Annotated in this window: 49 protein-coding genes and 1 pseudogene (2 of these 50 cut by a window edge); 12 read left to right on the top strand and 38 right to left on the bottom strand. The window is 63.3% G+C overall.

The features are described from left to right. Window positions 1-278, bottom strand: partial view of an ABC transporter substrate-binding protein gene (locus JS578_14110; GenBank protein QRX65369.1) — the start only. The gene continues 1,303 nt to the left of window position 1, outside the view; the window shows 278 of its 1,581 coding nt (coding positions 1-278); it begins with the start codon at window positions 276-278; its stop codon lies beyond the left edge, outside the window. Window positions 279-495: 217 nt separating this feature from the next. On the opposite strand from JS578_14110, the gene JS578_14105 reads away from it, so the two are divergent. Beyond that, window positions 496-1,293: a hypothetical protein gene (locus JS578_14105; GenBank protein QRX65368.1), complete on the top strand. Its 798-nt coding sequence runs from the start codon at window positions 496-498 to the stop codon at window positions 1,291-1,293. A gap of 179 nt (window positions 1,294-1,472) precedes the next feature. Here JS578_14105 and JS578_14100 read toward each other — a convergent pair whose 3' ends face one another. After that, complete coding sequence (locus JS578_14100) at window positions 1,473-3,437, bottom strand: autotransporter domain-containing protein (GenBank protein ID QRX65384.1); 1,965 nt, start codon at window positions 3,435-3,437, stop codon at window positions 1,473-1,475. A gap of 1,955 nt (window positions 3,438-5,392) precedes the next feature. On the opposite strand from JS578_14100, the gene JS578_14095 reads away from it, so the two are divergent. After that, window positions 5,393-6,169: a DeoR/GlpR transcriptional regulator gene (locus JS578_14095; protein QRX65367.1), complete on the top strand. Its 777-nt coding sequence runs from the start codon at window positions 5,393-5,395 to the stop codon at window positions 6,167-6,169. A 44-nt stretch (window positions 6,170-6,213) separates the two neighbouring features. Here JS578_14095 and JS578_14090 read toward each other — a convergent pair whose 3' ends face one another. The 4 genes from JS578_14090 to JS578_14075 all read right to left on the bottom strand — a co-directional run bounded on the left by JS578_14090 (window position 6,214) and on the right by JS578_14075 (window position 10,880). Next, the gene (locus JS578_14090) at window positions 6,214-6,942 is read right to left on the bottom strand and encodes an HAD family hydrolase (GenBank protein ID QRX65366.1); all 729 of its coding nucleotides are present in this window, start codon (window positions 6,940-6,942) and stop codon (window positions 6,214-6,216) included. Between the two features lie 14 nt (window positions 6,943-6,956). After that, window positions 6,957-8,639: an ABC transporter permease subunit gene (locus JS578_14085; protein QRX65365.1), complete on the bottom strand. Its 1,683-nt coding sequence runs from the start codon at window positions 8,637-8,639 to the stop codon at window positions 6,957-6,959. Continuing rightward, complete coding sequence (locus tag JS578_14080; protein ID QRX65364.1) at window positions 8,636-9,685, bottom strand: ATP-binding cassette domain-containing protein; 1,050 nt, start codon at window positions 9,683-9,685, stop codon at window positions 8,636-8,638. Before JS578_14080 ends, JS578_14085 begins: the two co-directional genes overlap by 4 nt. Window positions 9,686-9,872: 187 nt before the next feature. Further along, a complete protein-coding gene (locus JS578_14075) occupies window positions 9,873-10,880 on the bottom strand; it encodes an ABC transporter substrate-binding protein (protein ID QRX65363.1) in 1,008 nt (335 codons plus the stop codon). A 605-nt stretch (window positions 10,881-11,485) separates the two neighbouring features. On the opposite strand from JS578_14075, the gene JS578_14070 reads away from it, so the two are divergent. Continuing rightward, entirely contained in the window at window positions 11,486-11,671 is a 186-nt protein-coding gene (locus JS578_14070) for a hypothetical protein (protein ID QRX65362.1), read from the top strand. A 60-nt stretch (window positions 11,672-11,731) separates the two neighbouring features. On the opposite strand, the gene JS578_14065 is transcribed toward JS578_14070, so the two are convergent. Further along, window positions 11,732-12,775 (bottom strand): alpha/beta hydrolase, encoded by a 1,044-nt coding sequence (locus tag JS578_14065; protein QRX65361.1) that lies wholly within the window; start codon window positions 12,773-12,775, stop codon window positions 11,732-11,734. Window positions 12,776-12,882: 107 nt separating this feature from the next. Here JS578_14065 and JS578_14060 point away from each other — a divergent pair, with 107 nt between their 5' ends. Beyond that, window positions 12,883-13,185 carry a hypothetical protein gene (locus tag JS578_14060; protein QRX65360.1) on the top strand — a complete coding sequence of 101 codons (303 nt, stop codon included), beginning with the start codon at window positions 12,883-12,885 and terminating at the stop codon, window positions 13,183-13,185. 298 nt (window positions 13,186-13,483) lie between these two features. On the opposite strand, the gene JS578_14055 is transcribed toward JS578_14060, so the two are convergent. The 4 genes from JS578_14055 to JS578_14040 form a co-directional block, all read right to left on the bottom strand. Then, window positions 13,484-15,058 carry a beta-lactamase family protein gene (locus JS578_14055; GenBank protein ID QRX65359.1) on the bottom strand — a complete coding sequence of 525 codons (1,575 nt, stop codon included), beginning with the start codon at window positions 15,056-15,058 and terminating at the stop codon, window positions 13,484-13,486. 77 nt (window positions 15,059-15,135) lie between these two features. Beyond that, window positions 15,136-16,938: a ShlB/FhaC/HecB family hemolysin secretion/activation protein gene (locus JS578_14050; protein ID QRX65358.1), complete on the bottom strand. Its 1,803-nt coding sequence runs from the start codon at window positions 16,936-16,938 to the stop codon at window positions 15,136-15,138. A 140-nt stretch (window positions 16,939-17,078) separates the two neighbouring features. After that, complete coding sequence (locus tag JS578_14045; GenBank protein ID QRX65357.1) at window positions 17,079-17,870, bottom strand: hypothetical protein; 792 nt, start codon at window positions 17,868-17,870, stop codon at window positions 17,079-17,081. Between the two features lie 349 nt (window positions 17,871-18,219). Then, the gene (locus JS578_14040; protein ID QRX65356.1) at window positions 18,220-20,211 is read right to left on the bottom strand and encodes a hypothetical protein; all 1,992 of its coding nucleotides are present in this window, start codon (window positions 20,209-20,211) and stop codon (window positions 18,220-18,222) included. 261 nt (window positions 20,212-20,472) lie between these two features. On the opposite strand from JS578_14040, the gene JS578_14035 reads away from it, so the two are divergent. After that, window positions 20,473-23,202, top strand: a complete 2,730-nt coding sequence (locus JS578_14035) for a DUF2339 domain-containing protein (protein ID QRX65355.1) — start codon at window positions 20,473-20,475, stop codon at window positions 23,200-23,202. Between the two features lie 151 nt (window positions 23,203-23,353). After that, the gene (locus tag JS578_14030; GenBank protein ID QRX65354.1) at window positions 23,354-23,812 is read left to right on the top strand and encodes a pyridoxamine 5'-phosphate oxidase family protein; all 459 of its coding nucleotides are present in this window, start codon (window positions 23,354-23,356) and stop codon (window positions 23,810-23,812) included. 55 nt (window positions 23,813-23,867) lie between these two features. Here JS578_14030 and JS578_14025 read toward each other — a convergent pair whose 3' ends face one another. Beyond that, window positions 23,868-25,826 carry a DUF2207 domain-containing protein gene (locus JS578_14025; protein QRX65353.1) on the bottom strand — a complete coding sequence of 653 codons (1,959 nt, stop codon included), beginning with the start codon at window positions 25,824-25,826 and terminating at the stop codon, window positions 23,868-23,870. 189 nt (window positions 25,827-26,015) lie between these two features. Here JS578_14025 and JS578_14020 point away from each other — a divergent pair, with 189 nt between their 5' ends. Genes JS578_14020 through JS578_14010 form a run of 3 tightly spaced genes read left to right on the top strand, consistent with a single transcriptional unit; the run spans window position 26,016 to window position 30,348 of the window. Next, the gene (locus tag JS578_14020; protein QRX65352.1) at window positions 26,016-28,163 is read left to right on the top strand and encodes a hypothetical protein; all 2,148 of its coding nucleotides are present in this window, start codon (window positions 26,016-26,018) and stop codon (window positions 28,161-28,163) included. Further along, window positions 28,160-29,842, top strand: coding sequence for a hypothetical protein (locus JS578_14015; protein QRX65351.1), 1,683 nt, complete (start codon window positions 28,160-28,162; stop codon window positions 29,840-29,842). Before JS578_14020 ends, JS578_14015 begins: the two co-directional genes overlap by 4 nt. Window positions 29,843-29,868: 26 nt before the next feature. Further along, the gene (locus JS578_14010; protein ID QRX65350.1) at window positions 29,869-30,348 is read left to right on the top strand and encodes a DUF805 domain-containing protein; all 480 of its coding nucleotides are present in this window, start codon (window positions 29,869-29,871) and stop codon (window positions 30,346-30,348) included. Window positions 30,349-30,529: 181 nt separating this feature from the next. Here the strand turns inward: JS578_14010 and JS578_14005 are convergent, their stop codons facing one another. From JS578_14005 to JS578_13980, 6 genes are all read right to left on the bottom strand, one after another. Beyond that, window positions 30,530-32,146: a GMC family oxidoreductase N-terminal domain-containing protein gene (locus JS578_14005; GenBank protein QRX65349.1), complete on the bottom strand. Its 1,617-nt coding sequence runs from the start codon at window positions 32,144-32,146 to the stop codon at window positions 30,530-30,532. A 290-nt stretch (window positions 32,147-32,436) separates the two neighbouring features. After that, window positions 32,437-33,711: an ABC transporter substrate-binding protein gene (locus JS578_14000; GenBank protein ID QRX65348.1), complete on the bottom strand. Its 1,275-nt coding sequence runs from the start codon at window positions 33,709-33,711 to the stop codon at window positions 32,437-32,439. A 200-nt stretch (window positions 33,712-33,911) separates the two neighbouring features. After that, window positions 33,912-34,562: a hypothetical protein gene (locus JS578_13995; GenBank protein ID QRX65347.1), complete on the bottom strand. Its 651-nt coding sequence runs from the start codon at window positions 34,560-34,562 to the stop codon at window positions 33,912-33,914. Then, window positions 34,562-35,521: a VOC family protein gene (locus JS578_13990; protein ID QRX65346.1), complete on the bottom strand. Its 960-nt coding sequence runs from the start codon at window positions 35,519-35,521 to the stop codon at window positions 34,562-34,564. The genes JS578_13995 and JS578_13990 overlap by 1 nt, the downstream gene beginning before the upstream one ends. Before the next feature lie 435 nt (window positions 35,522-35,956). Then, a complete protein-coding gene (locus JS578_13985) occupies window positions 35,957-37,714 on the bottom strand; it encodes an FAD-dependent monooxygenase (protein QRX65345.1) in 1,758 nt (585 codons plus the stop codon). Window positions 37,715-37,762: 48 nt separating this feature from the next. Further along, window positions 37,763-38,836, bottom strand: coding sequence for a maleylacetate reductase (locus JS578_13980; protein ID QRX65383.1), 1,074 nt, complete (start codon window positions 38,834-38,836; stop codon window positions 37,763-37,765). A gap of 93 nt (window positions 38,837-38,929) precedes the next feature. On the opposite strand from JS578_13980, the gene JS578_13975 reads away from it, so the two are divergent. Next, window positions 38,930-39,880: a LysR family transcriptional regulator gene (locus tag JS578_13975; GenBank protein ID QRX65344.1), complete on the top strand. Its 951-nt coding sequence runs from the start codon at window positions 38,930-38,932 to the stop codon at window positions 39,878-39,880. 10 nt (window positions 39,881-39,890) lie between these two features. Here the strand turns inward: JS578_13975 and JS578_13970 are convergent, their stop codons facing one another. The 18 genes from JS578_13970 to JS578_13885 form a co-directional block, all read right to left on the bottom strand. Continuing rightward, window positions 39,891-40,223 carry a hypothetical protein gene (locus JS578_13970; GenBank protein ID QRX65343.1) on the bottom strand — a complete coding sequence of 111 codons (333 nt, stop codon included), beginning with the start codon at window positions 40,221-40,223 and terminating at the stop codon, window positions 39,891-39,893. Between the two features lie 7 nt (window positions 40,224-40,230). Continuing rightward, window positions 40,231-41,067 carry an intradiol ring-cleavage dioxygenase gene (locus JS578_13965; protein ID QRX65342.1) on the bottom strand — a complete coding sequence of 279 codons (837 nt, stop codon included), beginning with the start codon at window positions 41,065-41,067 and terminating at the stop codon, window positions 40,231-40,233. A gap of 22 nt (window positions 41,068-41,089) precedes the next feature. Next, a complete protein-coding gene (locus tag JS578_13960) occupies window positions 41,090-42,121 on the bottom strand; it encodes a branched-chain amino acid ABC transporter permease (protein QRX65341.1) in 1,032 nt (343 codons plus the stop codon). Between the two features lie 9 nt (window positions 42,122-42,130). Beyond that, entirely contained in the window at window positions 42,131-42,994 is an 864-nt protein-coding gene (locus JS578_13955; protein ID QRX65340.1) for a branched-chain amino acid ABC transporter permease, read from the bottom strand. Then, window positions 42,991-43,704 carry an ABC transporter ATP-binding protein gene (locus JS578_13950; GenBank protein ID QRX65339.1) on the bottom strand — a complete coding sequence of 238 codons (714 nt, stop codon included), beginning with the start codon at window positions 43,702-43,704 and terminating at the stop codon, window positions 42,991-42,993. Before JS578_13950 ends, JS578_13955 begins: the two co-directional genes overlap by 4 nt. Then, a complete protein-coding gene (locus tag JS578_13945) occupies window positions 43,701-44,420 on the bottom strand; it encodes an ABC transporter ATP-binding protein (GenBank protein ID QRX65338.1) in 720 nt (239 codons plus the stop codon). Before JS578_13945 ends, JS578_13950 begins: the two co-directional genes overlap by 4 nt. Before the next feature lie 205 nt (window positions 44,421-44,625). Then, window positions 44,626-45,186, bottom strand: a complete 561-nt coding sequence (locus tag JS578_13940) for a flavin reductase (protein ID QRX65337.1) — start codon at window positions 45,184-45,186, stop codon at window positions 44,626-44,628. A 61-nt stretch (window positions 45,187-45,247) separates the two neighbouring features. Then, window positions 45,248-46,465, bottom strand: a complete 1,218-nt coding sequence (locus JS578_13935; GenBank protein ID QRX65336.1) for a hypothetical protein — start codon at window positions 46,463-46,465, stop codon at window positions 45,248-45,250. A gap of 11 nt (window positions 46,466-46,476) precedes the next feature. Continuing rightward, the gene (locus JS578_13930; GenBank protein QRX65335.1) at window positions 46,477-47,274 is read right to left on the bottom strand and encodes an alpha/beta hydrolase; all 798 of its coding nucleotides are present in this window, start codon (window positions 47,272-47,274) and stop codon (window positions 46,477-46,479) included. 10 nt (window positions 47,275-47,284) lie between these two features. Further along, a complete protein-coding gene (locus JS578_13925; protein QRX65334.1) occupies window positions 47,285-48,304 on the bottom strand; it encodes an alcohol dehydrogenase catalytic domain-containing protein in 1,020 nt (339 codons plus the stop codon). After that, window positions 48,301-49,344 (bottom strand): branched-chain amino acid ABC transporter permease, encoded by a 1,044-nt coding sequence (locus JS578_13920; GenBank protein ID QRX65333.1) that lies wholly within the window; start codon window positions 49,342-49,344, stop codon window positions 48,301-48,303. Before JS578_13920 ends, JS578_13925 begins: the two co-directional genes overlap by 4 nt. Window positions 49,345-49,347: 3 nt before the next feature. Next, the gene (locus JS578_13915; GenBank protein ID QRX65332.1) at window positions 49,348-50,205 is read right to left on the bottom strand and encodes a branched-chain amino acid ABC transporter permease; all 858 of its coding nucleotides are present in this window, start codon (window positions 50,203-50,205) and stop codon (window positions 49,348-49,350) included. Beyond that, window positions 50,192-50,920, bottom strand: coding sequence for an ABC transporter ATP-binding protein (locus JS578_13910; protein QRX65331.1), 729 nt, complete (start codon window positions 50,918-50,920; stop codon window positions 50,192-50,194). The genes JS578_13915 and JS578_13910 overlap by 14 nt, the downstream gene beginning before the upstream one ends. Next, window positions 50,917-51,666 (bottom strand): ABC transporter ATP-binding protein, encoded by a 750-nt coding sequence (locus JS578_13905; protein QRX65330.1) that lies wholly within the window; start codon window positions 51,664-51,666, stop codon window positions 50,917-50,919. Before JS578_13905 ends, JS578_13910 begins: the two co-directional genes overlap by 4 nt. A gap of 1 nt (window position 51,667) precedes the next feature. Further along, window positions 51,668-52,957, bottom strand: a complete 1,290-nt coding sequence (locus tag JS578_13900) for an ABC transporter substrate-binding protein (GenBank protein ID QRX65329.1) — start codon at window positions 52,955-52,957, stop codon at window positions 51,668-51,670. A gap of 71 nt (window positions 52,958-53,028) precedes the next feature. Next, a complete protein-coding gene (locus JS578_13895) occupies window positions 53,029-53,847 on the bottom strand; it encodes an SDR family oxidoreductase (GenBank protein ID QRX65328.1) in 819 nt (272 codons plus the stop codon). Window positions 53,848-54,319: 472 nt separating this feature from the next. Further along, window positions 54,320-55,288, bottom strand: coding sequence for a dienelactone hydrolase family protein (locus JS578_13890; GenBank protein ID QRX65382.1), 969 nt, complete (start codon window positions 55,286-55,288; stop codon window positions 54,320-54,322). A gap of 52 nt (window positions 55,289-55,340) precedes the next feature. Further along, on the bottom strand, window positions 55,341-55,853 hold the full coding sequence (locus JS578_13885; GenBank protein ID QRX65327.1) for a TetR/AcrR family transcriptional regulator: 513 nt from the start codon (window positions 55,851-55,853) through the stop codon (window positions 55,341-55,343). A gap of 141 nt (window positions 55,854-55,994) precedes the next feature. Between JS578_13885 and JS578_13880 the strand changes: the two genes are divergently transcribed. Both JS578_13880 and JS578_13875 read left to right on the top strand, forming a co-directional pair. Beyond that, the gene (locus tag JS578_13880; protein QRX65326.1) at window positions 55,995-56,336 is read left to right on the top strand and encodes a DUF2269 family protein; all 342 of its coding nucleotides are present in this window, start codon (window positions 55,995-55,997) and stop codon (window positions 56,334-56,336) included. Between the two features lie 11 nt (window positions 56,337-56,347). After that, the gene (locus JS578_13875; protein ID QRX65325.1) at window positions 56,348-57,025 is read left to right on the top strand and encodes a DUF1295 domain-containing protein; all 678 of its coding nucleotides are present in this window, start codon (window positions 56,348-56,350) and stop codon (window positions 57,023-57,025) included. A gap of 71 nt (window positions 57,026-57,096) precedes the next feature. On the opposite strand, the pseudogene JS578_13870 reads toward JS578_13875, so the two are convergent. Together JS578_13870 and JS578_13865 are read right to left on the bottom strand one after the other, a co-directional pair. Continuing rightward, window positions 57,097-57,412: pseudogene (locus JS578_13870) on the bottom strand (ATP-binding protein). A gap of 122 nt (window positions 57,413-57,534) precedes the next feature. Further along, on the bottom strand, window positions 57,535-57,671 hold the 3' portion of the coding sequence (locus JS578_13865; GenBank protein ID QRX65324.1) for an aldehyde dehydrogenase. Its footprint extends 1,309 nt past the window's final position; 137 of the gene's 1,446 nt are visible here — the last part of the coding sequence; the start codon falls outside the window, past its right edge — the gene reads right to left on this strand; its stop codon occupies window positions 57,535-57,537.

Genomic DNA, 57,671 nt, shown 5'->3' with positions numbered 1-57,671 from the left:
GATACCGGATCGGTGGTCACCAGCCGGTCGCCCCAGGTGAAGCCCACCAGGAACATGGTGCTGCCGGCATAGGTGCCGGGATCGAGAATATCGGTGGTCTGGCCGCCGTCGAGGCCGAGAACGAGATGACCGCCGCGCTGCGGCTCTTCGGCCGCAAGGCTTTCGCGCGGAATGAGAAGACCGGAAGCGGTCGCCGCAAATCCGGCCGCGGCTGCGGAGGCCAGAAAGGCGCGACGGTTGAGGCCGGTCTTCTGAATGGCTGATTTCGTGTTTCTCATATGGTTTCCCCTGACTGTTTTAGCATTGCACATATCGACCGCGTCGCCCCGCGACTGCGGATGATCGCAAAGGCGATATCGAAATGCCTGAAGGCGCGATTGACGGGTCCGTCAAATTTCATGCGCAAAGGCATAAGCGGCTTGCGCAAGCCAGGCAACTTCGCGTATTGACGCACAATGACGCTAATTGACGCTATAATGACCGGCCTCGAAAACATTGAAATCCCAAAACAACAGTCTCTTTGCAGCCAATCTGCGATTTGCCTGCAACACTCGCCCGTCGATTACTGCAATCTGCCGCGAGATCGGCATCAATCGACAGCAGTTCAACCGCTATCTTGCCGCGCAAACGCGCCCTTCGCCCTATAATACAGGGAAAATCGCGCGGCATTTCAACCTCAAGCCGCAGGACTTCCTGCTGCCGGAAAAGCGCTTCCAGGACGTACTCGGCACGCCTGCCGAGACCGTCGGACCGGATTTTCTGTTGCGGGAGGGGTTCCCCGGAAACCTGCCGGAGCTGCGTCAGTATACGGGCTATTACGAACTTTACCATAAAAGCCTGTCATGGCCCGGGAAAATCGTCCGAAGCTGTGCCAGGATCGAGGAGAAAAACGGCCAGATCACGGTCAAATCGATCGAGCGGATTTATGACCGGGACCAGGAGATTCGACAGTTCTCGAAATATGTCGGACTGGCGGCCTACTGGCGTAACCGGCTTTTTATCGTCGAGCGCGGGGTGGGGGAACAATCCTTCCTGTGTCAGACGACGCTGATGCCGTTTGCCGAGCATCAGCGCACCTATCTGCGCGGGGTGACGACCGGCGTTTCCTGGCGCCAGGAAAACCTGCCCTATTCCACGCGGGCGATCTGGCGCGTGGCCGGGCCGAACCCCGACAAGCGCAGACTGCTGGAAGGATGCGGCCTGTTCAATGAAAAATCGCCGAAACTGCCGCTTCCCGTCCGCCGCTATCTCAACAGCGAAGGCGAAAATCACACGCTTGTCGCAGCACGATAAAAGCCTTGCGAGGACCGGCAAGCCGGAACGACTCCGCCGGTTGCGACCGCGCTCGAAATCAGAAGATGAGCCGATGGGACGGATGCCCCCTTTCGGCCGTGCGCAATGGCGCAAGCCTCTCGGAAATAGGCCACGCTCCGGACGGGAATTATTCCGCCGGAACGTGGCCTGCCTTCAGATCAGAACTTCACCTGGAGCCTTGCGTTGACGCCGTTGTAGCTGACGTCGTCGCCGAACTGGCCCTGGTAGGACACGCCGATCGTGGTGTTGGCCGACAGGTCGAAGTCGAGGCCGGCCTCGACCACGGCGGCATCCTCGGCAACGGCGACGCCGGTGACGGCGAACGGCGTCGAGCCCGCAAAAGCCTGCGTGACGGACGGCGTGATATCGCCAAAGGCGTGACGCCAGCCGATCATGCCGCTTGCCTTTGCTCGCGTTGCGCCGATCATGAAGTCGGAGGAGACGCGCGCGCCCACGGTGGTGAAGGTGGTATCTGAGCTGCCGCTTGCGCCGCTCAATGCCGCTGCGCCGCCGCTCTCGCCATAGCCATCCGTATCCAGATTGACATAGGCGAGGTTGGCGAACGGCTCCAGCTGAACGTCGGAGAGGTCGAACTGATAGCCGAGTTCTCCGAACGCCTGGAAGGTGCCGGCGTCATAGCTGCTGTCGAGCGCATTCGTAAGGCCCGGGATGAACACCGAACGGCTGGTGTCGATCTGGTGCCACGTATAGGCGAGACCCGAGCGGAAGCCGAGGCCGCCCCATTGCGAACCGGCATAGAGGCCGAGCGAGTAGTTATCGCTGGAACCGGACGACGCGCGGTCATCGCTGTCGAAGCTCGAATGGCTGTAGCCGGCAAGCGCGCCGACGCGCCAGGTTTCGGCAAGCGGGATGTCGACGCCGACAAGCAGGCCGCCCGTCGCGCTGTCGAGGCCGGCGGCATTGGCGTTGCCGTCGAACGTGTTCCACGCTCCGAAGGCGCTGCCCCAGGCGGCGATGCCGTTTGCCTGATCGGGAGCGACGAGGTTTGCACCGTCCGGGCCATAGGCCAGAACCGGCGCCGACGATGCGCCGACCGTGCCGAAGGCTGCCCGCAGGCGATCGGCCTCCGCGCCGCGGACGATGCCGCTTTCCTCGATCAGCGCGGATTTGACCGATGCATGGATCTCGCCGGAAAGCTGGTCGAAGCCGTTGCGGATGAAATCGGGATCGTCCGGCAGCATGACGATCGCGTCATAGAGCTGGTTTCCGGCGGTAAAGCCGATCGACTCCACGCTTGCCGCGACGGCTGCCTGGTTGGCAGTTTGAGTCAGCGATGCGAAATCGCGGTCGTTGCGCTGCAGCTTCAGGCCGATTTCGCCCGTGCCATAGAGAAAGTCGGGCGTCAGGAAGGCGAAATCGGAGGTGACGCTTGCGAATTCGCCCTCGATCTCACCGGCCGAGAGGACGGTGTAGGTCGAGCGCGGATCGTAGACGCCGTCGAAGCCGACATGGGCGAGCGTGCCGTCCAGCGAGGCCTTGCCGGTGACGGTCACAGCGTCGCTGCGCCCGCTTTCCGGGTCGACTTCGACGGCGAAGATCGAGCCGCTGGCGAAGGCGAGGTCGCCGTCGATGGTCAACGTGCCGATGGAATTGCCCGGCGACAGCGTGCCGCCCGCGGCAATCGAGACCAGCGATCCCGCGCCGGAGCCGATCGTGCCGGAGCCGCCGAGTATCGCGCCGTCATTGACGGCCATGCTGCCGCCGATCGCGCCGGCGCCGTTTTCGTCGCCCACCAGCAGCTTGCCCTCGTTGACCAGCGTGGTGCCGGCAAAGCCGGAGCTGTCGGCCGTCAAGAGCAGGGTGCCGACGCCGCGCTTTTCAAACGTGCCGTCGCCGGAGAATGTCTTCAGAGCGGTCACCGGAACCGTCGGGTGGGAAACATCGATCCAGCCCCGGCCGTCGAAGCGGATGGCCTTGTCGAGCGCCGTGATCGGGCCGGTCCACTGAGCCCAGTCATCGTCCGGTCCGGCGGTGCGGATGCCGCCATTGTCGAGCGTGATCAGGCCGTCGGAGGAGCCGAGTGCCGCGCTTTCGTCGATCGCCACAGTCTTGCCGGCGGTGACGACGATGTCGCGGAAGCGCTCATGATCATCCACGCACATCGCGCGGGCGCCCTGAAGCGACAGATGCTGCGCGTCGGCGCAGTCGAGCGCCAGCTTGAGGGGCGCGAAGGGATCGTTTTCGAAGTCGAGCCCGGTCTTCGCCGAAAGCGCGGCGCGCACGGCCGGATCGCTGAGACCGAACGTTTCGACAAGCTCGTCCCAGGCCGGGTTTTCCGGCTTGGTGTCAAAGGCAAGGTCCTCATCGACATATTTCATGAGGATATCGCCCCATTGCTCCCAGCTCATGTCGCTGATGCTGCCGATGCCCGGGAACTCTTCGCGATGCGCCTGGAAATAGTCGTCGAGAACGTTGCGGAAGAATTCCGGATTGGAGGTATCCGTCAGCTTGTCGAGATAGGCCTTGTAAACCGCCTGCTGTTCGGCGGGCACGTAGAGGGAAAGCTCCTCCTGAAAGGCTTCCGGGTCGTGACGGTCATAGACCGCGTTGGCGAGCAGGAAGCCGAGGCGGTCCTCGGTGACTTCCGGGGCCTGCGCATAGATCGGACGGCCATCCTCATCGGAAAGCTGGCCGAGATAGACATCGGTGCGGTGGTTGTTGCGCGACAGCCGGAATTCATTGGCGCGCTCTGCCGAATCGCGCGTGTTGGCATCGAAGGTCAGGCGGATCTTGCCGCTGCCGTCGCCGATCTCCTCGACATTCGGGCCCTTCCAGCGGATTTCATGGGCGAGCGGCTCATGATCGGAGAGCGCGTGACCCTCGTCCGTCGTGCTGATGTCCTGGTCGAGAACGCCGCCGACATAGTGGTCGTCTTCGGCATCCGTCAGTTCCCACCATTTGGCATAGGGGCGCGACGCAATGAAGTGGTCGATCTGGGTGCGGCCCCAGGACGGCCATTTGAAGGCCTCGTCGTCTTCCTCGACGCTCGGCCATGTTGTGCTGCCATCCGCCAGCTTGTGGGGGGCGAAGCGTTCGCGATCCTCGGGGTTCTGCAGGATCTGGTACTGCTTCTTCAGAAGGTTCATCGTGTAGGGCGTGTTGCCCGCCACGGGATAGGTCTCGTCGGTGAACAGGCCTTCCGGCATGGTGTTGGACTTGCGGTTGATATAGGCTTCGGCGGCGGCGTATTTTTCAGAGCCGATGGCGTGATTGCGCGCGACATATTGCAGCGCCCAGGCCTTGTGGTCCGCATTGCCGGTCTCTCGCGCGCGCTTCATCATGAATTCCTGCTGAACCACTTCCAGCAGTCCGCGCTCGGAGACGTCGCCCGCGTTGAAGTCTCCCGTCATGATAATGGGGCTCGCCTTGCTTGCCGCCCAGTCGTTCAGCTCATGGGCTTCGCGGTTACGATGGAGAAAGGCATCGTCGCGGTAATCGAGATGCTCCGTCGCGATGATGGTCTGCGGGCGGCCGTTCTCGCCGCCGACAACCACGTGAACCGGCTCATCGGTATTGCTGTAATCGATAATGTCCTTGTCGCGCCAGGCAAGGCCGGTGTCGCCCTTCGAGTGCAGCTCGTAATCGCCAGCGCCAAGGTCGGCCATCTTCTTCTGGATATCGACGCCGTAGCTGTTGCGGTATTCCTGGATGGTGATGAAGTCGTAATTGCCCGATGAAAGAAGGTCGGCGGCTTCGGGGATGAGCGTCGATGCGCCCCAGGTGTTCAGGGAGATGATGCGCAGCGCATTGTCTTCGGCTTTCGCTGGAACAGCGCTGACGGCCAGCAGCGAAACGCCGCTCAGAAGGCCGAGCATCTTGCCTGAAATCTGCGCGCGGCTTCCCAGCCGCTGAATGATACCATTCATCGGGTATTCCTTTCGTAATCGGAACGCTATGAAATTTCGATTTGCGTCGTCAGGTTAGTATGTTTCGAAAGCGACATATAGTCCCCGTATATGTCATATTTACAACATTTTTATAGATTCCTTGCGTACACGCGCCCGGTGTTTCAAAAAGGGGACACAGAATCGGAAATGGTGCTGGAGGTGGTGCGGACGTGGAAAGAAGCGGCGAGGAAAGAAAGAAGGAAGGCCGTCAGTCGTCGATACTGCGATTGATGGAGAAGAACTTCTATATCTCCGTAGAGGAGATTTCCGATTTCTTCACGGTGACCACGCAGACGGCCCGGCGCGACATTCTTGCGCTTGAAAAGGCGGGCCGCGTGCGTCGTCTTCATGGCGGCGCGGTTCTCGTCGGCCCGCTGGAGGAAACTGTCTACCGCCGTCGTCGCGTCGACAATGCGGAGCAGAAGCAGCGCATCGGCGAACTTGTCGCCGATCTTGTGCCCGATGGCGCGTCGATCTTCATCGACTCCGGCACGACCTGCGAGGCGATCGCACGCGCGCTGTCGCGCCGCAATCATCTCAGGGTTCTGACCTACAGCCTCAGGGTGGCGACGATCCTGAACGAGAACACCAATTTCACGCTGGCCGTTCCCGGCGGTTTCGTGCGTCCCATTCATGGCGGCATCTTCCAGGAAGAGACGCCCGAATTCATCCGCAACTTCAAGTTCGATAGTGCGATCATCTCGGTGAGCGGCATCGACAATGACGGCGACCTTTGCGACGACGACCATGCCGAAAGCGTTGTGGCGACGGCGGCGATGGCGCAATCGCGCCGCACGCTTGTGGCCGTCGACAGCAGCAAGTTCGGCAAGCGGGCCATGGTGCGGCTGGGGTCGATATCCGACCTGGACACCCTTGTCACCGACACCATGCCGGAGGGGGAAATCCGTCGCCTTCTGGAGGAAAACGACGTCGAGATCATCTGCTGAAGCGCGGCCAAAGCGCGCTTTCAGCCGCTTTTCCGCTGTCCGTTTCATGTCCTCGAAGCCGGTGTGTTTTCGAATACTTCGGTGGCGAGAGTCTGGATACCCGGAAGGCAGACATCGCACAGAGGCTGCAACACGTCGCGCGTTCCCGTTCCCGTCAAAACGCCGACCTTGAGGCCCGCCCCGCCGGAGATCGCCATGTTCATGTCATGGGGATTGTCGCCGACGACCGCGGTCTGCGCCGGGGAGACGCCCATCGCCGCGCAGAACGCCAGCAGCATGCCGGGTTCCGGTTTGACGCCGTAGCCGCTGTCATAGCCGGCGATGAAATCGATCCATGGGGTCAGCGACAGCCGCTCCACAAGACTTTCGATCGCCGCCTGGCTGTCGCTGCTGGCGATGCCGAGCCGGAAGCCGCGTTGATGCAGGTTGCGAAACAGCTTGACCAGATTGGTAACCGGAACGGCGTCGGAGGCCGCGGCTGTAAACAGCGTATCGAGCGCGGCGGTCAGTTCGCCGACGGTGAAAGGCGCGCCGGCCTCGATCCAAGCCCTGGCGATCTCGTCGGTGTTTCCCGCCGCCAGCAGGCTGTTTGACGATGTCAGTCCGCTTTCGGCGTCCATGCCGCCGACGCTCAGAAGATGCGCGGCAAGCGCCGGATCGCCGCTCGCGGCAAGCTCGGCGGCGGCCCGGTTGATGGGCGCCCATGTGCGCTGGTAATCGAGGAGGGTGCCATCCTTGTCGAAAAGGATGGCCTTGATGGGGGAGGCCGTCATGGCGTTTTCCGCTCTTATCTTATGAGACTTACGTCTCTGACGCCGGCGAGCCGCATCAGCACGCGCACGACGATCAGGCAAAGCACCACGATCCCCATGATGCAGACCGAAAAGGCGGCCGCCTGGTTGATCGCGCCGCGATCCGACAATTGCAGCACCGAAACGGAGGCAAGCTGGGTCGAGGGGGTGACGAGAAAGATCACCGCCGACAACGAGACCATGGATCGCATGAAATAGAACACGCCCACACCCAGAAGGGTCGGCCAGATGAGCGGCAGGGTGACCTTGCGCAAGGTGGTCATCGAGGTGCCGCCGAGCGTCGTCGAGGCCTCGTCGAAGGTCGCGCCGATCTGCTTCAGGCTGGTGGACGAGATCAGGAAGGCGTGGGCGTGGTTGTAATAGACCTCGAGAATGACGATCAGCGCAAAGGTGCCGTAGAGGAAATTGAGCGGGTTGTGGGGGTCGTTGAACACCAGGATATAGCCGAGACCGAGCACGATGCCGGGCACGGCGGCCGGCAGGATCGCCAGAAACGACAGCGGACCGGTCAGCGCGGTCTTGAACTTGTGCACGACAATCGCGCCGAGCCCGGTGACGATGATGCCGACAATGGCGGTCGCGAAAGCGACGAACACGCTGTTCCAGAGCGGATCCGTGCCGTTCTGCACGTCGAACCGGTAGTGGCGCAGCGTGAAGCTCATATTGTATGGCCACAGATGCACGAAGCTTGCGAACACGACAATGGCGACGACGGACACGACCAGGCCCGCCACCAGATAGGCATAGAGCGAGAAGAACAGGTCGCGCCGGGCCGAGGGTTTTGGCGTCAGGGGACGGGACTGCTCGGTGACCAACGCGTGCTGACGTGCCGTCATCCGCTTTTCGATCAGCTTGGCGAACATGGCCGGGACCAGCAGCGCCACGCCGATGACCGCGCCGAGGCCGAACTGGGCCTGACCGATGACCTGATTGTAGACTTCCGTCGCCAGCACGTTGAAATCGCCGCCGATCACCATCGGATTACCGAAATCGGTGATTGCCAGCATGAACACGATGAACAGCGTGGCCGCCAACCCGTAGCGGGTGGCGGGCAGGGTGACGTCGCGGAAAATCCGCAGCGGGCCGGCGCCGAGCGCCTCGGCGCTCTCATAGATCCGGGCATCCGCCACGGCGAGCGCCGCCGAAAGGATCAGGAAGGCGTAGGGAAAGGCGTAAAGCGCATTGGCGATCGCCACGCCCCAGAAGCCGTAGATATCGAGATCGAAATCGAGATAGCGGTTGAGGATGCCGTTACGCCCGAGAAGCAGGATCAGTCCCTGCGCCTGAACCAGCGACGGCGCGAACAGCGGCACCAGGATCACGGTCCGCAGGAACCATTTGCCGGGGATGATCGCGCGCTGCAGCGCATAGGCATAGCCATAGGCAACCACCACCACGATTGCCGTGGAGGTGAGCGAGACCAGAATGCTGTCGCCGACAAGCTCCCAGAACCGCATGGTCGAGAAGGTGGCGATGAAATTGCCCAAGCCGAGACCGTCGGGGGTCTCGAGGCTGCGCATCAGAATGCCCAGCAACGGCAGCAGCAGGAAGATGATCAGGAGCGCTGCGACGAACAGCGTCATCGCCCAGACGCTGGCGCGGTCGGCAATGTCGATGCCGCGCGCGGGGCGGCTTGCGGTCTTCACGGCGTCGCTCATGCGAGCACCCTCAGGGCTTCGGCCGGGATGACGATGCCGAGACGCTCGCCCACTTTCGGAACCGCGCTCGCGCCGTGCAACTCGACGGTAATCGGCGCCTTAGGCTCGGCATTCGTCACCACCTCGACGCGGGTGATATTGCCGAGATAGGTGACGCCGGAGACGGTTGCGGGAAGCGTGTTGTCGCCGCTGGCGTCTGCATCGCTCAGGGAAATCATTTCCGGGCGCACGCCGAGGGCCGTGATATGGTCCGCCGCGTGCGCACTGTCGGCAAGATGAAGCGCGACGCCGCCGAAGCTCGGCTGCATGCGCGCGTTCTCATCCAGCCGCAAGATGTTCATGCGGCCGATGAAATCGGCGACGAAGGCGGTTTTCGGCTCGGCATAGAGTTCGCGCGGGGAGCCGATCTGTTCGATGCGTCCCTTGTTCATGACCACGACGACATCCGCCATCGCCAGCGCCTCTTCCTGATCGTGAGTCACCATGATCGTGGTCAGCTTCAGGCGCTGCTGGAGGCTGCGGATTTCCACGCGCAGTTCCTCGCGCACCTTGGCGTCAAGCGCCGACAGCGGCTCGTCGAGCAGAAGCAGCGACGGATCGGGCGCGAGCGCGCGCGCCAGCGCAATGCGCTGCTGCTGGCCGCCCGACATCTGCGCCGGCAGCTTGGCGCGATGGTCGCCAAGGTGCACGAGGTCGAGCATCTCGTCGACGCGGCTGCCGATCCTGGCCTTGTCCCAGCGCCGGCATTCAAGCCCATAGCCGACATTGCGCGCCGCGCTCATATTGGGAAACAGCGAATAGGACTGGAACACGACGCCGAAATTGCGCGCCCTGGTGGGCACCGCCGTCAAGTCCTCGCCGCCGAGCTGGATCGTGCCTTCGTCCGCGTCTTCAAGCCCGGCGATGACGCGCAGCAGCGTGGTCTTGCCGCAGCCCGATGGTCCCAGAAAACAGACGAAGTTTCCGTGCGGGACATCGAGCGTGACATTGTCGACTGCTGTCAGCCTGTCGAAGCGCTTGACAAGGTTGCGGATCGAAAGGTCCATCGCGCGTTCTCTCCTGATGGGGGTTTGGGCGTGCGGGCCGGGAAAAGACGATGTCGCTTTTCTACGCGGGGCACGTAAAGCAATTAAATTGAATTGGTCAGCCGAAGCTTGTCTCCGCCGAAATGCGTTGGGCGGAAAGCGCCGGCGGGCAACATCGCCCGCCGGCTACGTCATCCTCTGGCGTTTCTTAGCGCTCGTAGCGTTCCTGCCAGGTGTTGATGATTTCCGTTCGGTCTTCAGCCGCCGCGCGGAAGTCGACCGGGAACAGCGCGGCCGGAACATCCTCGGGCAGGCCGGCGGAAATGAACCGCTCCGGCACATCGCCGCCCGGAACTGTCACGATCGTCTTCCAGTCATAATAGGCCGTGGCCGCTTCGGGGCTGAGCGTCCAGTCGAGGAAGCGCTTGGCGGCATCCTTATGCTCGGAGGAGGCGACAAGCGCATTGCCTTCCAGCTCGTTGCCAGCGCCTTCGGACGGCACGACCATGGTGATCGGGTAGCCTTCCTCGATGTTCTTGATGGCGCGCATGGCGTAGGAGGCGCCGACGGTGTACTCGCCCATCGAGGCGACGTTGCAGGGGCGGGAGCCGGACTTGATGTACTGCGCGACATTCTTGTCGAGCTTGTCGAGGAAGGTCCAGCCTTCGTCTTCGCCCATCATCTGCAGCAGCGCGTCGATCTGGATATAGCCGGTGCCCGAGCTTGCCGGGTTGGGCATGACGACTTCATCGGCAAAGGACGGGTCGGTCAGATCGGCCCAGGAGGTCGGCATTTCCAGCCCCTCGGCCTCGAGGCGCTCGTTGTTGACGCAGAACGCGGCCATGTAACCGGTGACCGCAAACCACTTGTTGTCGGGGTCGCGGAACTGCGCGGGAACGGTATCGATGCCCTTCGGCTCATAGGCTTCCAGCGTCTCCTCGATCTGCGGGTTGACCATCGAGGTCACCGCAAAACCCCACAGCACGTCATGCTGGGGATTGGCCTTTTCCGCGATGATGCGGGCGGCGAGATCGCCGGTGGAGAGCCTCAGAAGATTGACGTCGATATCGGGCATGGCCTCCTTTGCCTTTTCAAGAAAGGCCGCGGCCTCGTCCTCTTCGTAGGACGTGTAAACCGTGATGGTCTCGGCGAACGCCGCGCTCGAAATCAGCGCGCCGGCCACCGCACCGATCGTCCACAAACCAAGTTTCTTCATTTTGCTCTCCTTTGTACCTGAAACGTCATAAATGTACGTTTTAAGACATTTATCCGCTTAAAATGAATGTTTTGCGACAGTACGGATGTTTTTTGTCAGATACAAGGCCCCGACGGGAATGCTTTTCCAATGGGGTATGAGCCAATAGAGGCGGTTCGGGTCTCGGCCTGCCCATCGTCAGGGCGATTGCAAAGGCGCATGGCGGCGATGCGCTGATCCTTCCTTCCCAAAACGCCGGCCTTGCCGTCGAAATCCGGCTTCCGCGCCGGGACCCGTCAAGGCGCATCGCTCCTGGGGTGTACGCTGCCGGCCTCTGACCGTCGCATTCAGTGGCGAGCGCCTCCGATCGGGCGATAGCGCGCCAGCAGAATGTAGACGGCGATGGCGAGAGCAGCAATCACGGCGGCTGCCACGGACAGCAACGCGATATGGGTTGCACTGAAGGCGGCCTTGCTTGCGGCAATCAGGGCGGCGCCCTGTTCGCCGGCGGCGCAACCTATGCGAAGGCGAAGATTGCTAGGCCCGACAATAGCACCTTCCTGTTTCCCACCCGGTCCGCCAGAGTGCCCATGGGCACCAGCAGACAGGCCATGAGGAGGGGATAGATGTCGTACCGCTCGATCCTGTCCCGAATGGGCGACAGCAAAGAGGCGCGCGCGGCGCGAACGGCCTTTCTGGCGGTGGAGGGACTGTTCACGTTGCGCATCTGGGGGGCGGAGGACAGCGCCGACCTGCAATCGCAACTCGATGATATCGAGGCGATGCTGCTGAGCGATGGCGCTCGCAACTGACCGGGCACATGCCGGTCGCGGCGCAATGGCCGGCAACCTTTCATCCCCTGGGAAGGTTTCTCATGATGGTTGCCGCACCGACGCTCCGAATTTGCCTCTGGCCAGGATCCATTCGGTTATCGTGTCGAGCGCACCGGGCGCAAAGGCGTGACGGCCCTCAAGGACAAAGCGCATGATTGCAAACCGAGACCAGTCATCGGCCAGTTGCCAGTTGTAGGCGGATGATTTCAAAAGGCCATGCGTGGCCCCGGGCCAGATGATGATCTCGCTATGGCTATTCCGCCCGGAAACGAATTCACCAAAGATTGCCGCATTGCGCTCAGGCTCGACATTCAGGTCGTTTGCGCCCCAGATGGCAAGCAAGGGCAGATCGAGCCGGGCAAGCGCAGCGCGCGCATCGGCGTATCGGTTGATCCTGATGAACTGCCAGCGATCCGCGGGCATCCCGGCCGGCGCACTGGCCGCCTCCGGCCCGAAGATGCGCGCGTCTTCCAGCTTCTGTTCGGCAATCGCCAGATCGACCGCCGGCGGATCAAGCCCCTCGCGCGCAAGCCGCGTGCGCGTGTAATAGTCCCCCTGATCCTGCCAGGACACGGCCGCTCCGACCAGAACGACAAAATCCGCATCGTTGGATGAAAGCTGCGGCAGCACCCAGCCTGCCTGCGAAAAGCCGACAGCCCCGTGTACAAGGCCATCGAAACGCCGGGCCAGCAGCTGAAGCGCAATGCGCGTTTCGTCCGCACGCTCTTCCATGGTCTGTTGCAGCCAGTTACCTGCAGACGAACCGACGCCAGGCTTGTCCCAGGACGCCACCGCGATGCCTCGATCGAGCATGGCGTTGATCAGCGGAGCGTATCCGCCTTCTGACGTGCGATCCTGGGCGCCGTCGCCATGGACGAGGACGACGGCTGCCCTTGGCGTCTCGTCGGGAAGCCAGAGCGTGCCCGACACGGGCGCGCCCGCGGATACGAAGTCGAAGCGCTCGCTGTTGCGCCGGTCGAGGTCATGATCGGCCAGCCGCCAAAGGAGAAAGCCCGCGGCGGCGGTCAAAACGAGAGCGAACGTCAGAACCGCGCGTAATCTCAATTGACCCGATCTCCGCATCTCATGACTTGACGGTATACTTATGGACGCAGTGCATTGAACACAAATCCGGACCGGCGGGCAATTCCGGAGATCGTCTTCGTTTCAGGATTTGGAATTCCAGTCATGTGATGATCCTCCTCGGGAATCGAGGCACCGATCTTCGGCGCCGTTTCGAACAGGAGCAGCAGATAGCGTCTCGGGTGATCGACGGTCTCGCGCGCGATTGCGCGGTCGCCCGTCGCCTTGGCCAGTATGAACGCGCCCTGCAGCACGGCCTGGCTGCGCGCGGCCAGGCCGTGCTGCAGGGCGTCCAGTCTGCCGCAATCCCGCGCGCTTTCATCGCCGCCGCGATGTCGGGCTCCAGCGTGGCCGCATGCCCGAAAATGCCTGCCGCGCAGGCATCGCGGATCGCCGGATTCGACCCATAGGTCGCCTGCGTCATGGTGCCGACGAGACTGTTAAACTCGGCGAGATCGCCCTCGATGATCGCCGTGCGGAACTCGATGTAACCGATCAGTCGTTCGAACGGATCATCATGGTCGTGATAGGGGGCGCTGGCGAAGAATGCGCCGGTGGTGGCCGTGTATCCCCCGGCGCGGACCAGCGATAACGCCGCATCGAGCAGCTTCGATGCCGCAATGGCGGTCGATCCGGAAGAAGCGCCGCGCCGCGGGACACGATCCGCCCGCGAGCCTTTTACCTCAGAATGATTGGCTGGAAACCGCTCTATATCCGTTCGAACCGAGCCGGTCCGTTCATGACGAAGAGTTCGACCTCCAGCGTTTCCGCCTTGTCCGGGCCGCCGGAAAACGTTGCGGCGGAGCGCGAGCCCGCAGGGGCGTTCTCATTTTCGATATCGAACACCATCATTGCGCCGTCCCACGGCATCAGCGGAAACGCCTTCGGCTCGGGTCCGGCCAGCAAGACCAGGCGGTCGGCCGCGTCCTCGACCACCTCCACGGTTCCGAAATAGGGATGGCTGTAGCGGCCGATCAGATAGCTGGCGGGCGGCGGCGCCGCGGCCGCCCGGGGAAACGGCTTGCCGGCGGTCTCGCCGAGCGGCGTGTAGGAACCGACAAACAGCCGCTCATAGCCCGAGAACCAGTCGCGCGTCACGCTGCCGGTCTGAACCATGTCGGTGAAGCTCGCGCCGATCGCCTCGACCGCGCCCACCGGAGCGGCGTTCGACAGAACCACGATCCCGACATCGAGCGAAGGAATCAGCGCGAAATAGGTGCCGGCCCCCAGGATGAAGGCGCCCGAATGGCTGAGCACCACGCGGCCGCTCGGGTCGGTGCCAACGCCGAAGCCATAGCCGTAAAAGCCCGCGCGTTCATCCGGGCTGCGCGGCCTGCTGGAAAAGCTCTGCGGGCTGATCGCCGGCTGCAGGGCATCGGGGCGGATGAGGTCGCCGCCATCGGCAAGCATCATCTTCATCCACTTTGTCATGTCATTGGCCGTCGAGCTGATGCCGCCCGCCGGTGACTGGGCATCGGGCTCGCGCTGGTAGAGCGCTTGAAAGCCGTCCGGAGTCTTGGCATGGGGCGTCGCCCGGTTTTCGCGTGCCATGAAATCGTCGAACCGCGCGCTGGTGCGCGTCATGCCAAGCGGCTGAAACAGCGCTTCTTCCGTAAGCTCGCTCCACGTCATGCCGGAAGCCTCCGCAACAGCTTCAGCCGCCGCCGTCAGGCCGAAATTGGTATAGGCGTAACTGGTGCGGAAGGGCGAAAGCGGCTGGAGCCGCAGCCTTTCGAGAATGGTCTGGCGGTCAAAGCCGAGGTCTTCCAGTTCATCGCCGGCATGGTCCGACAGGCCGGAGCGATGACTGTAGAGGTCGCCGATCGTCAGCCTTTCGCTCACCGCCGCATCGGAGAGCGAAAACCATGGCAGCAGATCCCGCATGCGGCTGTCCCAGGAGACCACGTCGCGGCTGACCTGGCGGGCGACGGCCGTCGCGCCGAGAGATTTGGAGAGCGAGGCGAGCTGGAACACCGTATCGGGCGTCACGGGCAATTCGCCATTGGCGTCACGCGTGCCGAAGCCCTTTGCATAGATGGTCTCGCCGCCGTGAACCACGGCGACGGCAAGGCCGGGCACGCCGCTGCGGGCCTTGATGTCTTCGACGATGCCGTCAAGCGCCGCCACGGCCGCGTCGATCTGTCCGGGCGGAACCGGGACGCCTGGCGTGCGTGACGGCGGCAGCATATCGGCAAGTGCCGGAGTCGAGAGCAAGGCCAGCGAAGCTGAAGCCAGCGAAACCGTTGCTAGGAAATGGCGGCGCGAAGCCCTGAACTGTGACATGGAAAACCTCTCCTCGTCCTAATCACCGGCGCGGCCGGAACGTCGTGTTGTTGTATGCCGATGTGGACGGGACCGCGTCAGAGCGGCAGGCCCAGTCGGAAGAAAACCCTGAGCCCCTCATCCTCGCCATCGTCGGGACTGTACCACGGCACGGCCGCGATCAGCTGAAAACTCATCTTCTCCGCCAGCATGCCGCTGACGCCGACGCCGACGGACCCCAGCGCGTCGCGCGCATAGTCGGCGCTTGCGTCTTCGTTCCAGACCACGCCGTAATCCGCAAACGTCGTCCAGGTCAGGCCCGGAAGCGCCGACCAGCCGGTTTCAATGTCGTGGCTGAGCTCAAGGGCCGCCGCCGCGCCGCTGGCGCCGGACAGCGTGCCGCCGTCAAACGCCCAGCCATAGGGATCGCCGCCCAGCGAAAACTGCGCGGCCGCCGGCAGCGGCGTTGGGGAATACTGTCCGGCGCTGCGCAGCCGAATGGCGGTGTCGGCGCCAAGATCATGCGCGATGTCGAAGTTCAGTCGCGCGAACCGATAATCCTCCGGCACCTCGGGCAGGGCGGTTTCCTGTCCCAGCCCCTGGCCGAACTCGGCCGTCGTCAGGAATGCCGTCGGTCCGCTCTGCCGGTCGTAAGTCAGCGACATGGCCGCCCAGCGGGTCTGCTCGCGCGCCGCCCGGGCGCCCATCACATCGACGCGGTCATTGCGCAGATTGACCTCGATCCTGCCGAAAAGGCTCTGGTCGATGGTGCGGATGAAGGGATAGTCGAGCCGCGCCGTGCCGATCACGGACTCGATATGAATATCGTCGGCCTTCAGGTCGCCTCCGGGTTTCTGGGTGATGTAGGAAAGGTCGTATCCGGCGGACAGGCCGTTGAAGCCGATCGGGATATCCTGCGATGCCTGAAGAAAAATCATCTCCTGCGGCGTGTCGGGAATCGTGACGCCGACGAGGCTCAATGTGTCGAAAAGCCCCAGCATGTCGTTGACGGTGACATTGCCGGAGAGTTCCAGCGGGCCGACCTCATCGGTCCCGAGATTGTCGAGCCCGGCTGCGGCCGAGGCGCGGTCGAAACCGATGTCGAGGCGCAACGTTCCGCCGCCTTGCGGGGTCTCCGGCCGGATCAGCGTCCCTTCGATATCGAGCCCGCCGAGGTCGCTCATCAGCAGCAGGATGCGCTCGGCCTCCTTGATCCGGATCGGGCGCATCGCGATGATCCGGTCGATATAGGGCGCAAGCCGCTCGCGGATGTCCGGAATGGTGCTGTTGACTTCCAGCGTCTCGACATAGCTTTCATAGACGCGGAGCGTGATCTTGCCGGAGGAAAAATCCTGGACCGGCACGACGGTCATGGCGAGATAGCCCGCGCTCAGGTACCGGGCGTCGATCTCCGCGGCGATCCGATAGAGATCGGCTAGCGTGATGACCTTGCCCGTCATGCCCTGCCAGAGATCGGAAAATGCTGCGTCGGAAAGCGTCTCCGCGCCCTCGACCGTCAGGGAATTCAGCGTGAAGCGTACCTGGGCGGCATCCTTTTCGGGGGTGCGCTTGCGCTGGTCCTGGACCTTGATATCGACCGTGCCGATACGCTGCGGCGGGGTGAAGCGCTCGAGAATGGTCGTCTGGCCGGCCACCGTCTGCTCGATCCGCTCCGCGGTTTGCGCGAGCGCCGTGTCGGCATGCGCGAAGAGGCCGACGATCGCCAGCGGACCACAGGCGAGAAACCCCCACCATGACGAAGCCGGGCGCGCGGGAGGACCGTTTTTGCGCGATGTATCCAGAAGGCTGACCTCAGCCTTTTCCTCTTCGAGCAGTGCAAGCAATTTCAGGTGCGTTACCGTCAAGAAACCGGGATTCTCTGACAGGGCTGTTTGACGCATGGTTCCCCCAACATTGATCGTTGCACAAGGGACCCTGCTCTCCATTCAGCCTGATGACGGCGGCGCGGCGCGCCGGATTTGACGAGACCCTGTTTTGCCAAGGCTTATCGACCAGCCGTCCTGCGTTTGGAATCCCCTGATCAGGGGGGGATGGGCTGACCCAGCCAGAGCGCCATCAGCGCGGCGCGGCTGGAAACGCCGTATTTGCGGTAGATCCGCTTGACATGATCATGGACGGTATGAGGGCTCTGGCCGTTATTTTCGGCAATCTGGCGTTCCGAAAGCCCCTGCAGCAGGTCGCGCAGCACCTTGCTCTCCATCGGCGTCAAGGGTTCGGATGCGACGCCGATCCCTTCCGACAGCATCTGCAGGCGATAGAACCAGCGGATGCCGCGCAAGGCGTGCGTCACAATCCGCCGATCACGCTCCGAAAATCGCGGTTGCGAGAGCGCGCGGTGAAAGCCGATCTGGATCTCGGCGTCGGCATTGATGGGAATGCCGACCCAGATCGAATCCAGCCGGTCCAGCCCGCGATAGAAGGTCTTGTAGGAATAGCTTTCAAACCATTCGGGCGTTGCAAGTTCGTCCAGCATGAAAACCCGGAATTGTCCGGCAAGCTCGGCATTGCGGATCGTGGTGATGTCGGGTTCGCCCTTCTCCATCAGGGCAAAGGCTTCCTGGATGGTCCGTTCGGTTTCCGCGTCGGGATAAAGGGCCGAGAGGCTGCGCGGGCGCCAGCCGAAAAGCGGATCGCGATGGATGTTGTCGACAAGCCTGACGGCGCCGATCCAGTCGGCCTGTCGCGCGTCGATCATATCGCAGACGACGGACAGCAGATGCACGCGCGCCTCAGGCATGCGCGACGCCTCGAAATCCGAAAGCTCGTCCCAGAGCGCATAAATCCGTTCGGTATCGATTGTTTCGTTCAGCATCAGACTATGTGACCGTTGAGGGCCGCGATTTCCACTCTTTTGTGTAAGCCAGGGGAAAAATTATGGGCAAGAGCGGCGATCCGCAACCCTTTCGCCCCGCGGAACATCCCGGAAGGCTTGAGCCGCCATGGGCGAGCGATCCCTCAAACGCCTGATGCTCGGGGAAACCGGCCTGACATTCGGCCGCTGGCGGCGCCGGTTGCGTCCTGTCATCGCCCTGCGCGAACTGGCCGGCGGGCGTTGGCGCAGAGGGTATCGCGCAATCTCGGTGACGAGCCCCCGACCGCCGCCGGATGACCGGGATGGCATGTGAGGCCGGCAGCCCGAGACCGGGCCGCCGGCCTGTCTCTCAGTCTGCCTTTGCCGTGATATCGACCTGTTGCAGCAGGCTTGCCGGATCCGTCGTCGCGGCCATGAAGGCCGGTGCGCCGATGCCCTGGTCGGATTTCGCAGTTATGGCGATTTCCAGCGTATTCGGGTCGGCGATGAAGGCCGAAATCGCATCGATCATGGCCTGAACCCCGGGATCGCCATCGCCGACGGTCTGCGCGGCAATCGAGGGCAACATTGACAGGGTGAGCGCGGCCTGTTCCTCGCTCATCCCGTTCCGATCGGCGTAAAGCTTCAGCCCCCGGGCAAAGAGGCCGTCGTTTTCGACTTTCAGCGTCACAGCGCGGCCGTTCAGGCCGAAGACGGCAGCCTGCATCAGTGCCTTGTCGCCGGAGAAGAACGCTTCCCCGAAGCCGCCGACTACGCCCGAAAGCGAGACGCTTCCCATGTCGTCGCCGCTGAAACCGATGTCTTCGACGATCAGCGCCTTGTTCGCCTTGTCCCAGTGAAGCGCGATGTTTTCAGAGATACTCACCTCCTGATAGCCGAGCTGTTTCAAGAGGGCGAACGCCTCGTTGTCGTCGTGTCCCGCCAGATCCAGCTTCAGCTCGTTCATCACCATGCGGATATCGCTGGGGATGCCGTTGACGGGGTCTTGAAGCGCCAGGCTGAAATCCTTGACCGCGACATTGAGAGGCTTGTCGACATCGAAACCGTTTTCGGCGTCGGGGTTCATGTTGACGGCATAATCCGACAGGCTGAGGGTGCCGAAAGCAGGCAGGAACGCAGCCTTCCACGCCATGTCCGGCGCGCCGGGGCCGGTCTTGAGATATTCGCGAACCCCCGCCAGCGTGGGAGCCAGCGAAAAGTCCGTCCACGACGCGCTTCGCACGGTTAGGGAGTCGTCTCCGGCGCGCACGTCAAGCCCGTCCATCGAAAAGCCGAGGACAAGATCATCAAACGTGACCGCCAGTCTATCGATCGCGAAGGTCATGTCCGGCTCCTCGTCCGTGGTCAGGCCAATGCCGGAAATCTGCAGGTCGCCTTTCGCGATGGCATCGAGAAGCAGAAAGGCCTCGAGACCCAGCCGCTCTCCGTCGCCGGGCAGCAGCGCCTCTGTGTCCGATAACGCTCCCAACCTTTCCGGCGTTGTGAGGAACGGCTCGTCGGCAAGGCGCATGGAAAAGCCATCGCTGCTCATCTCCGCATAGGTTACCCGGCCGTCTGCGGTCTCCATCACGAAATCCTTCACCGTGACCGGGCCGTAGACCTGTTGCGCCGCGTTCTCGCCATCGGCCGGCTTCGCTTCGGTGTAGATTCGTGTCAGGAAGGGGGCATCGATGTCCTCGCCCTCAATCGCGCCGACCGAAAGCTTGACGGATACCGGCTTCGCATCCCCGTCTGCGCGCGGATCGGGAGCGACTTCCGTGTCGCTGGTCATGCCGCTTGCAAAATAGCGTCCGACATGGCCGTCGACGATGTTCTCAAGCACGACGTCGGAGTAGGTCGTGGTCTGGTCAATCCCTTGCTGGCTCTGGGAAACCGCGACGGACGCTATCTCGATGCGGCCTGCCGAAAGCCGCGCGACGCGCTCGGCGGGCGTCAGATCGGCCTCGCCGGACGCAGCGGCGAGAAAGGCGCGGTTGATGCCGGCGTCCTCAACCAGCACGCTCGGGACAGAGACATGCATCGGGCCTGCCTCAAAGGCGAGGTCCCTTGCGTCGATCATGCCGGAAAGAAACAGGAATTCTGGCCGCGCCTCTATGGAGGCGATATGCAGCGTCTGGTCATTCTCCAGGGGAACGGTCACGTCGCTCAGATGGACATGGCCCGTGAAGTCGACCTCGACCGAGGCGGCCCGCGTTCCACTCTGCTCAAGACTGTTCCTGACCGTCTTCTCCAGCATGACCTTGCCGCCGACCACGCCCGCCGCCGCGATCACGGCAATTGCCGCGACCGACCAGAGCAGGATCCGTCTGGACGTGTGCCTGCGCTTTTTCTCGTTTTCCATGGAGTGCGTCCTTTTGCCTGTCAGTCTTTTTCTGTTTGAGAGCACCCGATTAGTTTGCCGGGCCGCGATGCGCAACCGTGAGCGGCCGAGATTTTAGTCAGGCGATTGATTCCGGTTGCGCATGCATGACGCAGCGGCGATGTACGAAAGAACGCTCTAACCTATTGAACCGATGCATCGTGCTTTCCGAAAAGCGATTCCGATTTTCGGGCCGATGCGCTAGACCGCCCCTATTGCGTCGTGAAAGTGGAATGCCCTGATATGACATCGTTCTTCGAGTTTCTGGTTCTCATCCTTGTTCTGGCGCTGATCGCGTCCAACGCCGGGATGCGGAAGCGGATGAAGAGACTGGAGGATGCTCAGCGGAGCCTTCTGGCGCGGCTGGAGCAACTGGAATGCCGCGGTGATGCCGCCACGGCCGTCACGGCCGAAGAGCCGGAAAGAGCGATGGCGGAGCGGGCGGAGGACGCGGCCCAAACGACAGAACCGGAAACGGCCCGGTCACCTGAGGAATCAGGATCGACGGACGCCGGAAAGATGCCCCCAGCCACCGGCGGCCCGCCGCGGGCCTTCGTCTTTACCGGAGCGTTGCTGCAGACGTTCGGCGGATGGCTGCGCCAGAATTGGACAATCGCGCTCGCGGCGCTTTCGCTGGCGCTGGGCGGCATCTTCATGGTGCAATATGGCGTCGAAAACGGGCTTCTGACGCCGGTCTGGCGGGTTTTCGGGGCGCTGATGCTGGGCGTGGCGCTGGTGGGCGCCGGCGAAGGGCTTCGCCGCCGCTTCGGCGACGAGACGACGCCGTCAACGCGCTACCTGCCCTCCGTCTTTGCAGGCGCGGGTCTGGTGACGCTGTTTGCCGCCGTGCTTGCCGCCCGTCTTCTCTATGGACTGGTTTCCGCCGAGATGACGCTGGCCGGGCTGGTTCTGCTCAGCATTCTCGCGGTTGCGCTCGGCTGGCTTTACGGCTCGGTCCTGAGCGCCGTCGGCATTATCGGGGCCACCGCCGCGCCGTTTCTGGTCGGCGGCAGTGCGGAGAGCGGCTGGCTGTTTTTCTATTATTTCGCCTTCATCGCCATTGCCGGCCTTGCGGTGGACAGCGTCAAGCGCTGGGCATGGGTCTCCGCCCTCGTGCTGACCGCAACGGCGATGGCCGCAACCGGACTTTACCTCGCGACCGGCGGCCTGATCCACTATACGGTCTTTCTTGCTCTCTCCTGGCTGGCGGCTGTGATCCTCCCGGTGCAGAGCTTTGTGCCCTCCCATGCCGGCCAGACGGTTCTGGCGACACTTGCGGGTCTCAAGCCGCGCGCCGATTTCCCCACCCGGGTCGTCGCGGCCATGACGCTGTTCGTCAGCGGCGCCGGCCTTCTCCTGTCCACCGATGCGCCATCCGCGACAGAGGCCTGTTTTGCCTTTCTGCTCATCGCCTTCGTCCTCGCGGCGACGCTTTTATGGATGCGCCGTGCGGAAGCGCTGAGGGACATGTCGTTCCTGCCTGCCGCCGCGTTTCTGTCCGTGCCTGTCCTGCAGGTCGTCGAGCGCGGTCCGCTGTTCGCGTCATTCGTTGCCGCGCTGCAGCCTCCGGCAGATGCAACAGCCGGGTCTTCCGCTTTCATCACCTTCGCCCTGATCCTGTCCGTCGGTGCATCTCTGATGGCCTTCTGGCGGATGACCCGTTGCGGGGAGGACCAAAACACGGCGCTCGGGTTTGCGCTGGGCGCGGCGGCGTTTGCCCCGGCGACCGCCTTCATTTTCGAATTTCTGTGGTCGCCCGCGGCGGCTTTCGGGGATTATCTCTGGAGCATCCATCTCCTGGCGGTATCGGCCGTCATGGCGCTGCTGACCGACCGGACGTTGCGCGCGGAGGAGCGCAGCCGGCGCCAGATGCGCGCGGCGCTTTTCGCCATTGCCGCGCTCTCGATGCTGGCGCTGGCGCTGTTCGTGGTGCTCACGAAGGCGGCCCTCACGCTGGCGCTCGGCGTTGTCGTCGTCCTCACGATCGCGCTCGACCGGCGGTTCGACCTTGCCCTGATCGGCCTCTTCACCAAGGCGGCGCTCGCCATCATCGCCTTCCGGCTGGTGGCCAATCCCGGCTTTTTCTGGGCCGTGCGCAGCGACACGTCGTGGCTGGCGCTGCTTGAAGCCTATGGCGGCACGCTGGTGCTGCTTTATGCCGGATGGCGCCTCACGGTGTCGCGCGCACGTCAGTCGGTTCAGGCGGCCATCGAGACCACCACGTGGACGGTCGCCGCCGTCTTCGCCTGCGCGGTGTTGCAGCGGCTGGTGCCGGATGAGCCGGGGCTTCTGGCCGCCGTGATGGCCGTCGCCATGCTGGCGCAGATCAACCGGGTGCCGACCACGGGCAGGTGGCTGAGACTGTTCCGGCTGGGTCTCGCCTTGCTCTTCGGCCTCGTTTCCGCCGCGCTGATTGCCGTGCCGCTGACGATTTCAAATCCCCTGCTGTTCCGGTTCCACCCCGTCACGGGCCCGATGGTTTTCGACAGTCTTGCGCTCAGCTACCTGCCGCTCGCGGCCGTGCTGGCGATCGGCGCCTGGAGGATCGTCAATCTCGGGCCGTGGCTGCGGACCGGCCTTGTCAGCATATCGAGCCTGCTGGCCGGTTTTTATCTCGTTTGCGAAATCCGCCGGTTCTGGCACGGGCCCGACCTTTCGGCGCCCGGCGTCACCCAGCCGGAGCTCTACAGCTACACGATCGCGCTCTTGATCGTCTGCGCAATCCTGCTCGCCGTCAGCTTCTCCAGGCGCTCCAACGTCCTGCGCAAGGTCGCCATGGCCGCGGCCGGACTGACGATCGCGAAGGTCTTCCTCATCGATATTTCCGGCCTGGAAGGGCTTTTACGGGTCGTCTCCCTCATCGGGCTCGGACTGGCGCTCGCCGGTCTTGGCTGGCTCGACCGTGTGATGAACCTGCGCTGGAACAGCATGGCGGGGCCGCGCGAAGCTTCGGGCGGCGGGCAAGATCGATAGACGTCCCTCCGCGCGCCCGTCTGCAGACGCGGCGCATTCGCGACCGCGCCCTCACGGGGCCTTGCGGGAAAATCGACGTGTGGCCCGATCCGCGATTCCGGCAAGCAACTTTTCCGGACGGAAGACGTTTATGCCTCCAAAGGAGAAAACAATGTCAAAATCCGAATTCTGGAAAGAAATGGACGACGTTCGCGCCGCGATGCTGGGCATTGGTTCGGCCCGCCATGTGCCGATGGCACCCTACCCCAATGACAAGGAAGGGGTAATCTGGTTCATCACCGCAAAGGGCACTGATCTGGTGAAGGCGATCGAGGCCGGCGAGACCGAGAGTTCGCTGATCGTCACCGGTAATGGCGAGATGCATGCCCGCGTCGAGGGACGGTCCGAGGTGGTCCAGGACCGGGAAAAGCTCGAGGAGCTCTGGAATCCGATTGCTTCAAGCTGGTTCGATGGCATCGACGATCCCGACATCCGGCTGATCCGGTTTACGCCGGACTTCGCCGAGGTCTGGGCCACCAAGGGCGCGATCGGGTTTGCCATCCAGATCGCAAAGGCCAAGGTGACGGACGAGGAGCCCGATATGGGCGACCATTTCGAGGTCCGCTTCTAGCCGACCATAGAGCCCTGCACGGCCTCACTTGCGACGTTTTGGGTGGCGGCGCGGTTTACCAGCCACCACCGCCACCGCCTCCGCCGCCCCCGCCGGAGAAGCCACCCCCCGAAAAACCGCCTCCCGAGCCCGATCCGTTGGGCGAGATGCAGGCCGTCAGGTTGGTGCTGAGGGCCTGACAGGCGCCAAAGATGGTCGCGCCATTCGCGCCCGTGTCGTAAAAGGTCGGGTGCAGGCCGAAGGGGATCGGGTTGATGGTGCCGGGGCCGGCGTCCATGACACTGTCGAAGGCGCGGCTCCATTCTGACTTCATATTGAGCGCCACCGCAAACGGCAGAAGGGCGGGAAGCGCGTCCCTTTCGCTGCGATTGGCGTGGCGCATGTCGCCGACGCGTTCGAGATAGAGGCGCAGCCCCGCGATTTCCGCCTCGCGCGCCCGCCCCTCTTCCGTCGGCTGGCCGATCCGCGCGGCAAACACCCAGAACAGCAGCGGCGTTGCCACGAGGCCGAGCGCCGTCGCCCAGCCGAAGGCGCCGGTGAAGAAGCCTGTCACCAGCCACAGCCCCGCGCTCGCGACCAGCCCGCCGCCCATGCCGTTTCCCGCCGTATTGCTGAACGTATCCGCCGAGGCGCGCGCATCGAAGCCCGCAAAGGCAAGGCCGATCACGATCGGCAGCAGCGGACCATAGGCGAGGATCCACCCTTCGCCATCCATGCCGGTCAGCGCAAGAGCTGCGGCAAGGCCGGAGCAGAGGAAGGCGGCGGCCAGTTTCCACCTGCCGTTCGGCGCGTAATACCGCCGGCCATGGGTGGTGCGCACCGCGCGGGCGAAATCGCCGTAAAGCCGCCGCAGCGTCTGCCGGTTCTTGCGCTCGACCAGGACGCTGCCGCCTTCGGCGCGCACGCCCGAAACCAGCGCTTCCTCCTCGGGCGCCAGCATGCCGGGATCGCCCTTATCCAGCACGATCCGCCAGGCCTTGCCCTCGGGCACGATGGTCATCAGCCCGCGCAGGCCGAGATTGATGACCGTCGCGAGGAGCGCGGAATGGCCGAGCATCCGCCGCATCGAAATATACTGCACCTGAGCAGGCGTCGTGCCGCGCGGCGGCTTTCGCCGCTCGACCACAGGGTATCGTGATGCTTGCTCTTCTCCGGGCCGCCTGATCCTGCGGGAAACGAATAGGAATATGAGGCCGAGAGCGCCAAGGCCGACGGCGGAAATCGCCACGCCCGGATTGCGACGCACCCACCACCGGAACCGCTCGGCGGCCGCCGGCTCGCTGACGAAGCCCTTCGGGAACCTGACAGCGACCGTGAGCCCTTCCTCCGGGTCGAGAATACGGTAGGTCGAGATATCGACCGTGCCGCCATCCGGGCTGAGGCCGCGGGACACTTCCGCGCGCGTCGCGCCGAGCGGGCCGGTATAGCCGGCGACCTGCGTGGCCGCCGCGCCCTCTGGCAGGCGAATGGTCGCGGCGGCGTTGTCGATCGGGAAGGCCCAGTAGGAGCCGGTTACATTCCAGTAGAATTCGTCGTGACCGTCGCGGTTTTCGATCTGCGGTCCGGTGCGATAGGCAAACCGGAAGGTGTGAACGCCCGGTTCGAGATCGGTTCCGGCATCCCCCAGAAAGATGCGGATATAGTCGCTGCGGCGGGCAACGCGCATGGGCACCGGCTTGCCGTCGAGCGTGGCCGAAAGGACCTGCAGCGCGCCGGGATCGACGCCGCCCTCCGCCGTCCGACCCGCGATCGGCAGATCGCGAAAGATGCCGTGTTCGATCCGGTACCCCTCCGCCTTGATCGCGATTGTTTCGGTGATATCGAGGCGGCCGGTCGCGCCGATCGCAATGTCGCTTTCGAAACGTTCGATCCGCTCGCGCGCCAAGGCCGGCGAGAGCCAGATCAGCACAAGCAGGAAGGCCGTGATGATCCGCTTCCCCGAGACCAAAAGCCCGCCATCCGCTTTGCCGTGCCGGCGGGCAAAAACTGTCTGGAAAACCGAGCATGATTTCATGAACAAATAGGCTGAGGCCCTGGCTTTTGGTGTGGCGAATCCGGGTGACGGGCCCTTATAGCCCGGCCAAAAAGCATAGACAAATCCGTTCGTTAGAACGGTCTTTCCCGACAGGAAGTAAATCTCAACTTACAGTTACTTGCCTCTCTCAGCCCACCCCTTCATGACTGCGCCATCGAAGGAGAAAGCATGACCGAACGACGTTTCTGGTTCGCCCTGCTTGTCGCCGCCATTCCCGGCGTGGCAAAGGCCGAGACCATCATTTTCGACCCGGCTGTCGGCAGCGAACGGACCTATCACCTCGAAATTTCCATGGCTTCCGGCTTCAGTGATTCGCGTTTCCGCGACAACCAGTTCGTTTCGGCGCTGACCCGCTTCGCGGTCACCGGCCGCGACGACGATGGCGAAATCAGCATGGATGTCCTCCCTTTGTGGTTCGCCTATGACGAGGGATCGCGGGTGACGAGCACCGCCTTCGGCGACGCGCCCGACGATCTTGCCGACCTGATGCGCGAGGGCTTTTCCGCCACGATCGATCCGGAAAGTCACGGGCTCAAGGATTTCGCCCCGCGCGGCGATGCCGAGATGCCGGAAGCCATGCTGGCCCAGATGCGCGACCAGCTCGGCCAGCCGGTCCTGCCGGTCGAAATCGAAGTCGAGAAAGGCTGGACGACCACGACCACGCTGTCGGGCGTCGCCAATGTGGAGATCACGGTCAGCGCGGTGACGCCAAACGAGGTTTTCCTCAGCTATGAGGGTGTGTCGGCGGATACGAGACTGTCCGGCGTTTCGGTGCTGGCGCGCGAGAGCGGCTGGGTCGAACGCTCGGTGATGACCTATGATACGCGCATCAATCCCGGCGCGGAGGATGAGCGTTTCTCGCGCCAGACCATCGCGATGGCGAATACGGAGAGCCCCTTCCCGCTCTACACCCACGCATTCCGGGGCGAGCCTGAATGGCATGACATGCCGACCTTTCCGTTTTCAACCATCGTCATGCCGCCCGAGCCCGACATGGTGTTTCCCGGCGAACCGGGAGAGGCAGACAGGCATGGCAAGACCTACACGCTAAGCTTCGCCCATGATCCCGCGGCGGGCAGCAATATCGGCCGTTTCGCGCTTCATGATTTTCATCTCTTCGACCACGAAACCGAGTTGCCGACGCAGTTCATCGCCACCTTGCCCGTGACTGTTCCGGGCGATGGCGGGTTTCGGACGGTCTCGCGGGCGCGCCCGGTCGGCATCGGCGATGTCCGCGACGATCTGGAGCGGGCGACGGCGCTCACCGCCGATGTCGACTGGTATCCGTCGGAACCTTTCACGCTCACGCTGCGACCGGATGCGGACGGGAAGGCCAGCGTAAGCCGCAACGGTGCCTCGGCCGAGTTCCGGCCAACCGATGACGGCTATGAATTGCTGCTCTCCGGCAAAACCTGGGATTTCTTCGGCCTTTCCTTCCCGGAAGGAAGCGACGTCAAGGGCCAGATCTATGCCGCCGACAGCGGCTCGGACTGGCTGACGCCGGCCGAAAGCCAGGCGAGACGACTGGCGCTGCCGGATTACAGCGCCCTCAGGGTGGCGCTCAAGGCTGAAACCGTGCCGGAAAAGATCGACATCCGCGTCGAACGCTATGCCGAAACGCCGGCCGCGACCCGCGCGGTCACCTTCCGTACCGAACGCGGCAAACGCATCGATCCCGACACCGAACCCGAGATGCGGGCGCTTTATCCGGCTGGCGCGCCGCCGGCGCTCGATGCGCTCACGCCCGAAGGCCTCGATCTCGCCGCGCTGCGGTTCAGGCTGGCGACGACGCAGGCGAAGCACTGCGCGGCGGGGCTGGATGAGCCCGTATCGCTTGCCGGTCACGCCCTGGTCTTCGAAACGCAGGCGGACGAAGGGACCGGCACGACGACGCTGCAGCTTCAGACCGATGACGGCATCCGCACCCATTTCTATGGGCATGAACCGATCACGGTCGTCATCGATTGCGAGACCGCCGTCGCCTGGCGTGAGGCGAGCGAAGCGCTCGATCCCGCGCGGCCATGGCTGATCGATCCGGAAACCCTCGGCGCGGACAGCGCCATGACGATTGGCGCATTCAACGCGCGTTTCCGGCTGGTCGATGCCGAGGGCACGGCGCTGGCGCTGGTCACGCCGGATGGCACGCCCCTTTCCCCAGACGATACGCTCGCCGCAGCGCTGTTCGATGACGGGAACATCCGCGCCGCCGGCCGGCCCGAACGCATCCTTGAAGCGGATACCGGTTCCGCCCCGGTGACACGACGCTTCGAGATCCGCTTTCCCGATCTGCCCGAACCGAGGGAGGACGCCCGATGAAAACCGCTCTCGCCCTTCTGCTCGCGCTTTCCGCAAGCGCCGCCCATGCCGCCAATGTCGATGAAAACCTGGCACCAGCCCCGGACGGCGCCTACAGCTACACGCCGCCGCAAAAGGCAAAGGACGGCGTCTATATCATCGATATCTACGACGAAGACGATGACCGTTACGCCCGCGTCTGGAACACCGCCCCGACGCTGGATGAAGGCCGCAAGGTCGGAAAGATCGAGACCTTCTATCCCGGCTCGGGCTACCTCAAGACCCGCGTTCCGCTCAACGAGGCCGGCCGTCGCGACGGCGAGATGGTGACCTTCGACGAGGACGAGAATGTCGTGGGCCGCACGCCTTATGAGGATGGAAAGAAAAACGGCACGGAGGTCCGGTACTGGGCGGATGGCAAGACCCAGCGCGAAACCACCTGGAAGGATGACGTGCTAAACGGTCCGTGGCGCCTCTATTATGAGGACGGCACGCTTTCGGCCGAAAACAATCATGTCGACGGCCATATCGACGGCGTGGAACGCAAATACCACGAAAACGGAAAGCTTGCCGCCGAAATCCACTGGTCGATTAGCCGACGCGACGGGCCCTACAAGGATTATGACGAGGACGGAAACCTCATCGAGGAAGGCCGTTATGTCGATGGCGCGGCCGATGGGGTCGTCACCGAATACTGGCCCTCGGGCGCGCGCCGGGCCGAGCAGCATTATGATATGGGCAAACCGACCGGCAGCGCAAAACGCTGGTCGGAATCCGGCGAACTGGTCGCCCAGACCGACTATGCCGAAGATGGAAGCGAACTGAGAAACCGGAAATGGAAGGACGGAGCGCTGATCTGGCTCCAGGAACCGGTGCAGATCGAAGGCCGCGGCGAAGGGCAAAAAACCGTCGAGCATTACGGCAATTTCACCGAAACCGAGATCAAGGCCGACGGCTATCTCCTGTTCACGAAGTATCTCAACGATAAGCTTCTCGACCGCACCGAACTGGTTGACGGCGAATATCGCGGCCTGTTCGTCTCGACCACCGAAATCGACCAGATCACCACCCGCGTCCACTATGTCGACGGCAAGGAGGACGGTCTTTACACCCGCGCCTGGCGCGGTCGGGAGTGGGACCGGGGCTATTACGACCACGGCAAGCGCGTCGGCGACTGGCGCCGGACGGAACACTCCAGCGACGTCATCCACGAGACCTATGACGATGACGGCAAGCTGACCGGCGCGCAGCGCACATACAGGATGAACGGCGAGCTCAAACGGCTCGCCACCTATGACGCGGGCGTATTGGACGGCCCCTACAAGGAGCTGGACGGCGACCGGATGATTGCCGGCGGCCGCTATGTCGACGGCGAAAAGCACGGCGAATGGCTGGAACAGGTGCCCTACCGCGATGAGACGCGACAGGGCCGCTACGACTACGGTATCCAGGAAGGCCGCTGGACGACCTTTGACGGCAACGGCTACCGCATCGCGGTCACAAGCTTCAGCAACGGTATGAAGGACGGGCCGCGCTACATCCTGGCGGAAAACGGCGCGCTTGAGGAAGTGCAGATGTGGAAACACGACAAGCGCGACGGCACCACCACCTATTACGACGCCGAGGGTCCCGTCTCCCATCAGCTCTGGCGTGACGGCCGGCTGCAGGGAGACGCGACCCCCGCCCGGAATGCGCCATGAGTCCGCATCGGGCGATCCTGACCTCCTTGAGGAAATTCGCCCGCTTCGGCGGGCGGGCCTCGCGGGCGGAATACTGGTGGTTCGTGCTGGCGCTTGTGATTGGCCAGCTGAGTGCCGGCATGGCCGACGATCTTCTGTTTCCGGCCGATCCGGAACGTGGGCTTCAGGATCGTCATCCGGTTACGGTATTCTTCATCATCGTCACGCTGCTTCCCCTGCTTTCGGCCGGCGTCCGCCGCCTGCATGACGTGAACCGGCGGGGATGGTGGATCCTGTTGCCTGCCGGGCTGCCGCTTGCCATCACCCTCATCAGCTTCGCGTTGCTCCTTGGCCTCTCCAAACCGCTCGAAGAGGTCGCGACCTTTGGCAATACCGGTCCGCAGATCATCGCCGTGGTCAGCGTCGCGGCGCTCTCAGGGGCCGGCTCCGCGATCTATCTCATCGTGCTCCTGGCTCGCGCGGGCGGCGGCAAGCCGAACCGTTTCGGCCCGCCGCCGGAAGCATGAAGGCGCGATCGGCGACGATCCGCCGAAAAGATCAACTTTCCGGGAAGATATTTGCCGATGCCCGCTTTGGCGGTGGAGCAGATGTCAGTCTCCCGTTCGCCGCGCATGGCCCATGACAGGGCCAGCATGCGACACGCTGAAGCCCGCGTTTATAGGAAAAACATCTTGTGCCGGGCGATTCCTATCGGGCCGCCAGCATCATCTCCGCGGCCTTTTCCGCGATCATCGTCACCGGCGCATGCGTGTTTCCGGAGGGGATGGTGGGCATGATCGAGGCATCCGCGATGCGCAGATTGGCGAGGCCGCGCAGTCTGAGTTCCGGGTCGACCACGCTTGCGGGGTCGCCGCCCATGCGGGCCGTGCCGACCGGGTGGAATATCGTGGTGCCAAGAGCGCCGGCGGCCTTCAGAAGATCCTCGTCCGATTGCACATCCGGGCCGGGCTTGATCTCGCGCGGGTTGAGCCCCACCAGACCGGCGGCGGCCATCAGGCGTCGGGCGTGGCGGAGACTGTCGACGGCGACGATCTGGTCGGCGCGCGCCGAGAGATACAAGGGGCGGATGTCGGGCGGCGCGTCGGGCGTCGGGGCGGTGATATGGATCGTACCGCGACTTTCCGGGCGCAGGTTGCAGACGGAAACCGTCACACCCGGCTCCCTGTCGAGCGGCTGGCCGAAGGCTTCCAGCGAAAGCGGCTGGATATGGTATTCGAGATTGGCCCGCTCATGCTCGGGCGAAGACCGGGTGAAGATGCCAAGCTGGCTCGGCGCCATCGACATCGGCCCGGTGCGGCGCAAGGCATATTCGAGCGCGATGCCGGCCTTGCCTGCCAGCGTTGCGAGCCGGTCGTTCAATGTGAGCGCACCGGTGATGCGGAACACGGTGCGGATCTGGAGGTGGTCCTGGAGGTTCTCGCCCACGGCGGGAATATCGAGCGCCACGGGAAGACCGAGGGACTGCAGCAGGCCACCATCGCCGATGCCGGAAAGCTCCAGAAGCTGCGGCGTGTTCACCGCGCCCGCGGCAAGCACGATCTCGCCCCGGCAGGCGGCCCGTCTGGTCCGGCCGTTCTGGCGGTAGATCACCGCCTCCGCGCGCCCCTGCGACAGTGCGATGCGCGCGACATGGGCCTTCGTCTCGATGCGCAGATTGGATCGCGACCGGGCGGGGTTCAGGAAGGCCTTGCGGGCGTTCCAGCGCAGGCCGCCGCGCTGGTTGACCGGAAAGTAGCCGACGCCCTCATTGTCGCCGTCATTGAAATCGTCGGTGGCGGGAATGCCGATTTCCTCGGCCGCTGCAGCAAGGGCATCGAGCACGGGCCAGTGCAGGCGCTGTTCGCAGACGTCCAACTCGCCGCCCTTGCCGTGGACGGCGCTTGCCGGGCCAAAGTGATTTTCGGACTTGCGAAACAGCGGCAGCACATCGTCCCAGCCCCAGCCGGTGCAGCCCGCCTGCCGCCACTGGTCGTAATCCGCCGCCTGTCCGCGCATGTAGATCATGCCGTTGATCGAGGAACAGCCGCCCAGCACCTTGCCGCGCGGATAGGCAAGCGCGCGGCCGTTCAGCCCCGGCTCCGGCGCCGTGCGATAGCACCAGTCGAGCCGTGGATTGCCCATGGCATAGAGATAACCGACCGGGATGTGGACCCAGTGGTGGTTGTCGTGCCCGCCCGCCTCAAGCAGCAGCACGCGGTTTGCCGAATTGGCGCTGAGCCGATTGGCCAGCACGCAGCCGGCAGATCCCGCTCCGACGACGATATAATCGAATTCGCCGTCGTCGACGGTCTCTGTTTCAACCATGCTCATCACTCCAGGCAGCGTCGATGCCCACGGCCCTTGCGTCGATGCAGACATCAAGGACCCGATCCCGTTGGTTCAAGGCGAGCCCGCCAATGCCAGTCTGAACCGATCGGATTGCGCAGGCCAGTTTTTTTTGACAAAAGGCGGCAACATTGCCTTCGGCGCGCGCGGGCACCGATCGATTGGATGAATGTGGAGCGGGTCCGCGTTTCATCGAGACCCAGACCCGCCCCAGACCTCCGCCTTGTCATCCGGGCGGAAGACAAAGGGGTATCCGGCCGAAAGACGCGCTAGCTGAGCGCTTCCATCTTGCCGCCGGTCGGAATTTCCGGCGCCGCGCCGTTTTCGACGATCACCAGGTCATAGCCGCCGTCATCCTTGATCCGCCACTGGCCGCCGGTGAGCGGCGTCTTGCAGACGTTTTTCGCCGCAAACGGCGGCACGCCCTTGCCGTTCCAGGCGATCGGGCCGACGACGCATTCCATGTCGGTCGCGGCGATCGCCTCGGCGACAAGCTCTCCGTCGGTGGGGTCCTCGGCCCGGCCCATCACATCGGCGGCGACCTCGAACAGCGAGTGCACAAAGCCGATCGGCTGGGTCCACGGACGGCCGGTCTTGGCGGTGAAATCCGCAGCAAGCTCGGCCGAGCTTTGCCCGGTCACGGAAGACGAGAAGGGATGGTTCGGCGTCCACCACACTTCCGACGACAGGTTGTTGCCCGCCTCGCCGAGCGCCTCCACCGATTGCGGGAACAGAAGCGCCTTGGCGACCGTGACGGCCTTCGGCTGCATGCCCTGCTGGCGCAACTGGTTCCAGAAGGTGGTGAAATCCGGCGGAATGAGAACGCCGGTGATGATATCGGTGTTCGCCGCCTTGAAGGCGTTGATCTGGGCCGAGAAATCGTCTGAGAGGTTCTGGAAGCTGCCGGGATTGGTCAGTGCATAGCCGCGTTCGGCAAGGCCCGGCTTCAGGCCGGTTTCGGGATCGCCCCAGGCATTGCCGTCGGCATCGTTGGGAAACAGGCCGCCGACGGACTTGTCGGTCTGGAGCTGATCCCACATGGCGGTGTAGACCGCGATGATATCTTCCATGCCCCAGAAATAATGGAACGCGAACTCGAAAGGCTGCCAGCTTGAGGGATCACGCGGATTGGCCTGCTGGCCGATAAACCAGGGCTGCCAGGGCGCCACGGTCGAAAGCACCGGAATGCCCTCGGATTCGCACACGCCTGAAACGGGATTGGTCGTTTCAGGCGTCGAGGCGACAAGCATCAGATTGACCTCGTCGCTCAGGATCAGCTCCTTTGCGACATCGGCGGCGCGGTTGGGATTGGACTGGCTGTCCTTGACAATAACCTCGAAGTTCTTGCCGACCGACGAAGCGAGAAAGGCCTCGATATTATAATTATCGCTCTCGGCAAAGCCGGCAAGCGGGCCGGTCTGCGGCGAGACATAGCCGAGCTTGATCTTCCGGCCCTGGGCGATCGCGGGCGCCGCGAGCCCGGGCGCGGCAAGCATCAGCCCGGTGGCCGCCGTGGAGCGCAGAAACTTTCGTCTGTTGATCATTTTTCCTCTCCCTTTGTGTTCCGTCCGATCCCTCTGCCCGCCGGTCACCATCCGCATCGCGAACGCCTCCGCAACGGCGGCTCGGGAAAATATGCAACCAGAGCGCCGTGCGTCCATTCGGACGCACAAAGGACGCTCTAACCTATTGAATCTACGCATCGTGCTTTCCGAAAATCGATTCCGATTTTTGGGCCGATGCGCTAGCGCGCCGCCCCCATGCCAAGGGGCGCTCCCGCAGCAAGATCCTGCAACAGGCTTTGCAGCATGGCCACTTCCGCATCCGATACTTCATGGCCGCGACCGGGGAAGACGTCCGCGCGCAGCCGGCCTTTGCCCGCGCCGATCTCCCTGGCGGCTTCGGCAAAGGCTTTGACGGGAATCCACGGATCGGCGTCCGAGCCCGTCAGGTAGACCGGCAGATCCGGCGCCAGCCGCCGGGGCCGCTCATCCGTCTCCGCGCCCACGCGGCAACCGGTGAAGGCCGCGAGCGCCTGCGGGGCGGCTAGCCCCGCAAAGACATATTCCAGAACAAGACAGGCCCCTTGCGAAAACCCGGCGAGCAGCAAGGGCAGCGCGCCGAACGCAGCGCGCGCGCCCGCCACATCGGCGGCAAGCTGCTCCAGAGCGGCCGCAAGCGCAGACCGCGTCCCGTCTGTCAGGGGATCGATCGCCCTCGCTTCATACCACGAGCCTGCTTCGGCCCGCGGCAGCACGAAGGCGACCTCCGGCGCTTCAAGGCGGTCCAGGACATGTGCCTGCATTTCCTCGGGCGATTGCCCCCGGCCATGCACAAACACACAGATCGCCCTGGCCTGTTTTTCCGCCGGCAGATGAAGCGCACCCGAAGCCATCAAACGAACTCGGCCTCTTCAAGCCCGGCGCGCAGCTCATCCTCGCGGTCCTTGAACCATGGCGGGAACACAAGCGTCTTGCCGATCTGGCCGGGAGGTTCGTCGCGGGCCCAGCCCTGCGGCGTCGTCCAGGCCAGTTCGAACAGCGCCCCGCCGGGCGAACGGACATAGCAGGACTTGAAGTAGTTGCGGTCCTTCTGCTCGGAGATGTCGGTGAAGCCGAGACCCTCGATATGGGCGCGCAATTTCAGCTGGTTTTCCTCATCGCCGGTGTTCAGCGCCAGATGATGGATCGTGCCGCCCGACAGCGTCCAGGTGCCCTGCGGACTTTCCCGATCGGTGATGACCTCGACGCGCTGGATGATGCCATTCGCATCGGGCACGCGGTAGACCGTGCCTTCATCCGTGTCCGCTTCTTTGGTCAAAGGCAGGGCGACGGTCATGAAATCATCCATCGAACTGCGGTCGAAGCAGGCGATCAGGGCGCCGTAAATGCCCTTGATGCCGTGCTCGGCGCTCACGCCCTGCGCCTCGTTGGCGATCGGCGTGCGGTCGTCGCTGTCGCTCTCCACCAGTTCATGCGGAATGCCGCAGGGATGGGCGAAGACGACGCGGTCGGCGCCGAAACGGGTGATCTTCTCGGCTTTGATGCCGCGCTCGTTCAGCCGGTCCACCCAGAAATTCGCGGCGCCCTTCGGGATAGCCTGCATGATGGTGCGCGACTGGTTGGTGCCGCGGCGGCCATAGACGCCCGGCTTGCGGAACGGGAAAGTCGTGATGATGGTCGAGGCATCGCCGTCGGGCGAGCCGTAATAGAGGTGATAAACCGGAATCACGCCGTCAAACAGCACCGTGCGCTTGACCGAATGAAGCCCCAGCGTCTTGGTGTAAAAATCGAAATCCTCCTGCGCACCATCCGTCGAAAGCGTCAGATGATGATAGCCGCTGATTTGCGCCACGATATGATCCTCCCATAAAAAACAACTGTTCGACCCGCACGAAGCGCATGACCATGCCCCTGTGCGCGCCCCTTCCGGCGACACCCGCGCATGAACATGGGTGGTCCGGCGAAGACGTTATCGGCCTGAAAACGCAGTGCCGCCGAAACTCCTCATCCGCTTGCAACAGCGCTCCGCTCCCGAATGCCCACGCGAAAAATCCGAGCCGTCGCCTCTTCAGGTGCAGCATGTTCGATTCCCGCGCGTCATCGGCTATTGCGCCAATAACCGAATGCTCCTCGCGCATCATACTAGCGCATGGCGGAAGCGCTGATTATGCGATGTTGGGCGGCTTGCATGACTTTCTGTTATGAAGTTTCGCCGGTCCGGTTTCGGGCCGTCTTGCATTCGAGACCGGGCGACGCGTCGCGCGCCGCCCGCCGGTTTCCTGATGTCCTACCGGGCCAGAATGTGTTTCAGCGCGCGCTGCAGTTCGGCTTCCGGATCATCGGCGCACGATGTCGCGCGCCAGCAGACATGGTGGTCCGGCCGGACCAGAAGGCATCCGCTGTCGCAAATCTCCGCCAGTCTCGCCCACTCGCCGCTGTGGTCGACATATTCCCGTCGCGGCCCGATCACATGCGTGACGATCTCAATGCCAAGCGTATCCGCCACCCGGGCCGCCGCCTCGACCCAGGCCTCGCCGCCCAGTCCGGTCAAAAGGGTAAACCTGCCATGGCCGCACAGATCCAGCGTCGAGACCTCGGCTCCGTTGTCATGGCGGTACAGCCACACATGCGGCAGGCGCGCGCCCGGCCAGGTTGTCGGCTGGTAATGAAGATCGGCATCCAGCTGGAAAGCCGGCTCGATCTGTCCATCCGTTACCACGGCATCAGAACTGTAGCGCTGGTTCATCTCGACCCCGTGGGCGTCGAACTCGTATTTCTTGAACGCAATGGCCTTGCGGATCGCCTCGCGCTGCGCCTCGGCCTCGGGAGTGCCGTCGGTGCGCGCCTCGAGGTTCTTCTGCATCTGCTCGGGGTCCACCCCTTCGGCCATGCCGAGGGCTGCAAAGATCGGACCGGTTTCGGCGATCGACTGGTTCGCCCGCGTCACGATCTGCTTTGCCACGGGCGCACGCTCGGCGTCGTAGCTGTCGAGCAGATGCTCGCCCGCCTGTCCCTTCAGAACCATCGCCAGTTTCCAGGCGAGGTTGAAGGCATCCTGGATCGAGGTGTTGGACCCAAGTCCGTTTGAGGGCGGGTGGCGGTGGATTGCGTCGCCCATGCAGAACACGCGCCCGCTCGCCGTTTTCGTGGCGTAGAAGTTGTTCACCGTCCACGTGTTGGCCGAAAGGAGCTCGATCTCAAGATCCGGGTCGCCGATCAGCTGCCGCGCGACGCCGGTGGCGAACTCCGGCGTAACCTCGGGCTCGGGACCGTTGATGTCGTAACCCCAGACGATCAGCCATTCGTTCCATGGCCGCACCATGCGGACCAGACCCATGCCGATGCCGCCGACATCGGCGCCCGGCTGCATCACCCAGTAAAGCACGGACGGGCGATGGGCGACATATTTCGTCAGATCGGCCTTGAACAGGATGTTCATCGAGCCGCCGACGCCCATCCTGCCCTCGAAGGGCAGGTTTTCATGCTCCGCGACCAGGGACTTGCCGCCATCCGCGCCGATCAGATATTTCGACCGGATGGTGAATTCCTTTTGCGTCAGCCGGTCCAGACAGGTCGTGGTAACGCCGTCGGCGTCCTGCTGGTGGCGCAGGTATTCCGTCGACATCCGCGCCTGGGTTCCGCGCGCGCATGCGGTCTTGAACAGCAGCGGTTCCATGAAGGTCTGCGGCAGGTCGTTCATCTTCGTGGGCGAAGACATGAGATGCTCGGCCTTGGAGAGCGGGTGATTGCCCCAGGCCTTCATCCGGCCGATTTCCTCGCCGGCAAGGCTTTCGCAGAAGATATTCTCACCCATCAAGGCCTGGTGGGTGGCGAACAGATAGGCTTCGTCCTCGACCTCGCGACCGAGGTCGCGTAGCACCTCCATGGCGCGCTGGTTGGTGATGTGCGCGCGCGGCGTGTTGGCAAGCCAGCGATAGCGGTTCACCGCCATGTTTTCGATGCCGTAGGTCGAAAGCAAGGCGGCGGTGGCCGAGCCCGCAGGGCCGGTGCCAATGATCAATACATCGGTCGTGATGTCTGGCATAAGGTCTCCTCCCAAGAACAGAACAAGGCGGACATTGCCGCCGAAATATCAAAAGGCCGGCATATCCCCGCTCCAGGCCGCCTGAAGCAGCGCCCGGATTGCATCCCGTTCGATCGGGCGCGGGTTCCAGTAGGCATTGGCGACAGCCAGTTCCGCCGCCTTGTCCAGATCGGCCTCGCTCATCCCCAGATCGCGCAGGGCCAGAGGGGCGCCGATCTCCCTGGCAAAGCGATAAAGTCCCCTGCCCGGATTGTCGTCGCCGAAAAGCTCTGCCGCCGGCGCCAGCAGTTCCGGAACCGCAGCGGCATTGTAGGCAAGTGCATGCGGCAGGATGATCGCATGGGTCTCCGCATGGGGCAGGTTGAAGCTTCCGCCCAGCGTGTGGCAGAGCTTGTGATGCAGCGCCATGCCCACCTGTCCCAGCACCGTGCCGCAAAGCCATGCCCCGTAGAGGGTTTCCCCGCGCGAAGCCACATCTGTCGGCGCGGCCAGAACGTTCGGCAGACTGTCGCGGAAAGCGCGCAATCCCTCGACGGCCATCAGCGAGGAAAGGGGGGAGCGGTCACGGGCGTAGAGCCCTTCGGCAGCGTGCGCCATTGCGTTGAGCGCGGAGGTGACCGTCATCTCGACCGGCAGGGTCGTGACCAGTTCCGCGTCGTAGAGAATGGTGCCGGGCTGCACCTTCGCATTGGTCTGGGTGGTCTTCATGCCATTTTCGGTCTGGCCGAGAATAGGCGTCGCCTCCGATCCGGCATAGGTGGTCGGCACGACGACCTGGGGCAGGCCGGTTCTGAGAGCGATCGCCTTGCCGAGCCCGATCGTCGAGCCGCCGCCGACGGAGACGAGCATATCCGCGCCCAGTTCCGCAGCGCGGCTGGCCGCCTCATCCGAGACGTCGACCGGCGTGTGCATCGTCGCATTGGTATAAGCGCCGGCGGCGCGCGCTCCGCAGTATTCGGCAAAGGCATCGGCAAGGTCCGCTTGCTGGGGCGTCGTCAGGATCAATGCGCGGCGCGCGCCCAGCGTCTCCAGTTCCTCGGCGAGGCATTTGCGCACGCCGGCGCCGAAACGAACGCGTACGGCCGCGCTGCGCGCGGTGAATTGCTCGCGAAAAAAAGACAAAGGCCCCTCCCTCCTGTGAAGACTGGAAATCACAATAGCGTAATCAAACGGAGATATTGATCGGATGATCGGAATATTATATTGCTTTTGGTTATGAAAATAGACAGCGAGCATCTCGAGATCTTGGCGGCGATCGTCGAAAAGGGCGGCTTGACCGAAGGCGCGGATGAGCTCGGCAAGTCGCAGCCTTCGGTCTCGCGCAGCATGGCCCTGCTCGAGAAGAGGATCGGAATGCCGCTGTTCGAGCCCGGGCGCAGGCCATTGCGCGCCACCGAACTGGGCGCCAGTCTCGCGCGGCTGGGCAGCCGCATCCGCAGCGCCAACCAGGAAGCCAGCCTTCTGGTCCGGCGCTTCCGCCAGGGGCTCGCCGGCAGGCTGCGCGTCGGCGGATCGCCGATCTTCACCGACGGCGTCGTGGCGGTCATGATCGCCGAATTTCAGTCGCGTCATTCGGATGTGTATATCGACCAGTCCTACGGTTATCTGGACAGCCTTTCCGTAGGATTGCGCAATGGCGGTCTCGATATCGCCATTCTGCCGCTTCATCCGCGGCAGGTGCCTGTGGATATGGACTTTTTGCCTCTGCTTTCGGGCAGGAACGTGGTCGCCTGCCGCGCGGACCATCCCCTGACGCGGGTCAAGGGCATCACGCTCGATGCCGTCGCCCGCTATCCATGGATCGCGCCGCCCGCCAACAGCCCGCTTTACCGCGATCTCGAACGGGCGCTGAAATCGATCGGGCAAAAGGATTTCATGATCAATTTCTCCGGCGGAACGCTCGCCTCGATCCAGTCGCTGCTGATGGGTTCGGACTCCCTGACCATCCTGCCCTATTCCGTGGTTTTCCAAAACCGCCGCACCATCCCTCTGGCCGTGCTGCCGTTGAAAATCGACCATCCCGACCGCCAGCTCGGCGTTCTGACCATGATCGAAAGACAGAGACCGCCCGCAGCCCGGCAGTTCATCGAATTCCTGCATATCGAGGCCCAGCGCCTGCAGGCCAGTATGGATCATGAAGAACAGGTGACCCACCGGCGGCGCTGAAGCGCAAAGGTCATTTCAGCGCGACATAGGTCTCCGGATCCAGCATGGAGATGCGTACCGCCACAGGCTGGCCGGTCGCATTGCCGACCTTTTTGCGAAGCTCTCCGGCAATTTCGGCGATCTTCTCCCGGGTCCGGTCCGGCCGCGCCAACAGATTGAGCTCGACGCTAACCTGCGGCTGATCGGACAGGCCGAGAACCGGAAGCATGGCCAGATGACAGGCGGCATTGTCGACCGAGAGCAGTGAACACAGCGCTATCCGCAGATCAGGCAATAGCGCGACCAGCTTCTCCTGTGCCGCGTTGTAGAGCGCCTCGTCGACGAATATTTTGACATTGGGCATTCAGACCTCACAATGATACGAGGACGAAGTCGAACGGAGAGCGCCATTGCGTGGTGCTGCCCTCAACCCTCTCATACGGCGCAATCAGCGATTTCTTGACGCCGAACACCGCGTCGGATTCCAGATATTCGTCACCGCCGACAAAGGTGTGTGTCACCAGTTTCTGATAGCCCGGCGCGGTGACGAGATAGTGCATATGCGCGGGGCGGTAGGGGTGGCGGCCGAGATGGCCGAGCATCTGTCCCACCGGCCCGTCATCGGGGATCGGGTAGCTGACCGGCTTGATGCCGACGAAGCTGTAGCGGCCGTCCGCCCCGGTGATGAACCGTCCGCGATTGTTCCATTTCGGCTGGATGCCCGGCTGCTGAACGTCATAATAGCCCTCGGCATTGTCCGACCAGACGTCCACCGTCGCGCCTTCGATCGGATTGCCGTCGCGGTCCAGCACCCGGCCCTCGAACAGGCAGCTTTCGCCCTTGCCATCCAGGGAGATATTGTCGCCCATCTGCCGGATCGGCGCCCCGTCGACATGGAACGGCCCGAAAACGGTGTTCTCGGTCGCGCCTTCGGGACGCCGGTTGTTGATCGCGTCGACCAGCATGGAAACGCCCAGAACGTCCGACAGCAGAATGAATTCCTGCCGCTCCTGCGAGCACATCTGGCCGGTTTTGGTCAGAAAGGCGATCGCATACTCCCACTCGTCCTGCGTCAGCTGGATTTCCTTGGCAAAGTCATGAATGTGGCGAACGAGACATGTCATGACTTCGGCAAGACGCGGATCGGTTTCAGGCCCCATGCGGGCGTTGACCGTGTCGGCTGACGTCGTTTCGTTGAAATAGCTCATGCGTTGCTCCTCCTCGGGCGCATCAGGTTGTTGTGCGTTTATCGGGACCGGGTCCAGGCGGGATGTGTTCAAGCGACAGCAGGTCGAAACCGGTCCGCTGAATCAGGCCGCCCCACAATCCCCTCTTTTCGAACAGCATGATCACGATGCCGATCACGCCCAGAACGATCAGATAGACCGTGCCGTAGTCGGAAAGCAGCCGCTGCAGGCCGTAAAAGACCAACACGCCGACGATCGGGCCTGGCAAGGTGCCGATACCGCCGATGACGACAATGAAAATGACGAAGGCCGTCCAGTCGATCACCGAAAACGCGGCGTCGGGCGCAATGCGTCCGGTCTGTATGAAGATCAGCGCGCCGCAAAGTCCGGTGCCAAACGCGGTCAACAGGAAGACCAGCGCCTTGAGGCGCACGGCATCGACGCCGACGGATCGGGCCGCGACGGGATTGTCGCGCATGGCCTGCAGGCCGAGCCCCATGCGCGAGCGCAGGAACAGCCAGCTGGCGACCAGCATCACCACGACCAGCCCCAGCGCCAGCCAGTAGGTCAGTACATCGACGGCCGCCGCACCCGAAATGTCGAGAACGTCGCGCAGGAGCTGAACGCCGGGCATATCGCGCGCGGCTCCACGCGGCAGAGCGGTGCCCGTGCCGCCGCCAAGCGCGCGCCACTGGCCGATGGAAAGCCGGCCGATTTCGGCAACCGCCCATGTCGCGATGGCGAAATAGGCGCCGTTCAGACGAAACGTGAAGAAGGCGACCGGGACCGACAGCGCCATGGCGACCAAGCCGCCGATCACCGCGCCGGTCAGGGGATCAATACCCCACAGGATAACGGCTGCGAACATCGAATAGGCGCCGACGCCGACGAAAAGCTGCTGGCCGACGGAGACGAGGCCGGCAAAGCCGGCAAGCATGTTCCAGTTCAATGCCAGAACCAGCAGGCACAACACCATGAACAGGTCCTGCACCAGCGCGCGCAGGCCGAACAGCGGGATGATCGCCATGATGGCGACGAGGATGGCAACGAAGAGGAGTTCCAGGGATTTTCTCATGGCCGGTCCTCAATCATAGGCGCGCGGAAACAGCCCGCGCGGCCGCAACAGCAGCACGACAACAAAGGCGACATGGCCCGCCAGGATCTGCCATTGCGGGTTGAGCGCCGCGCCGAAGGCCTGCGCGACGCCGATGACCAGCCCGCCGATCAGCGTGCCCCACAGGCTCCCGAGCCCGCCGATGATAACCGCCTCGAAGGCATAGAGAAGGCGGGCGGGACCGATGGACGGATCGAAATTGGCGCGCGCGCCCAGATACAGCGCGGCGATGGTGGCGACGACCATGGCAATGCCCGTCGCCACCGCGAAAATGCGGCTTGGCCGGATTCCCATAAGCTGAACCGTCACCGGATCATCGGACGTGGCCCGGAACGCCCTGCCAAGCGCCGTCCGATAGAAGATCCGGTTCAGGCAGAGGATCACCAGTATGGCCGAGGCGAAAGTGATCAGCGGCATGATGCCGACATTGACCGACCCGAAAGACAGCGATTGCGCCTCGATGGGACCGACCGGCAATTTGCGGCTGTCGGCGGTAAACTGCTGCAGCAACGCGTTCTGGATGACGACGGACAGCCCGAAGGTGACCAGCAGCGGCGGCAGGATGTCCTCGCCCAGCACGCGGTTCAAAAGCACGGTCTGCAGCACATAGCCGAGGGCGAACATGATGGGCATGGCAATCAGCGCGGCGATGAACGGGTTCAGCCCCATGGCCGTGCCGATGCCGAGGATAAGATAGGCCGCCAGGACGATCAGGTCGCCATGGGCCAGATTGACCAGGCGCATAATGCCGAAGACGAGGCTGAGCCCCGCAGCGAACAGGGCGTACAATCCGCCGAGCAGCAAGCCCTGAATGAGTGTTTCAAGCCAAATCATGCGTGACTGATCCCGAAATAGGCGTCGTGGATGGCATCGCGCGACAGTTCGCAAGGGGGGCCCGACAGCGTGATGCGGCCTTCCATCATGCAATGGACGCCATCGGCGATCTTTAGCGCCTGGCCGATGTCCTGCTCGACCACGATGATCGCGGTTCCGCTCTCGCGGATCGTCGGGAAGGCGGCGTAGATCTCGCGGATGACAACGGGCGCAAGACCAAGGCTCAGTTCGTCGCACAGGAGCACGGACGGGTTCGACATCAGCGCCCGTCCGATCGCGACCATTTGCTGCTGGCCGCCGGATAACGCGGTGGCGGGCTGGCCGCGGCGCTCAGCCAGAACCGGGAAGAGCTCGAAAATGCGCGACAGGTTCCAGAAGGCATTGCCCTTGCGGACATGGGCGCCGATCAGCAGGTTTTCCTCGACGGTGAGGCTGGGGAAAAGTCGCCGCCCCTCCGGCACCATGCTGATGCCGGCGCGCAGAATATCGGGCGCGGTGAGCCGGTCGATGCGCTTGCCGTTCAGGGCGGCCGTGCCCGCCGTTACCCGGGCGATGCCGGTGATGGCGCGCATCAGCGTGGTCTTGCCGGCGCCATTTGCCCCGATGATCGCCAGCGTCTCGCCCTCATTCAGCGTCAGGTCAATGCCGAACAGGGCCTGGAAGTCGCCGTAATGGGCGGTCAGATCGCGAATGTCCAGAAGCGCGCTCATGCCTCGATCCCCAGATAGACTTCGCGCACCTCGGGCGCGGCCATCACCTCTTCCGGATCGCCGATCATCAGCATGCGACCGAAGTTCAGGACCATCAGCCGCGACACCACCGCGTTCAATGCATGCAGGACATGCTCGATCCAGAGAATGGCGGTGCCCTCGGCGTGGATTGCGCGGATCGTGGTTACGAGCTCCGCGCACTCCCCATCGGTCAGCCCGCCGGCGATCTCGTCAAGCAGGATAACGCGCGGCCTTGTGGCGAGCGCGCGCGCCAGTTCCAGCCGCTTGCGGCTCAGCAGCGGCAGGACGCCGGCCTTGTGGAGGGCCAGTTGCTCCAGCCCCGTCCGCGCCAGAATCGACATGCACAATCCCGGCGCCTCGGATGCGCCCACGGCTCCGCCGAAGCGCGCGGCCACGAGCAGGTTCTCATAGACCGACAGATGGTCGAAAGGCTGCGGGATCTGGAACGACCGGCCGATTCCGCTGATGCAGCGCTGCATCGGGCTCTCCCGGGTGACATCGCGGTCGCCCAACATTACCTGCCCGCCGTCCGGCCGTAGATTGCCGGTGATGAGGTTGAAAAGCGTGGACTTCCCCGCGCCATTCGGGCCGATGATGCCCAGCGCCTCGCCTTCGGCAAGCTCGAAACTGACGTCGTCGGCGACCTTCAGCGCGCCGAAGCTTTTGGACATACCCTTTACGGAAAGGATTGCCATGATCCTCTTCCCCTCCATTCACCAGCCTCGTCTTTGCGCTTCTGCTGCAGTTGCCCGGGCTGGCTTCCTCCTTGCGCTACCTTAGACCTGTCTTTCCGGCGGCATGATCGGATAGTTGCGCAAAAATATCGCTTCGGGTTATAAACCGCGCCTCCGACAGCCCGATCCACTGTCGCGCTATATTCCGGCGGCATCGCCGCGTGCTTCAGCGGAAGACGTCGCGGTATTCCTCGTCCAGCAAAGCGAGGCTCGCCACGCCGCTGCTGTCCTCGCGCAGCCGGTGCCAGCGGCGATCCAGATAGACCAGCGATTCCCGTTCGGGCGCGGCAAGATCGGCGGTCGCCCCTTCGAGCAATTCGGCGGCCACCAGCGTTGCCCCTTCGACCGCCAGCGTGCCGCTGATGCGCGCCCTGAACCATGTCGACACATTGGTGTAGCGCGGCTCGCCGGTCGGAAGCCGCGTCCAGGCGATGCCCGGACCGAAGCGGTCGGCGCCGGGCGTGGCCCCCAGCCGCGCCAGTTCCAGATCTGGATAGCGCAGCATATGGATAACCACGGTTTCCGCCTGCAGCACCGTTGCCGTGGAGCGCGAGCGCGCCGAAAGCGAAAAGGCGATGGTCGGCGGCGACCCGCTGACGGAAATCAGCGAGGATACGGTCATCGCCACCGGCTGATCGCCGGGATCGGCGGTGATCACCGCAACGCCCGCTGGATGGCAACGGAAAGCCTCGCGAAAGGCTTCGGCGACGGTATGGTGTTCAGGCATCAGGCATTACTCCGGCAGTCTGTTCGGTAGGGGGCGCAATATTCTGCGCCCCCTTCGGTTATTACTTCTCGATCAGATCGTAGAACTGCCAGGTCCGATCGGACCAAAGCCCGCCGATGTCGCGGCCGGCAGACGTCACAAGCGACGGCGCGATGGTGAAGTGGTTCGCCGCCACCATCATGTCGCGAAGGGTGCGCTGGATCACGCCGGCCCTGAGCCCAGCCCCGCCGGATGCGCGATAGGCGAAATTGCAGACATCGACGCCGACCTCGTGGATCTGGGCCTTGGCCAGATGAACGAGGCTGATCTGGCGGGTTGTCATCATCTTGCCCGCCTCGGCGCTGGCCTCGATATCGCCCCAGACTTCCATGACGAAGGCGCGCGCGGCGCGATAATTGGCTTCCGCGCGGCCATAATCGTACCAGAACTTCTCGCTTTCCCCGAGCATGCCGGCCCGGCCGGACTTGCTGCGGGCGAATTTGGCGATCTCGTCCAGCATGCGCCGGCCCGTGCCCATGGCCCAGCCGGTGTGACCGATCGATGCAAGACCGACAATGCCGAGGCTGAACAATTCCTTCAGACGCTGCGGCGGCGCCGACAGGATCGGAAACACCAGATCCTCCGGAATGAACACATCCTTGGCGGAGTAATCGATCGACCCGGTACCCTTGAGGCCGAGCACATCCCAGTTGCCAAGCTGTTCATGCTCGCCGATCGGCGCATGGGCGCACATGACCATGACATTGCCGTCGGCATCCTTGGCCGGCTTTCCGTTGCCGTCATCGATGAAGCAGGCCGAATGCGACCAGGTTGCATGGCTGAAGCCCGATCCGTAGCTCCACTTGCCGGTCAGCGTGTAGCCTCCATCGACCTTCTTGAGCATGCCAAGCGGCGCGCCCTGGCCCGAGAAGCGATTGTCGCTGCCGGGTTCGAACAGCCGTTCGACCGCGCTGTCGGGCAGGAACGCCGCCGACATCGCGCCGATGCAGCAATGCACCATCGACACCCAGCCGGCCGAGCCCGACCACCAGGTCACCGCCTCGATCAGTTGCAGAACCTCGGTCGGGCGCATCTGCGCGCCGCCGAGCTCTTCCGTGGCCATCAGATGCGAGAAACGCAGCGGCTTCAGCGCCTCGAAGCTTTCCTTCGTCAGTTCGCCCGCTTCCTCGTCCGCCGGCGCATTGGCTTCGAGCGTCGGGCCGATATCCGCGATCTTTTTCAGGATGTCGCGATAATCGACGCTGTCGCCCCAGTATCCGGGCTTCACATGTTTGTTCATGTCATCTCCTCCTACAATGTTGGTCCGGCGAGAAAGTCGCCGATCTTTGTCACGCTATCGGGCTGCTCCTGCAGGAGCAGGTGGCCGGCCCCTTCGATCAACAGCGCCTGGCCGTTCGGCAATTGCTCCACCCACAAGGGCAGCTGGCTCGCCGGCAGAAGCCTGTCCTTGTCGCCCCAGACCACCAGCGCCGGATTGGATATCCGGGCGAGCATGCGGCGCAGATTGGGGTGACCCATGCCGAAGGGCGCGCAGATCCGCCCGACCGTCTCACCCTCGCGGGCGCGATCGGCGCCGAATTTCTCGGCGAAAGCGGGATCGGAGCCATCGGGGAAGTACCGAAGCGCGACCGAAGCGTCATGCGCCAGAAAGCCGGGAAGATCCTGCGGCGCGATCGATCCGAGATCGGTCGCAGGATGGTCGGGATCATTGAGGCCGGCCGGCGCGAGCAGCACGACGCGGTCGAACCGGTCGCCGGCAACGGCCGCCAGTTCGGTGGCAAGCCAGCCGCCCATCGAAAAGCCGATCAGGTGCGGCTTTTCCGGAAGCGCCATCGCGTCGAGCAGGTTCAGATAATGGATGATGATATCCATCGACCCTGAAATATGCGGCGCATCGCCCGAATAGCCCATGCCGGGATGGCTCGGGCAATAGACCCGGAAACGATCGGCCAGGCCTTCGGCGAAATCGAAGCCTTCCAGCGTCGCCGCGCCATGCAGGAACAGCACCGGCTTGCCCTTTCCGATGGCCTTCACCACCGTATGAACGCCGCCGATCTCGTATTCTGATGTCTCAAACTGAACAGTCATATCCTCTCCTTCAGGCAAGTTCGGGCTGGATCAGCACCTTGCATTGGGTGGTGCGCCGGCGCAGGCCTTCGAAGACCTGGGGCACGGGCGAAAGCCCGATGCGGTCGGTGATGATCGCCTGCGGCGCGACCACGGCTCCCTTGGCAAGCGCGTCGAGCGCCACGCCGAATTCATTCCTCTGATGGAAAAAGACCGAAAAGATCAGGTCGATCTCCTTGGAGAGCGCCACGAACGGGTCCCATTCATCGCCGCCGATGCAAAGACCGACGCCGATCACCTTGCCCTGCAGCCGGACAGCCTCGGCTGCCGCTTGCAGAAGGCCGGGCTTACCGACGCATTCGAAAACGATATCGGGCGGGCCGCCGCACTGATCGCTGAGGTTTTCGGCAAGACCCGCGCCTGAAAGCGCAAAGCCCGTCGCCCCCAGAGCGCGGGCGCGTTCAGCCTGATGATCGTAGAGATCGGCCATCACCACGCTTGCAGCCCCCAGCCGCCGCGCCCAGAAGGCGACCAGCAGACCGATCGGCCCGGCGCCGAGAATGGCGACGCGATCGCCCGGCTTCATGCCGGAGCGGACGATGCAGTGCAGCGCTACCGAAAGCGGTTCGGCGAGCGCAGCGTCGCTTGCCGCAACCCCCTCGGGCAGCACGCGGCACTGGCGGGCTGCAACGCAGACATAGTCCGCATAGCCGCCGCCGATCAGCGTCATCTCCGGGCAGCGCGCCGGATCGCCGGCAAGACAACGCGCGCAGTGCCCGCAGCCGCGCATCGGCACGACGGCAACCAGGTCGCCCGGCTTCAGCGTGTCGACGCCGCCGCCGGTCGCCACCACCTCGCCGGCGATTTCATGGCCGAGCACGAAATCGCCGGCAATGCCGAAGGGCTCGGGATCCTCGGTGATGTGCAGGTCGCTGCCGCAGATGCCGCAGGCGGCGACCCTCAGCACGACCTCGTCGGGCGCCGGCGTCGGATCGGGCCTGTCGCCGACGCGCAACGGTTGACCGACGGTGTCGAAGATGACCGCCTTCATGGCCTATCCTCCTTCGCGACAATCAGATGGCGCCGGATGGGGAACCACGGGGCGTCCCAACGTTTGGAGATCATCCCCCAGATGCCGGTGCGGGCATAGAGCGCGACCAGCACGGTCATTACGCCGAGCACGATGAAGTAGCTCGCGCCATATTCGCCGAAATAACGATCCGCGATGAAGTAGATGAGTGCGCCGATCAGCACGCCTTCGATGGTGCCGATGCCGCCGATCATCACGATGAAGATCGCGACATTGGACCACATCGGATCAAAGGCCGAGGCGGGGTTGATGCGCAATTGCGCCATGAAATAGACCGACCCCGCCAGACCGCATCCCACGGCTGCGGCGACATAGACCATGAACCGCAGACGGCGGACATTGACGCCCTGGCTTGCCGCCGCCACCGGGTTGTCCCGCATGGCGATCAGCGCAAGGCCGAAGCGCGAGCGCAGGAACCAGTAGCCGCCGCCGATGGCGACGAGGATCATCAGCGCGCAGAGAAGCGACATGGCGATGTTGCGCTCGAAGGTGGAATAATCCCGCATCACGCCCAGGGACATGCCGGCCCCGGCATTGACCCAGCCAAGATTGGACGCCACGAGACGGAACACCTCGGCCACCACCCATGTGCCGATGGCGAAGTAGGGCCCGTCCAGCCGGTGCAGCAGCATATAGCAGGGAACGGCGAGCACGGCGGGCGCCAGCAGCGACAGGAAGATGGCGAGGAACGGGTTGATGCCGAAGGTCTGCGCCATGACGAACAGCGCATAGCCGGCCGCGCCCATGAACGCCTGCTGGCCGACCGAAACCAGCCCGGCATAACCGGCGAGCAGGTTCCACATCTGCGCCGCCAGAATGTAGCAGCACAGTTCGAGCACCATGCGGATCGTGCCGGTCTTGGCCCACCACGGCATGGCCGCGAGCGCAACCAAAGCGAACACGAACAGGCTCAGCGCAATGATCCCGGAGAGGGTCTGACGCCGGACCTTGATGCCGATCTGCGCTGCATCCGCGCTGGGTGCGATAGAATGAGAAGTCATGATTCACGCTCTCCCGAACAGGCCCTGAGGGCGCACGGCTAGAATCAGCAGGAAGACGAGATGGCCGGCCAGAACGCCGAAGCCGGGGTCGATGCGAAAACCGACAGCCTGGGCGATGCCCAGCACCATCGAACCGGCGAACGCACCCCAGACCGAGCCCATGCCACCGATGATCACGGCCTCGAAGGCATAGATCAGCTGCGCCCCGCCATCGGCAGGCGCCACGGTCGAGCGCAGTGACTGAAACACGGCGGCAAAGCCGAGAATGCCGACCGCAATCGCCGTCGCCGCGGCATAGACGGTGCGTGGATTGATGCCGGTCATGGCCGCAGCCTCGACATCGGCCGAGGCGGCGCGCAGCGCCCTGCCGAAGCGCATGCGTTTCAGCATCAGGTCGAGCCCCAGCGTCAGGCCGGTCGCGACCAGCAGGACGAGCATCGGCAGGAGGCCGATATAGATGCCGCCGATCTGGATCGACTGGCTTTCAATCCCGCCGCCCGGCAGCGAGCGGCTGTTGGCCGACCAGATCTGCAGCATCAGGTTCTGCAGCGCCAGCGACAGGCCGAAGGTCGCGATCAGCGACGGCAGCGGGTCCTCGCCCACCACCCGGTTCAGCACCGCGCGCTGGAGAAGCCAGCCCATCGCCACCGCCAGCGGCACCAGCGCAGCCATCACCGTGAACGGACCAAGCCCGAAGGCCGAGGCCAGCGAGATGCCAATCAGCGACAGCAGGATGACCAGATCGCCATGGCTGACATTCACGATCCGCATGACCCCGAACATCAGGGCCATTCCAAGCGCGTATTGCGCATACATCCCGCCCAGCAGGATGCCCTGTACAAGTGCGTCAAACCACTGCATGGCCACCCCCGAAATAGGCTTCACTGATCTGTTCGCGCGTGACGTCGTCGGAGCGTCCGCTCAGCGTCACGCGCCCTTCGAGCATGCAATAGAGCCGGTCGGACGCGCTCTTCGCCAGCCCGACATCCTGCTCGACCACGACGATCGACGTCCCCTGCGCCCTGATTTCGGGCAGGACGGCATAGATCTCGCGGATGACCTTGGGCGCGAGACCGAGACTGATCTCGTCGCACAGCAGCAAACGCGGCTGGCACAGCAATGCGCGTCCGATCGCGACCATCTGCTGCTGGCCGCCGGAGAGGTTTTGAACCGGCACGCGTGCCTTCTCCTTGAGGATGGGAAAGAGCTGATGCACCCTGTCCAGCGTCCAGTCGCCCTTGCTGCCATGACGGCTCGTCTGATCGATCGCCACGCGCAGATTGTCCGTGACGGACATGCCGGTGAACAGCCGCCGTCCCTCCGGAACGATGGCAACCCCTTTCTGCACCATCTGGTCGGTGGGCGTGCCGCCGATGGGTTGACCTTCAAAATGAACCATCTCCGGCTTTACCGGCAGCAACCCCAAAACGGCCCGCAGGAAGGTGGATTTTCCGGCGCCGTTCGCGCCGATCAGCGCGATGACCTCGCCTTCGTCGACTTCAACATCGACGTCGTAGAGCGCCTGGAAATCGCCGTAGCGGGCGACCAGACCATGTGTTGACAATAATTCCGTCATGCCTCGACCCCCATGTAAACCCGCATGACATCGGGGTTGGCGATGACGGTCCTAGGGTCGCCTTCCGCGATTTTTTCGCCGAAGTTCAGCACCAGAAGCCGGTCCGCCACCGCCATCAGCGCATGTAGAACATGCTCGATCCAGATGATGGTGACGCCGCGATCGCGGATCTGCGCAATCAGGGCGACGAGCTCCTTCGATTCCTCGTCGGTCAGCCCGCCGGCGATTTCGTCCAGCAACAGAAGCTGCGGTCCCGAGGCGAGCGCCCGGGCAAGCTCCAGCCGCTTTCGGTCCAGCAGCGACAATGATCCGGCCAGAACATTGGCCCTGTTCAGCAATTCGCAATCGCTGAGCACCTGCGCACAGAATTCATAACTCTCTGCCTCGGACCTGCCGCCGCCGAAGGCCGAGGCGACGAGCAGGTTTTCAAAGGTCGTCATTCCCGAATAGGGCTGCGGAATCTGGTAGGTCCGGCCAATCCCCATCTGGCAGCGGCGGTGCGGAGGCTCGCCCTTCAGCATGACCTCTCCCAGCCGGATCTCGCCGGCGGTGGGCTTCAGGTCGCCGCTGATCATGTTGAACAGCGTGGTCTTGCCGGCGCCGTTGGGGCCGAGGATTCCCAGCACTTCGCCGCGATAAACATCAAAGTCGACATCGTGCAGCACCCGGAACGCGCCGAAGCTTTTCGATACGTTCCGGGCCTGAAGAAGCCGTTGGCGTTCGCCTGTTGGCTGTTGCATCTGCATCCTACCAGTTCAGCGCCACGATCTTCTGCTGCGGCTCGAACAGTTGGTTGACGCTGTTGTCCACGATCTTGAGGTCGTAAGGCCATTTCTCGCCCTTGACCCACTGGCCGCCGAAGATCGGCGTGGTGCAGACATTCTTGTGCGGCTGGCCCGAAAAGTTGATATGGCCGACCACGGTGTCGAGATCGGTCGCCGCCAGCGCCTCGCGGTTGGCCTCGCGATCCAGGGGATCGGCCGAACGCTTGAGCACGTCGATCGCCACTTCCAGAACGCTGTGCGAATAGCCGAGCGGCTGCGTCCACTGGCGGTTCTGCTCGCTTTCCCACTGATCGGCGATCTCCCGGCTGGTCTGCCCGGTAATCGAAGACTTGAAGGGGAAGGCCGGCGTCCACCACACCTCGGTCGTCATGCCGTTGCCAAGCGGCCCCATTGCCTCGACGCTGCCCGGGAACAGCAGCGCCGCCGCTACGGTCACCGCCTTCGGCTTGAAGCCCTGCTGGTTGCACTGGGTCACGAAGGTCTTCAGATCGTCCGGATAGGTGATGCCGCCGATGATATCACAGCCGGCCTGCTTGAACGTGGAGATCTGGGCCGAGAAATCATTGGTGCGCGGCTGGAAATAGCCGGGGATGGTGACCTCGTAGCCCGCGGCGCGGGTCGGCACGGGCAGGCCGTATTCCTCGTTGCCCCAGGTCTCGCCGTCAATGTTCTGCGGAAACAGCATGCCGACCTTGCGGTTGGTCTCCAGCCCGTTCCACAGGCCGACAAACGTGTTCAGCGCCTCGTCCAGACCCCAGAAGAAATGGTAGGTCCAGTCGAATTCGCCGCCGCCGCGCGGCATGATCACGGCCTGCCATGGCGCGCCCGCCGAGATCGACGGCGTCTCGTAAAGTTCGGCCTGCTCCATGGCCGGCAGGATGGTATCGGTCGTCGATGCCGGCACGAGAAGATGCACTTCGTCGTTCAGGATCAGGTCGCCGGCGATCTCGGCGGCCTTGTTCGGGTTCGACTGGCTGTCACGCTCGAGAATTTCGAGCTCGTAGACGTCGCCATTGGCCGATTGCAGTCTGCCGCCGAGCGCCTCGCGGATTTTCTGGACGGTATAGCCGTCGGTTTCCCCGAACAGGCCGAGCGGCCCGGTTTCGGGCGTGATATAACCCATGCGGATCTTGCCCGCCGTCTGGGCGCGCAGCACCGCCGGCGACCCCAGAACGCTCGCCGCAAGGCCGGCGCCCATGCCGCGCAGCACGCCGCGGCGGGTGGGCCGGATCAGTTTGTTGATGTAAGCCATTTCTGTTCTCCTCTCCCATATTTTGGCGCATCGCCCGCCGCTCCCTGGCAGGCCGCACGCCCATTTGCCTGTCAGGTCATGCGGATCAGCGATCCGCCATCGATGACCACCAGCGATCCCGTCATGTAGGATCCGGCCGGCGAGGCCAGCAGCAGTGCCAGGCCCTTGATGTCCTCGACATCGCCGATCCGTCCGATCAGGGACTGCGCCTCGAAGGCCGCGCGATCCTCTTTGTTGCGCAGGCGACCGCCGGCGATATTGGTGATGAACGGGCCCGGCAGGATCGCGTTGACGCGGATGCCGTAGGCCCCGAGTTCCATCGCCATGTGGCGGACGAAATGGTTCACCGCGGCCTTGGCCGGCATGTAGGACGTGCCGACGATGCTTTCGTTGATGTCCGAGGCGATCGAGGAGGTCACGATGATCTGCCCGCCGCCGTTCGGCTTCATGTGGCGCACGGCATTCTTGACCGTGCTGTAGACCGAGGTGAGGTTGATCTCGATGCCCCGGTCCCACTGCTCGTCCGGGATGTTCTCGATCGCGCCGTCGGGATTGCGCTCGCCTGTCGGCGTCATGAAGCCGGGCCCCGGATCGATGCCGGCATTGGCGTAGACCGTGTCGATGCGGCCGTGTTTGTCGGCCACCGCGTCGAACGCCGCCGCCAGACCGGGACGGTCGGCGACATCGACCTTCAGGCCCCAGACATCGCCGCCCGTGGCCTTGATTTCGCTGACGGTCTTCTCGGTGCCCGCCTGATCCAGATCGAGGATGCAGACCCGCGCGCCCTGGGCGGCCATGATCTCGGCATAGGCGCGGCCGATGCCGCTGGCCCCGCCCGTCACGATCACGGACTGACCGCGCACATCGAACATTCGTTCAAGCATAGACAAGACCTCCCCCCTTGAATGTTGCACGCCGCAAGGAGGGGCCCGTCCGCGGATCGCGGGCAGCCGCCGTCGGTCCCGCAAGACCGGGACGATCTCCTCCCTATCAAACGACCCGCCCTTCTCCCGGAGGGCAAGGCCGCTTTCCTCCCGCCCATAACGCCGTTATCCCTGAAGCAAGTCAAATGCTGAAAGCAGCGGAAAATATATCTTATTGCTATGTAAATGTTTTCGACCCGGCGTTTGATGCCAGACCGCTTCGTCCTCAAGGCCCATGGCGGTCTCGAAAAATCGACGTCGTCGCTAAGCCATTCAGGATGATGATAACGGCTGCGTTGCACGGGCCCGATGTAGCGCTGGCGCGGCCCGCCGGTGAAGAAATTCACTGCGCAAGAGGATGGGCTTCCGCACCGATGCGCGTTTTCGGTGCATGGAACTTGGCAAAAAAAACTTTCTGGCCTGTTTTGTTGTCAGCCCTTCACAAATTCCGCTTCAGAAAATCCGTGATCTCGGTCTCCAGTTCACGATGGATGGACGCCCGATCGACGCCGGGTTCATCGTTGCAGATCAGGCTGGCGTCGGCCGCGATTTCTTCAGGACATGGATCGATGAAAACGAAATGACGTCCGGGAACCACGAGCTCATGCGGCGGATCAGGCAGGTTGCCGGCAAGCGCCAGCGCGTTGGCGCCGGCCTTCATGTAGGCCTCATCCTCCGGGCGAACGAGAAGAACGGGGATTTTGACGGCGGCGAGACCTGTGGCGTCGAACATCGTCGCAAGCGGGTCGAGCAGGACGGCCGCCTTTATGGGGTAGGGATTGATCGGCGGCTTCCAGCTGGCGAGCGTCGTTGATATCCGGGGCCAGACGTCTTGCTCCGGCCCGCAGGAGCCGGGGTCAGCGTCGCCATGCGCCTGGCAGTAGGAAGCCGCAAGCGCAAAATCGGCTTTAGCCCCTGCCAGCATGAGGGCGGTGTAGCCGCCGGCGGAATAGCCAATCATGCCGATCCGGGCACGGTCGGCATGAGAGGCGAAGCGATCATCCCGCAAAGTTGCATCCAGCGCCGCGATGGCCTGTTGCGGCCGGCGCGCCAGTATTTGGTCCTGGCTGGCAATCGGGTGTCCTGCTGCATCGCCCAGATGCGTCGGCGCGACCACGATATAGCCCTGCCGGGCAAGAGAGGCCGCGAAATCGCGATGGCTCATAGGACCGCCCAGATGACCATGCGAGAGGAGCAGGACGGGAAAGCGCCCCTTCGCCACCGCCACGTCCCGGCCGGCGGTGATTTCAAACGGCCCTGCCTGCCAGGAGACTTCTTCAGAAATGTCGGTCGGATACCAGATGACGACAGGGGCGATTTCGAGATCGTCCTCAACCTCGATTCGCACGAGACCGGCATGATATGGCGCGGCCCTCGTTTCAGAAGGGAAAAAGCCGGTGCAGAGCATGGCGAAGGCGGCAACGCAAAAGGCGCGGAACATCGTCGTCAATCCAAATCGTTCAGTCAATGCGCAAACCGTGAAAATCTGCTTTCCAGTTTCCACCAGAAAAGTAGTGCAGCAGCAGAGTCCCGATGATCTGCGCCAGCGTTTCAGGTGCCCGCTCCTCTCCAACGATACGCGTGACCGTACCCAGAAAATACGCCACCGTTTCCCGCATCGCCGGATCATCCGCGATCTCGTCGGGCTTTTTGCCGCGCAGGTAGTCAAGAACAAGCGCCATCTCAGAGCCAAAGTCCTGCTTCATGCAATCCATCAGCTCTTGAAGCTGAGCCGCTTCTCCCAGTGCGCTATTGCCGCTCGGTTCAGGAAACTGGCGGATCACCTGTTTGGTGCAGGCCAGAAACAGTGCCTCTTTGCTCGGAAAATAGTGATAGAGGGCGCTTTTTGACATGCCCAAATATTGCGCGACGCCGCGCATGCCCACTCCGGAGTAGCCGTGCTCTGAAAAATAGGCGGCCGCACGCTGTGCGATTTCATCCTTGTGGGCGTCGTGGTTGACGATCTTCGGCATTTTTATGGTCCATGTGGTCGAAAAAACATTGACATGAAACCTGAGGCCTGTCTATTGGCTTTAAAAAGTCCAAGTGGTCTAAAAAATGCCTGATCTCTTCCTCTCCCTGCGCGACAGGCGCCCTCCGCCAAGGCCGGTGCGATGTTGAGCATCGTCATCGCCGTCAACAGCTACGTCATGGGACCGGCTCTGCTGGCTCTGCCGCTGACGGGAGGCGCGCTGATCTGGGCGGCTGGATATGATTTCAAGGCATTGTGGGTTTGGCTTTCCGTGGCGTTGAGCATCCTTCTGATTGCAGCCTATGTTTTCGGCGCGCGTCTCGAACACCGACTTTATGAGATCGCCATGTCAACGGAACGCGCAGGTGAACCAGCCCTTCCCCTCCGGTACGATCGTGTTCTTAAAAAAGCAGCCCCCGTCGGCGTCGCCGCTCTGCTCATGTCCCTGGCCACGCTAAGTCTTATGGTCTTCAAACCCTATTAAGGAGCTTTCCCATGGCAACATCCGGTGGCGTCGACCGCAATCACGACCAGAGTCTCGGACCGAAGCTTGCATTTTTCGCGCTTCATGCCGGGTCGGTGGGCGTTTGCATATGGTTGGCCTTTGGCGGCTTTGACTGGGCTGATCCCCTCAGGGCCAAAGTGCTTGCAGGGTGTGCCCTCCTCTATTTTCTGCGGCACGTTCTGACGCTGTTTGTCCTGCTCAAACGCCGTGTGGAAATGTCCGAGGTTTTAGGGCTGAGCCTCTTTATGGCTGTGTTTGAAATCGGCTTTCTCCTGCTTGGAGCGGGCGCGCTTTCTGGCGCCGCAACGCCGTTTCGCTGGCTGGACTGGGTCGGCATAGCCATGGTCATCATCGGCTCGTTCCTGAACAGCGGATCCGAAATTCAGCGCTGGCACTGGAAAAAGAAACCCACGTCCAAAGGCAAGTGCTACACCGAAGGTCTGTTCGCGTATTCCATGCACATCAACTACTTCGGCGACAGCGTGCTGTTTTGCGGATGGGCGATCCTCGCGGCATCCCTCTTCGCATGGCCGGTTCCGATCTTTATCATCGCAAGTTTTGTCTGGTTTCACATTCCTGCGCTGGATGCCTATCTGGCAAAGCGCTACGGCAAAGACTTCGAAACATACGCCGCAAAAACCGCGAAATTCGTCCCGTTCCTCTATTGAATGCCGCCGCAACAGTCACGCAGACTGCCCAAAGCATTTGTCGCTTCGGGCTCTGAACTGCCGTTCGCGGCGGCAAGATTGGCGGTCACGGTGAGTGAGCTGCGCTCATAATGCCTGCTGACCAGATGGAAGAGACGCTGGCCACCAGCCTGGGCAAACGGGAGATACCCAGTTCATCCAGATTAACGAAGTCGCGTCTGGCGATGAAGTCGGCGAGCCGCCCTTGTTTGCCATTGCGCGCTTCTGTCTCGCGCTGAACGCCCCGTTGCGGATCAGGGCCCGGGCAAGTGCGATCGTCAAATGCGACTTTCCTGTTCCCGTTCCGCCGACCAGAACCAGGTTATGCTCCTGGGAGAGGAAATCGCCCGTGGCGAGCTGGCGGGTCAATCAGCGCCGTATCGTGAACTGACCGCCGAGCACCGTGGCCGTCTGCCCACATGAAAGGGTTTGCATCAAGCCTAAAGCCCCAGCGCGCCGGGCGAGCGCGCTGGGTCTGGTCTCACATCGAATCAGAAAGGGTAGTGCTGGTTCGGGTCCTCGATCGTGATCCACCGCAGATCGGTGAACTCGGCAATCGCCGCCTTGCCGCCGAAACGGCCGTATCCGGAATCGTTCACCCCGCCGAAGGGCATCTGCGGCTCGTCAC

The sequence above is a fragment of the Dysgonomonadaceae bacterium zrk40 genome, assembly GCA_016916535.1.
GTDB lineage: Bacteria > Bacteroidota > Bacteroidia > Bacteroidales > Dysgonomonadaceae > Proteiniphilum.
This window is presented reverse-complemented; position numbering and strand designations above follow the sequence as displayed.

Coding starts and splice junctions, on each gene's coding strand:
- JS578_14100 (QRX65384.1), bottom strand. CDS start 3,437: ATGTGCGTGGATGATCATGAGCGCTTCCGCGACATCGTCGTCACCGCC.
- JS578_14090 (QRX65366.1), bottom strand. CDS start 6,942: ATGACGGCCTCCCCCATCAAGGCCATCCTTTTCGACAAGGATGGCACC.
- JS578_14085 (QRX65365.1), bottom strand. CDS start 8,639: ATGAGCGACGCCGTGAAGACCGCAAGCCGCCCCGCGCGCGGCATCGAC.
- JS578_14080 (QRX65364.1), bottom strand. CDS start 9,685: ATGGACCTTTCGATCCGCAACCTTGTCAAGCGCTTCGACAGGCTGACA.
- JS578_14075 (QRX65363.1), bottom strand. CDS start 10,880: ATGAAGAAACTTGGTTTGTGGACGATCGGTGCGGTGGCCGGCGCGCTG.
- JS578_14070 (QRX65362.1), top strand. CDS start 11,486: ATGTCGTACCGCTCGATCCTGTCCCGAATGGGCGACAGCAAAGAGGCG.
- JS578_14065 (QRX65361.1), bottom strand. CDS start 12,775: ATGCGGAGATCGGGTCAATTGAGATTACGCGCGGTTCTGACGTTCGCT.
- JS578_14055 (QRX65359.1), bottom strand. CDS start 15,058: ATGTCACAGTTCAGGGCTTCGCGCCGCCATTTCCTAGCAACGGTTTCG.
- JS578_14050 (QRX65358.1), bottom strand. CDS start 16,938: ATGCGTCAAACAGCCCTGTCAGAGAATCCCGGTTTCTTGACGGTAACG.
- JS578_14045 (QRX65357.1), bottom strand. CDS start 17,870: ATGCTGAACGAAACAATCGATACCGAACGGATTTATGCGCTCTGGGAC.
- JS578_14040 (QRX65356.1), bottom strand. CDS start 20,211: ATGGAAAACGAGAAAAAGCGCAGGCACACGTCCAGACGGATCCTGCTC.
- JS578_14035 (QRX65355.1), top strand. CDS start 20,473: ATGACATCGTTCTTCGAGTTTCTGGTTCTCATCCTTGTTCTGGCGCTG.
- JS578_14030 (QRX65354.1), top strand. CDS start 23,354: ATGTCAAAATCCGAATTCTGGAAAGAAATGGACGACGTTCGCGCCGCG.
- JS578_14025 (QRX65353.1), bottom strand. CDS start 25,826: ATGAAATCATGCTCGGTTTTCCAGACAGTTTTTGCCCGCCGGCACGGC.
- JS578_14020 (QRX65352.1), top strand. CDS start 26,016: ATGACCGAACGACGTTTCTGGTTCGCCCTGCTTGTCGCCGCCATTCCC.
- JS578_14015 (QRX65351.1), top strand. CDS start 28,160: ATGAAAACCGCTCTCGCCCTTCTGCTCGCGCTTTCCGCAAGCGCCGCC.
- JS578_14005 (QRX65349.1), bottom strand. CDS start 32,146: ATGGTTGAAACAGAGACCGTCGACGACGGCGAATTCGATTATATCGTC.
- JS578_14000 (QRX65348.1), bottom strand. CDS start 33,711: ATGATCAACAGACGAAAGTTTCTGCGCTCCACGGCGGCCACCGGGCTG.
- JS578_13995 (QRX65347.1), bottom strand. CDS start 34,562: ATGGCTTCGGGTGCGCTTCATCTGCCGGCGGAAAAACAGGCCAGGGCG.
- JS578_13985 (QRX65345.1), bottom strand. CDS start 37,714: ATGCCAGACATCACGACCGATGTATTGATCATTGGCACCGGCCCTGCG.
- JS578_13975 (QRX65344.1), top strand. CDS start 38,930: ATGAAAATAGACAGCGAGCATCTCGAGATCTTGGCGGCGATCGTCGAA.
- JS578_13970 (QRX65343.1), bottom strand. CDS start 40,223: ATGCCCAATGTCAAAATATTCGTCGACGAGGCGCTCTACAACGCGGCA.
- JS578_13965 (QRX65342.1), bottom strand. CDS start 41,067: ATGAGCTATTTCAACGAAACGACGTCAGCCGACACGGTCAACGCCCGC.
- JS578_13960 (QRX65341.1), bottom strand. CDS start 42,121: ATGAGAAAATCCCTGGAACTCCTCTTCGTTGCCATCCTCGTCGCCATC.
- JS578_13955 (QRX65340.1), bottom strand. CDS start 42,994: ATGATTTGGCTTGAAACACTCATTCAGGGCTTGCTGCTCGGCGGATTG.
- JS578_13950 (QRX65339.1), bottom strand. CDS start 43,704: ATGAGCGCGCTTCTGGACATTCGCGATCTGACCGCCCATTACGGCGAC.
- JS578_13945 (QRX65338.1), bottom strand. CDS start 44,420: ATGGCAATCCTTTCCGTAAAGGGTATGTCCAAAAGCTTCGGCGCGCTG.
- JS578_13940 (QRX65337.1), bottom strand. CDS start 45,186: ATGCCTGAACACCATACCGTCGCCGAAGCCTTTCGCGAGGCTTTCCGT.
- JS578_13935 (QRX65336.1), bottom strand. CDS start 46,465: ATGAACAAACATGTGAAGCCCGGATACTGGGGCGACAGCGTCGATTAT.
- JS578_13930 (QRX65335.1), bottom strand. CDS start 47,274: ATGACTGTTCAGTTTGAGACATCAGAATACGAGATCGGCGGCGTTCAT.
- JS578_13925 (QRX65334.1), bottom strand. CDS start 48,304: ATGAAGGCGGTCATCTTCGACACCGTCGGTCAACCGTTGCGCGTCGGC.
- JS578_13920 (QRX65333.1), bottom strand. CDS start 49,344: ATGACTTCTCATTCTATCGCACCCAGCGCGGATGCAGCGCAGATCGGC.
- JS578_13915 (QRX65332.1), bottom strand. CDS start 50,205: ATGCAGTGGTTTGACGCACTTGTACAGGGCATCCTGCTGGGCGGGATG.
- JS578_13910 (QRX65331.1), bottom strand. CDS start 50,920: ATGACGGAATTATTGTCAACACATGGTCTGGTCGCCCGCTACGGCGAT.
- JS578_13905 (QRX65330.1), bottom strand. CDS start 51,666: ATGCAGATGCAACAGCCAACAGGCGAACGCCAACGGCTTCTTCAGGCC.
- JS578_13900 (QRX65329.1), bottom strand. CDS start 52,957: ATGGCTTACATCAACAAACTGATCCGGCCCACCCGCCGCGGCGTGCTG.
- JS578_13890 (QRX65382.1), bottom strand. CDS start 55,288: ATGCTCTGCACCGGCTTTTTCCCTTCTGAAACGAGGGCCGCGCCATAT.
- JS578_13885 (QRX65327.1), bottom strand. CDS start 55,853: ATGCCGAAGATCGTCAACCACGACGCCCACAAGGATGAAATCGCACAG.
- JS578_13880 (QRX65326.1), top strand. CDS start 55,995: ATGTTGAGCATCGTCATCGCCGTCAACAGCTACGTCATGGGACCGGCT.
- JS578_13875 (QRX65325.1), top strand. CDS start 56,348: ATGGCAACATCCGGTGGCGTCGACCGCAATCACGACCAGAGTCTCGGA.